Annotated in this window: 32 protein-coding genes, 1 pseudogene, 1 CRISPR repeat array and 1 riboswitch; of the genes and pseudogenes, 30 read left to right on the forward strand and 3 right to left on the reverse strand. The window is 43.1% G+C overall.

All coding sequences use genetic code 11. From position 1 onward, the window contains the following. Nucleotides 1–561: 561 nt before the first annotated feature. From L9W92_RS13030 to L9W92_RS13100, 15 genes and pseudogenes are all read left to right on the forward strand, one after another. On the forward strand, nucleotides 562–1446 hold the full coding sequence (locus tag L9W92_RS13030; RefSeq protein ID WP_240084189.1) for a prenyltransferase/squalene oxidase repeat-containing protein: 885 nt from the start codon (nucleotides 562–564) through the stop codon (nucleotides 1444–1446). Between the two features lie 35 nt (nucleotides 1447–1481). After that, complete coding sequence (locus L9W92_RS13035) at nucleotides 1482–2411, forward strand: prenyltransferase/squalene oxidase repeat-containing protein (RefSeq protein WP_240084190.1); 930 nt, start codon at nucleotides 1482–1484, stop codon at nucleotides 2409–2411. Nucleotides 2412–3217: 806 nt separating this feature from the next. Then, the gene (locus tag L9W92_RS13040) at nucleotides 3218–3622 is read left to right on the forward strand and encodes a hypothetical protein (protein ID WP_240084191.1); all 405 of its coding nucleotides are present in this window, start codon (nucleotides 3218–3220) and stop codon (nucleotides 3620–3622) included. Next, complete coding sequence (locus L9W92_RS13045; protein ID WP_240084192.1) at nucleotides 3594–4040, forward strand: transposase; 447 nt, start codon at nucleotides 3594–3596, stop codon at nucleotides 4038–4040. Before L9W92_RS13040 ends, L9W92_RS13045 begins: the two co-directional genes overlap by 29 nt. A gap of 1341 nt (nucleotides 4041–5381) precedes the next feature. Continuing rightward, nucleotides 5382–6371, forward strand: coding sequence for a zinc-dependent alcohol dehydrogenase family protein (locus tag L9W92_RS13050; protein ID WP_240084193.1), 990 nt, complete (start codon nucleotides 5382–5384; stop codon nucleotides 6369–6371). Between the two features lie 138 nt (nucleotides 6372–6509). Further along, the gene (locus L9W92_RS13055; RefSeq protein ID WP_240084194.1) at nucleotides 6510–6683 is read left to right on the forward strand and encodes a hypothetical protein; all 174 of its coding nucleotides are present in this window, start codon (nucleotides 6510–6512) and stop codon (nucleotides 6681–6683) included. Then, nucleotides 6680–8344: a recombinase family protein gene (locus L9W92_RS13060; RefSeq protein WP_240084195.1), complete on the forward strand. Its 1665-nt coding sequence runs from the start codon at nucleotides 6680–6682 to the stop codon at nucleotides 8342–8344. The genes L9W92_RS13055 and L9W92_RS13060 overlap by 4 nt, the downstream gene beginning before the upstream one ends. Continuing rightward, a complete protein-coding gene (locus L9W92_RS13065) occupies nucleotides 8344–8943 on the forward strand; it encodes a chymotrypsin family serine protease (RefSeq protein WP_240084196.1) in 600 nt (199 codons plus the stop codon). The genes L9W92_RS13060 and L9W92_RS13065 overlap by 1 nt, the downstream gene beginning before the upstream one ends. A gap of 81 nt (nucleotides 8944–9024) precedes the next feature. Then, nucleotides 9025–9435, forward strand: coding sequence for a hypothetical protein (locus L9W92_RS13070; RefSeq protein WP_240084197.1), 411 nt, complete (start codon nucleotides 9025–9027; stop codon nucleotides 9433–9435). 27 nt (nucleotides 9436–9462) lie between these two features. Beyond that, a complete protein-coding gene (locus L9W92_RS13075) occupies nucleotides 9463–9852 on the forward strand; it encodes a hypothetical protein (protein WP_240084198.1) in 390 nt (129 codons plus the stop codon). A gap of 266 nt (nucleotides 9853–10118) precedes the next feature. Further along, nucleotides 10119–10324, forward strand: a riboswitch (cyclic di-AMP (ydaO/yuaA leader). A gap of 5 nt (nucleotides 10325–10329) precedes the next feature. Beyond that, a complete protein-coding gene (locus L9W92_RS13080; RefSeq protein ID WP_240084199.1) occupies nucleotides 10330–11301 on the forward strand; it encodes a CAP domain-containing protein in 972 nt (323 codons plus the stop codon). Nucleotides 11302–11482: 181 nt separating this feature from the next. Next, a complete protein-coding gene (locus tag L9W92_RS13085) occupies nucleotides 11483–13027 on the forward strand; it encodes a DUF3794 and LysM peptidoglycan-binding domain-containing protein (RefSeq protein ID WP_240084200.1) in 1545 nt (514 codons plus the stop codon). Between the two features lie 27 nt (nucleotides 13028–13054). Next, a complete protein-coding gene (locus L9W92_RS13090; protein ID WP_240084201.1) occupies nucleotides 13055–14173 on the forward strand; it encodes a DUF3794 domain-containing protein in 1119 nt (372 codons plus the stop codon). A gap of 129 nt (nucleotides 14174–14302) precedes the next feature. Beyond that, a pseudogene (locus L9W92_RS13095) lies at nucleotides 14303–14614 on the forward strand (YbaB/EbfC family nucleoid-associated protein); the annotation flags it as partial. A gap of 35 nt (nucleotides 14615–14649) precedes the next feature. Continuing rightward, nucleotides 14650–15309 (forward strand): hypothetical protein, encoded by a 660-nt coding sequence (locus L9W92_RS13100; protein WP_240084203.1) that lies wholly within the window; start codon nucleotides 14650–14652, stop codon nucleotides 15307–15309. A 195-nt stretch (nucleotides 15310–15504) separates the two neighbouring features. On the opposite strand, the gene L9W92_RS13105 is transcribed toward L9W92_RS13100, so the two are convergent. Then, a complete protein-coding gene (locus L9W92_RS13105) occupies nucleotides 15505–15807 on the reverse strand; it encodes a hypothetical protein (RefSeq protein ID WP_240084204.1) in 303 nt (100 codons plus the stop codon). Between the two features lie 338 nt (nucleotides 15808–16145). Between L9W92_RS13105 and cas6 the strand changes: the two genes are divergently transcribed. From cas6 to cas3, 5 genes are all read left to right on the forward strand, one after another. Then, nucleotides 16146–16913, forward strand: a complete 768-nt coding sequence (gene cas6, locus L9W92_RS13110; protein ID WP_240084205.1) for a CRISPR-associated endoribonuclease Cas6 — start codon at nucleotides 16146–16148, stop codon at nucleotides 16911–16913. Nucleotides 16914–17741: 828 nt separating this feature from the next. Next, a complete protein-coding gene (locus tag L9W92_RS13115; RefSeq protein WP_240084206.1) occupies nucleotides 17742–19442 on the forward strand; it encodes a hypothetical protein in 1701 nt (566 codons plus the stop codon). Between the two features lie 14 nt (nucleotides 19443–19456). Continuing rightward, nucleotides 19457–20341: a type I-B CRISPR-associated protein Cas7/Cst2/DevR gene (cas7i, locus tag L9W92_RS13120; RefSeq protein WP_240084207.1), complete on the forward strand. Its 885-nt coding sequence runs from the start codon at nucleotides 19457–19459 to the stop codon at nucleotides 20339–20341. Between the two features lie 18 nt (nucleotides 20342–20359). Beyond that, entirely contained in the window at nucleotides 20360–21064 is a 705-nt protein-coding gene (cas5, locus tag L9W92_RS13125; protein ID WP_240084208.1) for a CRISPR-associated protein Cas5, read from the forward strand. Next, nucleotides 21061–23313 (forward strand): CRISPR-associated helicase Cas3', encoded by a 2253-nt coding sequence (cas3, locus tag L9W92_RS13130; protein WP_240084209.1) that lies wholly within the window; start codon nucleotides 21061–21063, stop codon nucleotides 23311–23313. The genes cas5 and cas3 overlap by 4 nt, the downstream gene beginning before the upstream one ends. 4 nt (nucleotides 23314–23317) lie before the next feature. Here cas3 and L9W92_RS13135 read toward each other — a convergent pair whose 3' ends face one another. After that, the gene (locus L9W92_RS13135; protein WP_240084210.1) at nucleotides 23318–23542 is read right to left on the reverse strand and encodes a type II toxin-antitoxin system HicA family toxin; all 225 of its coding nucleotides are present in this window, start codon (nucleotides 23540–23542) and stop codon (nucleotides 23318–23320) included. A 3-nt stretch (nucleotides 23543–23545) separates the two neighbouring features. Then, nucleotides 23546–23965 (reverse strand): RelB antitoxin-like protein, encoded by a 420-nt coding sequence (locus L9W92_RS13140; protein WP_240084211.1) that lies wholly within the window; start codon nucleotides 23963–23965, stop codon nucleotides 23546–23548. 317 nt (nucleotides 23966–24282) lie between these two features. Between L9W92_RS13140 and cmr1 the strand changes: the two genes are divergently transcribed. The 10 genes from cmr1 (at nucleotide 24283) to L9W92_RS13190 (ending at nucleotide 29424) form a co-directional block, all read left to right on the forward strand. After that, on the forward strand, nucleotides 24283–25224 hold the full coding sequence (cmr1, locus tag L9W92_RS13145) for a type III-B CRISPR module RAMP protein Cmr1 (RefSeq protein ID WP_240084212.1): 942 nt from the start codon (nucleotides 24283–24285) through the stop codon (nucleotides 25222–25224). Continuing rightward, complete coding sequence (locus tag L9W92_RS13150; protein WP_240084213.1) at nucleotides 25221–25673, forward strand: type III-B CRISPR-associated protein Cas10/Cmr2; 453 nt, start codon at nucleotides 25221–25223, stop codon at nucleotides 25671–25673. Before cmr1 ends, L9W92_RS13150 begins: the two co-directional genes overlap by 4 nt. A gap of 43 nt (nucleotides 25674–25716) precedes the next feature. Beyond that, nucleotides 25717–26124: a hypothetical protein gene (locus L9W92_RS13155; protein ID WP_240084214.1), complete on the forward strand. Its 408-nt coding sequence runs from the start codon at nucleotides 25717–25719 to the stop codon at nucleotides 26122–26124. Beyond that, nucleotides 26121–26579 carry a type III-B CRISPR module-associated Cmr3 family protein gene (locus L9W92_RS13160; protein ID WP_240084215.1) on the forward strand — a complete coding sequence of 153 codons (459 nt, stop codon included), beginning with the start codon at nucleotides 26121–26123 and terminating at the stop codon, nucleotides 26577–26579. The genes L9W92_RS13155 and L9W92_RS13160 overlap by 4 nt, the downstream gene beginning before the upstream one ends. 6 nt (nucleotides 26580–26585) lie before the next feature. Further along, nucleotides 26586–26777: a hypothetical protein gene (locus tag L9W92_RS13165; RefSeq protein WP_240084216.1), complete on the forward strand. Its 192-nt coding sequence runs from the start codon at nucleotides 26586–26588 to the stop codon at nucleotides 26775–26777. Nucleotides 26778–26850: 73 nt separating this feature from the next. Beyond that, complete coding sequence (gene cas4, locus L9W92_RS13170; protein WP_240084217.1) at nucleotides 26851–27357, forward strand: CRISPR-associated protein Cas4; 507 nt, start codon at nucleotides 26851–26853, stop codon at nucleotides 27355–27357. A gap of 15 nt (nucleotides 27358–27372) precedes the next feature. Beyond that, complete coding sequence (gene cas1b, locus L9W92_RS13175) at nucleotides 27373–28365, forward strand: type I-B CRISPR-associated endonuclease Cas1b (RefSeq protein WP_240084218.1); 993 nt, start codon at nucleotides 27373–27375, stop codon at nucleotides 28363–28365. Between the two features lie 25 nt (nucleotides 28366–28390). Next, nucleotides 28391–28654, forward strand: coding sequence for a CRISPR-associated endonuclease Cas2 (gene cas2 / locus L9W92_RS13180; RefSeq protein ID WP_240084219.1), 264 nt, complete (start codon nucleotides 28391–28393; stop codon nucleotides 28652–28654). A 241-nt stretch (nucleotides 28655–28895) separates the two neighbouring features. Then, nucleotides 28896–29048 carry an IS110 family transposase gene (locus tag L9W92_RS13185; protein WP_240084220.1) on the forward strand — a complete coding sequence of 51 codons (153 nt, stop codon included), beginning with the start codon at nucleotides 28896–28898 and terminating at the stop codon, nucleotides 29046–29048. A 19-nt stretch (nucleotides 29049–29067) separates the two neighbouring features. After that, a complete protein-coding gene (locus L9W92_RS13190) occupies nucleotides 29068–29424 on the forward strand; it encodes an IS110 family transposase (RefSeq protein WP_240084221.1) in 357 nt (118 codons plus the stop codon). 587 nt (nucleotides 29425–30011) lie between these two features. Beyond that, nucleotides 30012–42225: a CRISPR direct-repeat array (repeat unit 30 nt; unit sequence GTTTTTAGACTGCCTATAAGGAATTGAAAC). Nucleotides 42226–42409 lie beyond the last annotated feature (184 nt).

Below are 42409 nucleotides of genomic sequence, written 5' to 3' on the forward strand. Positions count from 1 at the left end.
GTCTGCGCTAACAGATCATGCACAACGGAGACATCCTTTTTCCTTTGCTGTAATATGGTCATTATATCCAGCAAGTTCCGGACAGGCAATACCGTCAGCTTTCGGCCATTTTAGGCTAGCGGAAACACTCATTCGATTCAAGTGTTAGTTATCCAGAGTATGAGACTAGCGCAACATACTCTGGGAGCTCAAGATCATCTTGGGATGGTGAAGATCCGTGGAATGCAGATACGGTTAAGCATGGTGATAAATGGTGGGTATCAGGCATAGGTATATCGGTAAGCTTTCCGTCCGGTGTAGGTATTTCAGGTTCTGGCAATTCTGCTAGCTGGGAAGACTCTGTAAGTAATAACTGGCAAATATATCATGAATTTTCTAACATAACATTCTATGGAGCGTGTATATACAGAGTATATGAATCTTCAAGTGGCACATTCAAATTTGGCACAAAATTTTATACAGTTTCTTCCTCAGATAATGCGTATATCTAAAGATAACGTAAAAAAGTAGGGTAGCGCTGTTAAGTGCTACCCTCAACATTCTTGAGAAAGGTGATATTCTATGCTCAGCAGATCGCTAAATAAAAAAATTACCATAATAGCAACCATTCTTGCTATTATTATAAGCTTTACATTTTTATCGTTTACCTGGCAGAAGCCTTTATGGGAAAGCGATAGCTGGCAGAACAATACATATAATAAAGTGGAAAGTACATTCCGTTACTATAATAATAATGCTGGAGCTTATGCTGAGTTACCATCGTTATCTATTCAAGACACAGCTGATTTATATTCCACTGTATGGATAATAAAAACACTCTCACTTATTGATATGTCGCGTACAGAACAAAGTAAGCAATATATTGTGAAATGGCTTCACTCTTTACAGCAAGAAAACGGTCTTTATTCTTACCCAAACAACCCTGGACTTCCTGATTTATATGTGGCGTATCTTGTAGTAGAAGGACTTGATGCTCTGGGTGAAAAGCCTACTAATAGAAATGCCTTAGGGATGGCATTAACTAATCTACAAGACAGTAACGGTCTTTTCTCATGGGACAAAAAAACTACCTCAGATTATACCGCCACAGAAACTGCATGCCAAATACTTACGTCCCTTGGCATCACAGAGCATACGACATCAACAAAACGTGCGTTATCCGAAGCCTTCTCCAAAGATGAACTGTTTAGAGATTCTAATCTAAACGAATTTCTAAATTACGGGGCACCTATAATAAATGCAATGCAGTCACTAGGAGTAGATAGCTCTGTTTTTCCAAAAGAATTAATAGATAAGCGTATTCGTTGGCTTGATACTATAGGGAGGAATATTTTAAGTATGCCGGTACATCGGGACCATCACTCACTACCCTCCAAGCCTTTATTAAGGCCAGGCACTTTTTTGGAACAATTGTACCCCAAAAAGATTCTTACATTAAGTTACTAATGGATAGTCAACTAGAAAACGGTGGGTTTGCTGCTATGGATAAATACAAAATTTTTGACCCTCAGGCGACCTTTCAAGTGGCGGAGATCCTATTGTATTGGAAACAAGGGTTTCCGAAAAAGGACGCTTTGATTAGCACTCTTGACTTAAATCGTAGTCATGATGGCGGATGGATAAGTCAGGTTGCAGCGCCCCCAACCCCCAAAGCCACCTATTACGCTTTATCTATCCTTAATAGTATAAATGCGAAACCAACTCATGCGGCTGAAATAGATTTGTGTATAAAGGAATGGCTAAATAAACTCCATGATGATTCTAAGAGTATAACTTTGTCGGAACAATTAATAAAAAATGAGTCTCTATACTATACAATCAAGAGTGCTGAACTCCGTAAAATCGATATTGATTCAAAAATAATTAACGATATACTTGTGCAAAATACAGCTATGGAGATTTGGGATCGCCCAGAAACGCCCATTTCTGTAATTACTCATTTTGTTAAGTTATATCGCAAGTATCAAGGCGTTCTACCAGGTAATCTTGAAGAAAAATTTACTAAGCGCGTAGTTGAGGCTCTTAACAATAAAAAACCTGAAAGCGAATCCGGCTTAAATCCAGCAGTCGTACTAGATGCGCTTCAATTATCACAAGAACTCAATAATGATAAACTCGATAACAAGTCTATTAAAATTGCTTTAGGACAAATGCAGTCATTTTCTGTTAACCAGGGTACATTCAAAAGAAATACCAAGGTAAGTATTGCGGATATATTAGCTACTTATTATGCTCATGAGACATATGAGCTTGCTAATGAAAAACTAAATAGTAATAATTTAAAAGATTTCTTAAATGGTGCTGTAAACCCATTAGGGGGATTCTATCTGTATCCACGAGGTAAAGTAGAAACTAATGATCTTACATTAGAAACTACATATATGGGAATTATGCTAGCAAAATCGCAATAGGGTGAATAGTATAACAATTAATTTGGTGGGTAGTAATAAGTTTTACTAAAGGTGGTAGATCGATGAAAATATTTAGGTTGTTTTTAACGACTTCTATTGTCATGTTTTTTATTAATTTCTTCTTTCTCCATTTGTGCGGAGTTTTCCTTCGAAAGGTAGTATGAAGCTTTCAAAAACCATCTGGCCAGTGGAATGTCGGTACATTTTTTCGCCTCCAAGTGCAAGCTTTTTGCATAAGCTTATTTTCCTTGTATAATAATTCGACAATAGTACCGGTAATCCCTTGTTACTACTGGAAATTTGGGCTATTCAGCAAGCCCTACGTAAATTATAATGCTAAAAAAGTGGCATTCATCAACAGGTCCTTTATTTTTTAAGAAACTGTTTTAATTTTTCGCTTCAAAGGTCAAAGATGGTCGTTTTCATATTACAATAGACGCCCCGGATGGTCTATTTTTACCAGCCGGGGTGTGTTCAACAGAACATGGATAATTAAATGCCCTGACTATGCATCCTTTTTTAAATTATTAAGGGTCTCTTCTATTTTCCGTATTCTTCTTTTTAAATCCTTAAAATAGCGAACTATAATTATTATTCCACATGTTGAACAGACAAAAAAAATAAATGCCGCCACTAAAAGTATTCTCATTTTATCAACACCCATTTCTTTTAAAATACTTTAATATCATCTTATTCCACCCAGTGGTGTAATTTCCTTTTTTTATCTTAGCTTATATTTTATTTTACAGAGAAGATTATACAACTATAAATATGGTTAATAAGTATTTTTATGCTTCGTTTAAATTGTGCAAAAATTCAATGCGCAAGAGCGGCTGAATGCTATCCACAACAGAGTTATTCGCTGGCTGGACATCCGGTTTCCAGAGTTTACAGGGGTATTTAAGAAATGGACAGGAAAAACAGCGCTTCTGACACTTCGAATGTTTCCAACACCGGCCAAGGTTTTGGAGGCGGGTGCGGAAAAAATACTGGCTACATGGAGGACAGTTGTCAAGCGATCCATAGGTATAAAAAGAGCGCAAGCGCTGGTAAAAGCAGCGTCCAACAGCATCGGCAGAACAAACGGTCATGTAGCTTCAGAAGCCGGCCTGCAGAACCTGCTTGCAGAATACGAATTGTATCATGCGCAGCATGAACGATTGGAACAACTGATGTGGGAATTTGCTGCTTCAGGTACCGAACGCAGTTAAACTTCTAGGTATCAAGGGAGTTGGGTTGGTTACGGCAACAACCTTTGTCGGTGAAGCCGGGGATATCCACAGGTTCGAACATCTGCGCCAGATACAAAAACTGGCCGGTTGTAACCTGGTAGAGAACAGCTCCGGCAAACATAAAGGAAAGACCACTATCAGTCACCGGGGACGGAAGCGATTACGGCATGGGTTGTTCATGGCCATGATTGCCATCCTGGGTAAAAACCCTGAGTTCCAGGAACTGCATTACCGTAACCAGACAAGGGAAAATAACCCGCTAAACAAGATGCAATCCATTATTGCTCTCTGTGGCAAGCTAATCCGGATATTCTACACCATTTTAAGTAAGGGAGTTGACTACAATCCGGAGAAGATGATGGGCGATATTCAACAGTCGGCTAAAAAAACCGCATAAGGTTACCGGTGGCACCTGACAAACGATGTAGAGCAACAAAAACACATTGTCGCCGAGTGGAAAGTGCCGCAGCCATCCAGGCGAAGATGTGAATGTCTCAAATAGTAACTTGAAGGTTTTAAACGTTCTTTGAAAACGGAGAGCACAGTCAGGTTGAATTTTACCATGAGGGCATAGACCCGGTCTAGGAGCATTACTGACGTTCCACCTCTTGGATAGGCATGAAGAGGGTATTTAGGGCAAGACCCAGGAAGATGTGGGAGTTGCGCCTTGAAAGCTCAATACTACCTTGCAATCTGCAATGGTTGCCGTAGTAAGACTTAACCAGTAGGGAAAGCCTACTACATGGGGAAGCGGTTGGCGGGTACTGAATCTATCCATGGAAACATGAGCCTCATACGCGATGCTGTGAGTCAATTTCCGAAGAGCCCGGTGCGGGAAATCTGCACGCCGGGTTCCGAGGGGGTTGGGCCACCGAGTGGTGGCCTTTCTACCCGGAGTTTGCTGCCAGGAGACGATGTGGAATCCCATTGGCCATGATACAAAAAATCACGCGGTCTTGGTTTAATTCATACATCGCCATCCATAATTACACATTGATGTAAATAACAAGAGTAAGGCTATCCGACCATAATGTGAAAAACTAAGAATGAGGAAGATATTTAAAGATAATCGAAGTATATTAAGGGAGGGAGTTCCCTTTACATTAGAGAGACAAAGACTATTTTTTATGTCTGCATATCTCTAATATAAGGGGAATTATCCTTATGTTAGGATATCTCAATTGTGATTAAAATTAAACTTCTAAAAAAAATTTTATGGACAAAATATTGGTAAATAAAGTAAATTTTATACTAAATAAAAGTATCATTTCAGGTATATATTGAAGGTAATTTTACCTGAATATGGAATAACATATATAACTTATGAAGTGGTATATATAAACATGGAAAAAATTACAAATAGAACGAGATAAAATAAGACTCTGTTTAACACGATGGGAGGTTAAAATAGTTGGGGAATTTCGAAAGCAGTATTTATATTATTATGGTATATTTGCCATATGTATTTGCAATTATAGCCATAGCTTTTTTAATTAAAGGTTTTTACTTAAAATCAAAAAAGAAAAGTAGTAAAAAATATTATACTATTTCTTTAATATGTTTTATTATAGGAATATTTATACTTTTATTGCCAGTAATTTTATTATTGATCATTTAGGATAGGGTGGGGTAGTTAACCACCAATTTTCCTATACCATCGAACGTAATGTTACCAAATCCCATTGTATGACGTTAGATATGTAAAGATAATCGAGGTATATTAAGAGAGGTGGTAGCAATGCTTGCGATGATTTTGGAAGCGCCGGGTCGGCCTTTGCGCGCTGTTGAGGTGCCGGTGCCCGAGCCCGGGCCGGATCAGGTTTTGATTAAAGTGAGCGCCTGCGGATTGTGCCGGACCGACCTGCATATTGTGGACGGAGAATTAAAGGAACCCGTGCTGCCCCTGATCCCCGGCCACCAGATCGTGGGCACGGTGGCGGCGGCCGGCGAGCGCGCCGGGCAATTTGCCGCGGGCGACCGGGTGGGGGTGCCCTGGCTTGGTTATACCTGCAGCCATTGCCGCTATTGTGCTTCCGGACGGGAAAACCTGTGCGGCGAGGCGCGGTTCACCGGGTACCAGATCAACGGCGGCTATGCCGAGTATACCGTGGCGGACCACCGGTTCTGCTTTCCCATTCCTGAAAACTACCCGGATCTGCAGGCCGCGCCGCTGCTTTGCGCCGGCCTGATCGGCTACCGGTCTCTGATGATGACGGGTGAGGCCATGCACCTCGGCATTTATGGTTTCGGCGCCGCCGCCCACATCGTGGCCCAGGTGGCCCGCTATCAGGGCCGTCAGGTCTATGCCTTCACCCGCCCGGGTGATCTCGAAGCCCAGCGGTTTGCCCGCGGCATGGGCGCCGTCTGGGCCGGGGACAGCCGGGAGACGCCGCCGGAGGAACTGGACGCGGCCATTATCTTCGCCCCGGATGGCGCGTTGCTGCCGGCCGCGCTGCGCGCCACGGCAAAGGGTGGGGTGGTGGTCTGCGGCGGGATTCACATGAGCGACATCCCCGCGTTTCCTTACGAAATCCTCTGGGGCGAGCGGTCCGTGCGGTCCGTGGCGAACCTGACCCGCAGGGATGGAGAAGAGTTTCTGGCTTTAGCACCCAGGATTCCGGTTCACACCGAGGTGCGGCCTTTCCCCCTCAGCGCGGCCAATGAAGCGCTCGACGCCTTGCGCGGCGGCAAAATCAGCGGCGCTGCCGTGCTGGTGGTGGATGAATAGAAGATCGCCATATGGATGGCCTGGTTTGCTCCGGCGCCCTTTCAGATTATATCCTGAGGGTGCCGGGGTTTTTTATTTTCTCGCTTGTTTTCGGACAAGGCCCTGTTTGAATAAATTTAGAATAAGGAGGTGCATCTCGTGGAGAAAAAACTGATCATTGAAAACCGTGAGCGGCTTTCGGTGCTGAATGACAAGGGGAAAATTAACGATATGGTTGTTTTTCTGGCGTACAGGAGGCTTAGAAAAATGCTTGCCGCCGCTTCTTCATCCGCTGATCCGGATAAAGTCGTTGAAAAGGCACAGGGGAAGTGATCCGGTTGGACCGCGAGTTTACCAGATCACCCATAACCGGAGCCGGTGCCGGGACCAGGAAAAAACTGGTGGCGGTATACGCCAGGCTTAGTGTCAATGAAAACGGGGAACGAGACGAGAGCCTGGAAACGCAGTGCGATTTGTTGAACGGTTTTGTTATAAAGAATAAATTCGGGAAATCAAAGCTGTATGTGGATAATGACGAATCAGGGGTGTATTTCGACCGCCCCGGCCTGATTCAGTTAATCAACGATATTAAGGACAACCTTGTCGGAACAGTGGTGGTGAAAGACCTGTCCCGGCTGGGGAGAAACAACGGCGAGACCTTGACTTTCCTTGATTTTCTTATCAGTAACAATGTGCGCCTGATTGCGATTGTTGACAATTACGACAGCTTCGCGGACGATGACGAGATTGTCGGCATCAAGACGTGGGCTAACGAGCACTATTGCCGGGACATTTCGAAAAAGGTGCGCGCAAACTTAAGAAGAAAAAAACAGAACGGTGAATACCTGGGCAGGCCGCATTTCGGCTACTTGAAATCCACAAGCGAAAAAAACAAGCTGGTAGTCGACGCGCGCTACCAAAAGGTTATTCAAATGATTTTCGATATGTACATCAACGGCTGGGGCTACCGGGCGCTGGCCGATTATATTCAAAGCATGAATATACCGACACCCAGCCAGGAGAAAAATTACCCCGGGGCGAAGCAGTCCGCCCGCTGGAATGAGCAGCACATCAGGCGGATCATCACCAGCCGGGTCTATTGCGGCGACACGGTCCAGGGCGTGAGCGAAAAGGTATCCTTCAAGCTGCGCAAGACCCGGCGGCTGCCGCCGGAGAGGTGGGTAGTGGTGGAAAACACTCATGAAGCGATAGTTTCCAGAGAGACCTTCGAAATGGCGCAAAGAGTGCGTATAAAAAGGTGGCGGGAAGGGGAAGGAAGAAAAAAGAACAAGTCGGACGGGCAGCATCTCTTCTCCGGTTTTTTGGTTTGCGCCGCGTGCGGGGCGTATCTGGTTCATAAAAAGAAGAAAAACCGTCCCGCTCATTATGTTTGCGGCCGGTATAATAATTTCGGGCGGAAAGAAGGGGGCTGCGCGAGCCATCACATACTGGAAGACAAATTGATCAATTGTCTCATTGAAGATATTGAGCAAATGGGCGGGGAAACAGATCTTCAAAACCTGCTGGCGGATGCGTATGACAAAAGTTTAAAACTGTCCGCCGCGCAAATTAACGAAGAGGCAAAGAGGCTGAAAAATAAAATAACTGAAAAGAAACGGCAGCGGAAAACGGTTTATCTTGACAGGGTCAAAGGAAATATCCGCGAAGAACTTTATCTTGAGGCCGCCGCGGAGATTGAGAAAGAAATAGCCGTCCTGGAGGCCGGTATGGTCAGGTTGGATGAAAAACTAATCGATGCCGGTCGGATAGAAGATAATATGCGTAAAATCAGTTCTATGCGAATGCAAATAAACGCGGCTGACCTTGACAGGTTTTTTTTGGAGAAGTTTATTAATAAAATTATTATTATTGAAAACGGCGAGGAGATTAATGAGCATGTCAGAGAAAAATACGGCCTGGCTTCAATTTTTACCGGAGAGCGATTGAGTGGGATTGCGCATAGGAAAATCAAGCTGATAATATTATATAATTAATGATCCTCCTGTTCCATGCAGTGGCACAGCCCGGGCCTTATGACGGGGGCACGCTGAAGGATCGCATCGGTGTGCTGCAGCGTTATGTGCCGCTGTTAAAAAACGTGGCGAAATCCGACTGCCCGGTGGCTTTGGCCCTGGCCAGCGGGGGCACCAGGGTACTCAACCTGGTCAAACGGGATTATGAAATACGCTTTTACAAAAATTACACGGCTGAAAACACCGTGGATTGCGCTTTGGCCAAACTTGATTCGGCCGATCTGGTCAAACCTGCCATTCTGGAAATTGGCGAAATAAAAGGGATAAACGATATCAAGCCCGGCCAGAAGGTGCAAAAGAGCGGCAGAACCACCGGCCTGACCAGCGGCGTGGTAAAATCTATCGGCACTACGCTGCAAGTGGAAATGAAAGAGGAGGAAAAAGTCTGGTTTTCCGATCAGGTAGTGACTGATATGCCTTCCCAACCGGGAGACAGCGGGGCGTTAATTCTGAATGAAAAGTGCGAAGTCGTGGGTTTGCTGTTCGCCGGTTCGGATAAGCTGACCATATTTAACCGGATCAGCAATATTGTAGAGCGGCTTGGCATTGAGTTCGTTTAACTTTGGCTGCGGCTTGTTAGCTGATCCTCCTCACCTTTGTTTCAGCCGAACCATATATTGATTACCGGGGAGGCTTATCTTATGGTACTGAAAGCGGTTGTGTCCGGTGATGTGGCGCTGGCTTTTTTGGGAGAAGATATCCCGGCAATCGGTCCGAGTTTTCATAACAGGGAAGAAGCCATGAAAGCGGCTCAACAATATCTTGATAAGATCAACGAGTTATCTGTTCGTGACCAGAACATGCCGTTTCAGATTGTCCTGAACAAACAGGCGGACGGCCGGTATTCGCTTGTTGTGGACAGCTCGCAGCAAATGGTGAGCACTTTGAACAACCTTGATGAGTTGATCGTGAAACGGTTTCGCAAAGGTTTGAAAAAAAAGTTATTTATCTTGACTTGTTTTGTGGAAGGTGTGGATGGGCTGGAATGTCTGGTTCTTACTGAAGGTCTGGGGGCGGTGTTTTACGCCCCTAACGCCGTGGGTACATATTAAGGGAAAATTAGTGAAAGGGCAGGAGCCATGGGCGAAGAAAAAAGCGGGAAAAATGAACAGTTTTGGACCCGTGGTCGGCAGGAATCATACCATACCAGCAAGGATTTTGGTTATCATTTAGGTTACAACCTGGGTTTTGAGTCAGGGTTTGAAAAAGGATATACCGAGGGAAGCTCGTTAGGTTATAATAATGGATTTCTAGCGGCACTGAGACTTAGTGAAGGGACCGGGGCCGAGGAGCCCCCCGGCGCCGGTCCGCCGCACGGCAGAGCCTACCAGGCCATCCGGAAACTTATCGAAGGCGGTCAAGTAAGAATTCTCCTTTCCGGATGCGCGGCCAGGGAAGCGGAAGCCTTGTTTAAACTATTATTCATAGACGCTCATGTAGTCGCCAGGGATCTTGACAACTGTCGTTAGCCTCAATTTTTGCCGGGAAGCCCGGCCTTTATTTGTTAAATTTTTGCCGCATCTTGACAATGGACCCTAATTTGGAGGCCATCTGACAACGCCGCAGGATAATCCCAAAAAAGTTAACATTACGATGGATGTTCTTAAATTACCCGTTTTGCCATGAGACCCCATTCGCCGGTATATTAAACTTGTACAAGCCCTTTTATGAATGCTTTTTTAAACAGCCGTCTTTTGGCGGACGTCAGACGTCAGACGTTAAGGCAAAGCCAATTAAATACAAGCGGCCGAATCCCGGAAAATATCCGGGTACGGGGGAACCGGTTTATGGGGTGAATCCCGGTAAAGTCATCAGCTAAGACCCAGACATAGGGCATTTCCATGTGATATGTCATGTCTTGTATCTCATGACTCGAATGGGTAGGGTTTTGTCTTTTACCGAACCCGTCAGCTAACCCCGGAGGCTCAAAAGGAAGGAGTAAATTTATGCGGCGTTCCAGGAACCTGACGTTCAGTTTGGTTGTTACCTTGTTTATTTTCGCGTTGGTATTCTCAATGGGAGCGGCGGCCCCGGCAACGGCTGACGCCAGCCTTGCAGCTACGGCTGATGAACAGTCGATGGCTGACCTGATTGATCAGGCGCGTCATGACGCTGGCAAAGCTTCGCTGACTGTTGACCCTGTCCTGTCAAATCTGGCCAGGATTAAGGCCCAGGATATCGCTTCCAACTGTTATTTCGGGCATAACTCGTCTACTTACGGCTCTCCCAATGACATGCTAAAAATGGGTGGTGTGCAATATAGCCGCGCCAGGGAAGTCCTGGCCAAGGCTTGCACAGTTAACGCGGCGTTTAAGGGAATATGTGCCGCCAGCAGCCGGTCGACCATTCTCAGTTCATCTTATGACCGGATCGGCGTTGGAATAATCACGAAAAACAACAATAAAATTGTCGTTTTGTTGTTTACCGGCGGTCAGAAAGTGACTACTCCGACACCGGCACCGGCACCCACACCGACACCGACACCAACACCGGAACCGGCTCCAACACCGGCACCGGAACCACAACCCGTTAACGGGTTAAATGCCGACGAGCAGCAGATGCTCGATCTGGTGAACCAGGAACGGAGCAAAGCAGGCCTGCAGCCCCTGCAAATGGACCCGGCCTTGGTAAAGCTGGCCAGAATGAAGGCGCAGGATATGATTGATAAAAATTACTTCAGTCATACATCGCCGACATACGGCTCTCCCTTCGATATGATGAAATCGGCCGGCGTGCAGTACCGCTACGCCGGGGAGAACCTGGCCGGAGCTTCAACTGTTGGCAGCGCGCACACCAACCTGATGAACTCGTCGGGACACCGGGCGAACATACTAAATGCAAATTATACCAAAGTGGGCATTGGCGTCGTCAGCGGCGGTCCGTACGGGAAAATGTTCGTGCAGATGTTCACCGGTTGATTGACGGCAAAATGAGCATAAAAAGTTAACAATAAAGGCGAAAAAAATATTAGTAAAATAAGGTAGAGGACCCAGGTCCTCTTTTTTTTTCGTTTTTTGCATGCTGACTACCTTTATTGCACATTTTCGTATGTTTCTCACATATATTAGTACAGAAAAATTTTGAAAGGAGGAAACCATCATGGCTGGAACCGAACGCCTTAAGGTTAATTTGGTCCAGGGTGAAAATAGAGTTCAGACCGTGGTAAAAGGTCGGATTGAAATTCCTGACACCAAGCCGAGTGTGGAAAAGATTTTATCAAAAGAAACAACTGCCAAAGTTAGAGACGTCAGCATCGTTCCGGACAAAGCCATCATTAATGGGACCCTGACTTTGCAAGTGATGTACGTCGCCTTTGAACCTGATCAATCAGTTCACTCATTGCATGGTGATGTCAATTTTACGACCTTTGTCGATGTGCCTGGCGCCGAGCCCGGGATGGATTACGTTGTCGATTTTACTGTGGAGGATGTGAGTCTGACTCCAAGTAAAGACAGCGCATGTAAATTTGATGTGGCGGCTGTGCTCAGCACTTTTGCAAAAATAATGGATGTTGAAGAAATGGAAGTGCTTACAACAACCCCGGCCGGGAATGAAGCTCTGGAAACCCAGGACCTCACTGTTGAACACATGATTGGCGACAAAGAAACCAAGCAAGTTATTATCAGCGATGCGTTCGAAGTGCCGGAAGAAAAGCCGGACGTGGAAAAGATCCTGAATATCAAAGCGGAAGTGGAAATTACAGATAAGCGGGTCCTTGCCGGCAAAGTGATTGTGGACGGTGAAGTAGAGCTTCAGGTTTTGTATGTGTCCATGACTCCCGGGCAATCCGTTCATGACCTGCACCGTATCATCAAGTTCAGTGACTTCGTGGAGGTTCCCGAAGCCCAGCAGGGAATGAACGTCCATGTGCGGGCGGAAGTGGAAAACGCCGATATCGCGCCGGTAACTTGCCCGAAGCTTTCAGCTGATATCATTGTGAAACTGATTGTCTTTGTTTCCGAAACCAGGACGCTTGAAAATGTTCCCACCGAGTTGAAAAATGAGGGAGACTACGACAGGGTAAAGCTGAAGATCGACCGGGAAATCGGCTCCGGAGAAACTCAGGTGGTTCTGAGAGAAACCACTGAGGTTCCCCAGTCCAAACCTGATGTCATGAAGGTGTTGGAGTCACGGGTAGACAATATAAAAGTAACGGAAGTAAATATTCTCAATGGCAAGGTCCTGATCAGGGGTCACGCCGATGTGGAAGTGGTTTACGTCAGCACCAAGCCCGACCAGGCTGTCCACGCGCTGCATCAGCGTTTGAATTTCCGCACATTTGTGGTAGTGCCCGACGCCGAGCCTGATATGAGGGTCAAGGTTAAGGTCAGTCCGGAATATGTCAACGTGGATCAGCAATTGCAATGCGCGGATTTGCACACCGAAGCTGTTTTGAAAGTCAAAGCCACGGTGACCGATTTAGCCCAGCTGAATGTTTATGTGCCCGCGGTCACACCGACTCCCACGCCTACCACCTGTGTTCCGACCGATTATACGGTTCGGGCGGGTGACACGCTCACTACCATTGCCGCGGCGCATGGAACGACAGTCGCCCTGATCCTGGCCGAAAACCCCGAGATTACCAACCCGGATGTCATCAGCGTCGGACAGGTGATTAAGATTCCATGCGAAGCAATGGGTTGATTAAAAATTATTAAGGAGGTCTAAAAAATGCCCGAACAATACTATTACACGGAAGTCCAGCCGGTCAAATGTATTGAAATAAGAGTGCCGCTGGTTATCGAGTCTGTAGATGTGGAAGCGGTGATTGACAATGTGTTAACCTTACCCGAACTGGCGATCAAGGTCGACAAAATCAGAGCTTCTGTCCGCGATCTGACCGCCACGCCGGTATTTGTTGACGAGGCCCATCATGGCCATGGCTATCATGACTATGACGGCTACCATGATGGTAAGCACGGCAAGTACGGCAAGCACGACGAATACGTTCTGGTGCATCACGACAGTCACCATCCGCACAGGGATTTGTTCCTTAAGAAAATTATTGTAAACGGTATTTTACACAAACAAATCTTTTACGTAAATAAAAATAATGAAGTCAAGCATACAGCCGAAGAACTGTCGTTTTCCAAGTTGGTTGAACTGGATGAACCCGTGCTGATTCGCCATAAACATGATGTTTTTATCCAGTTCCGTCATGTTGATGTGGATATGAACTGGGAACTGCACCGTGCCTGCCGGATCCACGAGACTGCTGTCATTCAGGCTACCGCCAGGGTGTCGGAAGACCGTAAGATCTTTGTGCAGACCTGCCCGTCTCCGGATGAGTCTCCCGTCGGCAACCTGCTCAGGGACGGCGGTCTCGAGGCCTGGGCCAGCCCTTACGCCCCGGTCTTCTGGGGCGCGAGCAATGTATCCCAGACCAGTACGGCTCATTCCGGGTCGTTTGCGGCGGAAATCGGGTTATTGAATACCCAGCTGCCCGGGGCGCTGTTCCAGATGATTCACAAGAAAATTGTCGGCGACCGCCAGTACCGCCTCACCTTCTGGGTCAGGGAAGATGTCCTGGGTGCGACCAGCGATTTCTCCTTAACTGCTGAAGTAGTATTTTATGATCAATACGGCACTCAGATCGGTATCGGCACGCAAACGCTAAGCAGCACCGGCATACCGGATAACTCCTACACCCAGGTTCAGTTCGCCACGCCGGTGACAGACGAAAGTGTTGATTCAATCATGGTCCGCTTCAACTTCATGCCCGGCACGGGTAACACCAATACCGTCAAAATTGACGATGTTGTGCTGGAATGCATGCGCAAGCGCGGTTAGACCATGAATAAAAAAAGGAAGCTGTTGTAAAACAGCTTTTTTTTTGCCTTTTATAAACTTTTTTAGCGCGGGGCGAATATATTTAATAATGAGTCATTGCGGCCATAAGGCTGTGAAGGGAAAGGGGAAAACAACCGGATGATGAATAATATGGGCGCGATCGTTGCCGAGATGCAAAAGCTGCAGCAGGAGCTGAAAAACAAAACCGTGGAAATCAGCGAAGGTGAAGGAATGTTCAGCATTGTGATGAGCGGCCAGCAACAAGTGCTGGAAATCAAATTCAGCCCGGGCGCGTTGAAACCGGGTAATGCCAAGGCGCTGGAAGGCATGGTGGCGAACGCGTTCAACAAAGCTGTCGCCGAATCAAAAAATCTGTTAAAAAATGAAATCTCCAAGTTGACCGGCGGGATGGAGCTTCCCAGTATACCCGGATTGTTTTAACATGATGGAAAATTTTCTCCGGGGAGGTGAGTTGATTGGCTGAAGATGTCAAAGGAACCGCCGTGTTGGAAGAGGCTGTCGCAAGGGTGCTGGAGCTGCAGTCAAAGTATGGAATGGACCAGGAAACAATGTTGATCTACATGTGTTCGGTCAACCTTACCAGTATCTTGAATCTGATTGGAAAGCGTTATCACGGCAGTTCCAGCGGATACATACAATCTCCGGTAACAGCGCCGACGACAGTACCAGCGCCGGCGCCGGTCAGCGCCACTGGAGGGAACCCGTCTCCGAACGATCTGGCGGGTATGCTGACAAGTTTGCTGGGCGGTCAGGGCGGCAGCGGCGGCCAGGGATTCAACCCCGCCGCGTTAATGAACCTTTTAGGGAGTCTTAGCGGCGGCCAGGGAGGCCAGGGACTAAATCCGGCCATGCTGATGAGTTTGCTGAGCGCCCTCGGCGGGCAGAATATGGACTTGGGCAACCTGATGAACATGCTGGCGGGTTTGATGGGAACAGGCTCCAAGAACAATACCAAGACTGAATCCTCAAAAGGCAAGCCGGCGGCATCCAAGGATGCGTCAAATGCGGCAGGCGCGGCTAAAAACGACCAGGGCGGGGAAAAACAAACCGTCCGGGAAATGCCGAAAATAATGAAATGGGATAACCTTGATCAACGCAAAAGAGCGCAAAGCTAAAAAGATGATCATACCGAACCATGTGATCGTTTGTTGCCGCTTGAAGGCAGTTCATGCTGCCCGGGAGCGGTTTATTTTATATATGGCGAAAAATAACGCGTTAAAAAAACGGGCTGATATTTATAATACCAGCCCGGTGGGGAGAGTCCCGGTTTAAAAAGAAACAGCCTTCTTCCAGAATAAAAGAATGCATGACTAAACCTCGAAATCGCCTGCTTCTTTTTGTCCCGGCGCATCATATTTAGGCTGCGCGGGCGGGGGAGAACTGGTTTCGTTGGTTGCCGATCCTGTCATAAAGGGCATCATCGCTGCATGAAAAGTATCGATACCACTTTTAATGCTTGACACTGTATCTTTTGTAGCCATGATAAAGGAATTCAGAGTATCTAGTTTCTTTTCCGACTCAGGGCTGACAGCGAGCATAAACAATAGAGGGAGCAAGCGGTACAAGCTGTTCACAACTCCTTTCTTTTGGTTGTTATCCTGCCTTGTCGTCATTTTAGTTTATGTTTATCGGGGGTATTCTGTTACAGAATGGCGGAGGGTGGGTGGCGGGGAGGCTAAATTAAGTTCTATTTGATCGCTTATATGCGTTACTTCCCGTGGTACCGTTGTATATACTACAATGTTGTTGTTGGAAAGAGTATTATTTATTGTTCTATCTTGTAGATATATGCAAATTATGGTGATATAATTAAGTAAATGTAATTAATTAATGCAAAAAGTCGATTAAGAGCCAAAATAATATAAAAAACCTTATACTTTACGATAAATATTAATTATGCCCAGATGATAACATAGTATTAAGAATTTGGTTTACTTAGGAGGGTTTTTCTTTGCATGCTTATATAAATATGAAAATAGATCCGTCTTCACCGGCCCTCCCTATCCAATATAATTATTTCGTTCAGTCGGCTATTTACGCGGCACTACCCAAAGATGTCGCCTCCCGTATTCATGACGAAGGTTACTCTGCGGGGAATAGGCGTTTTAAGATGTTTTCCTTCTCGCGAATTATGGGCAAGTTCTTCATTGACAGAACAGCAGGAACTATCAAATTTCCTGAAGGCGCCCGCCTGGTAATTTCTTCACCGGACATGGAATTTTTCCTTTCCCTGGTCAATAATCTGCTTACCAAAAACCACGTCCGGATTGGAGACTCCATTTTAAATATCAATGAAGTTCGTTTTGACGAGCAGAAAGTTGAGAGTGATGTTTTAATCGCACGGACTTTATCGCCAGTCGTAGCTTACAGTACTCTGCTAAAGCCGGAGGGAGGTAAATATACGTGTTACTACCAACCGGGTGAAGGTGATTTCAATAAACTTATTAACGCCAACCTGCGCAAGAAATATGAAGCCTTTTACGGAGAACAGCCCCCGGAAGGCGAAGTTCAGGCAAGACCGCTGGACAGGCCCCGCCTGCATGTGATGTCTTATAAGGGTACGGTTGTTAAAGGATACACCTGCCGGCTGAAGTTGACAGGTCCGCGCGAACTGCTGCAGATGGGACTTGATGCGGGGATTGGCGGGAAAGGGAGCCAGGGGTACGGGTGCGTGGAGATGGTGAAAGCAAGAAAAAAGGAAGAGATAATGAAGGAATGATTTCCAATATACCTCACTAACCCTCACTAATTTTTAGCTATTGCTTTTTGAAAAATTGCTTCAAAATAAGTCAAGTCAAAAGGCTTTGCACTTTTTTATCCGCCTCAAGCAAAGCTGCAGCAAGCCAATATAAATCAAATCCGGTATCCTTTTCTTGGCTGCAAAGGGCCAACATCTTATTGCGGTGATTTCTGTTAAATTATTAGAAAGGAAAATTATTTCTTTAAGGTTTAACCACACCAACGGTTTAAGCCTGAAAGGTGTACCCAAGGCCAAATCTACTTTTTGCTTTGTTTAACTGAAATCCTGGCAAAGGATAACTGACGCTTTTCAACCTGTACATCAATGCCTGCTCTTTTTAATGGTGTTAAAATTCTCGTGCAGTCAGCGCAACCGCAGCGGGATTGCCGGGTAAAAAAGACGATTTTGATACCCAGTAGGTAAAAGCCGGATCTTACTAAACATAGTCCGGCGAGCTCCAGACGAGGATTTTGCGAGTTGTTTTCATATGTAACCTCCTGGGGAGAACTAATAATTATTATGTAGATAGTTGAGCTATATTAATGAAAACAATTAATCCTTATAGGCAGGCTAAAAATTTTTTAATAATTGCAAAGCAAATATTTAAATTCCTTAAAGGTACAGCTATAATAATTATTCTCAACATCTCAAGAATATATAATATAGTTTTTTTTTGCAAGAAATTATTATTGACATAATTTAACTACAGTAATATTATATTTTTAAACAATATATAATTGCAAATCAAATTAAATTGATATAAATATGCCAAAGGAGGTGAGTTGGGCCGATAGAAGCCCTTAAACTATGACTAAAGGTGAGAAAATGCATTTGCGTTTTTCGAGAGCAGGCCATTTCTGGCTTGACTCAGGCCTTGTCGGGTTGAAAAAGATACTTGACGAGACAGAAAAGGATGTGATTATCCATGAAGACGCGGATGGATTTTTTCTGGAAGGGACTAAAGACGCTGTCATAGCAGCCATTGAAAAAGCTTATGATATTTTAATCAAACAGTATTATAACATTTCAACTCAGAAACAAAAAGAAGATACAAAAGCATATAACTTTTACTATGACAGCAAAGAAGGTCGTTTTTATAGCTTCCCCAAGAAAAAATCCTGTGGTATAGCCGAAGTTATTTATAACAAAGCGCCCAGGCCAACCGGCCAAATGATTAAATGGGCACATAAGAGTGAAAAAAAAGTAGAAATTTACTATCAGGGCAAAAAATTTAAACGCACTATAGCCAGATTGCCTGATTCACATGCTCATTTGCAGGACAGCATGGATGAATTTCTAAATCAGAATGAACTTGATATAACTACTGCCGGGCTCTTGTACGACGCTCCCTACGCAGTGAAACCCAAGATAAATATAAAAATTACGAACGACAACAAAAAAATTAAAGGCCACTGCTATTTCTGTGGACAGCCATCCGAAGTTCTGGAAGAAGCTACTCAAACAACATTTCCTCTTATAACTGGTACGTCAGGAGTTCTTTCATTTAACTCAATGGCCCAAAATCCTGAAAAAGTTTGCTGGAAATGTTCTCTTCTCGGTAAATTTGTTCCGGTGAATGGTTTTTACTATACCAGCGGGGACAATATCTTCATGTTTTTACCTTATTCATCTTCTTTCGAGAAAATGATAGATGTCTTTGATTCCTTACACGAGGCGGAATACAAGGACCCAAATTTTTATCGGAATTTTGACCATGGCCTTGATGGTTTTTTTTACCATGTGTTTGAAGTTGCTTTTGCCTTTCTCTTCACTTTATACAAAAAGGTACTCCTCCATCAAAAGGGGGGAGAAGAAGATTTTACCGTCCTAGACTGGGAAGAACTTCTTGATTTAACTTTGAATAAAGCCCCGATTGAATTTTACACAATGCACGCAAGAAAAGAAGGCAACACTTTTTCGATAAAAACTCTTTGGCCGTTCCGCGAATCGGTTTATTTTTACCTCTTATTGGATCATATAGAAAAAAATGGGGTTAAGATAAAGGAGGTAATGCGTCTTTTTTATGACCCCCAAGAAAAAAACGAAAATGCCACCCTTAAACGTAACCGTATTTGTGAAAGGATCTTAAAAAAGAAATCAATCCTCGATCTTGTTGAAATCTTCGTTTATGGCTCAGAAAGAACTTATATCAAACCAATCGTCGACTTTCTGTTAATCTATGAACCCGAAATAAGAAAGGATGATAGTGTTATGACCAGGGAAGAACAGGACACTGCCGTTACTCTCGGCAGGCGCATAGGCGCTGCGGTAGGAAAAAGTGAGGACGGGAAGAAAGGCGATCTATACGCCCTGCGTAAATCTAGAAAGAAAGTTGACTTTCTCGAACAGATTAACAGGTTGCAATTTAAATTGGGCAGTGCTTTCATTGTGCCTCCAGATATTTACGAAGGAAAACTAAATGATAATAATTTTCAGGAATTTAAGCAATTTTGCATGATCGCCGCCTTGAACAGCTTTAACGCCGCTACCAGTGAAACAAAAAAATAGGGAGGTTTCTAATAATGAAAAATGCTAAAGCGCTTACCATCACTTATCTCGTCCAAACATCACTCGGGAGCCTAAACGGCTCAGATAAAGAGGCAGACAATATTTCCAGCATAAAGAAGTTCACCCGTGGTACAGAACAATATCCTTATGGTTCAGCCCAGTGGGTAAGGCGTGCTTTACGTGATCAACTAGCCAATCTGGGATGGGAACTCTCTGAAGGGGTTGCGGCGACAATTAAAAAAGGCGCTGCCACTACACAACAGATGCCTGAAAAATATATTGACGATGATCTCTTTGGTTTCATGGGCACCGAAAAGGGAGACGAAGGCAAAAAAGGATCTGCTGTTAAGCGCACCTCCCCTGTACGGGTCTCGCCGCTCGTATCAATGGAAAGGTACAAGGGAGACCTTGACTTCGGCACCAACTACATGAGTGTATCTGCCGGAGGCACGCCAAATATTTTTGAAACAGAAATCCACTCTGGTTTCTACAGAGGAACTGTTTTAATAGAAATAGATCGTGTCGGTTGTGGAGAGGGCTTTAATAAGGCTCTCCCGGCAGATGAAAAAGCTAAAAGGGTAAAAGCTCTGATTTCCGCATTGAAAAACCTCTGGTCCTCAGGACGCCAGACCAGGTTCCTGGCTGATATTTCGCCCAAGTTCATAGCTTCCGCCCTTTTGAAGGTAAAAAATCCTGTTTTTTTGGAATCTTTAGTGCCAATAAACGAAGGCATAAACATTGATTTGCTTACAGAAGTGATTAAAGACTACAAAGAAGAGATTTTAGCAGTTACTTTCGGCGGCAGGAAAGAACTTTTCAAATACCTTCCCGAAAACACCGTCTCAATAGGAGAAGCGTTTGCAGCGATGGATAACTGGGTAAGTAGTTGTTATCTTTAATGAATTCAGGTGAAAGATATGTATTACTTTATTTTGGAAGCATATGCTCCAACAGCTTCATTCCGCTTGCCGGAGACACATACATTTCAGCAAACCCTGCCTTTACCACCGCTAACAGCTTTGCTGGGGTTAGCCGGAGCGGCAATGGGATTATCTTTTGATGCAGCGATGACACTAAGAGAAGAAGGTCTTGCCTGCGGGGTTTGGGGTAAACATAGCGGTGAAACAAACGACCTCTGGAAATTTCAAAAAATTAAATCGGGTGAAGTAATATCCGCAGTTCTTACGCGAGAAATCCTTTACGACTTAAAGCTATTCATTATTTATGCCTCAAAAAATGAAAGGAAAATAAATGAATTAAGACAGGCTTTTCTATCCCCTGTTTATGCTTTAACTGCCGGAACTAGCGACGACTTGCTTAAATTAAGGCTTGTTGGAAGTATTAAAAAAGCTGAACCAGTACCTCAAAGAAACTATGAATATACTATTTTACCCGGTGACCACAGTGAAAACTTCGAGTCATCTATTAAACTAGACGACTTGCCGTTGAACAGACCAGCTCGAGCACCGCGTGTTTTCTTGTTACCCGTGTCCTTTACGTTTAATGGTGATGAGCGCAGAGTGAAAAGTAGAGGACATTTCACGTTTATCGACACTCCGGTGACCCTGAAAAAACCGGTACCGGGTATTGCCTCGGAAGAAAGGATTCTGCCAATACTATGACCATTTTTTATGCCAAGGCAAAGCCAGATCAAACTTATCGGGAGCATATTGAAGAAGCTTATCGAGCATGGCGGGTAACTGTTGATGCCAAAAGGCGCTTAATTGAAAGGTTTTCTGAACAGCACGGCTTTCCCGTTGAAAGATTTTTAAAGGGATCGCTTCTTACGGTTGTTCTGCATGATCTGGGTAAAATGATTATCCCTTTCCAAGAGATGATGGAAGCCAAACGAACAGGCAAGAAATTCAACTTTAAGAATAATTACAGACATGAATTGGTCTCCTTTGTTTTTGCAGCCTATGCAGCTTCTCTTTTGAATAAAGAAACGCCTTTTACTAAACTTCCGGTCGAAGCTCTAGCCGTAGCCGGACACCACCGGCCTTTAAACACTGACCTGACATTTTTTGAAAGGGAAAGAACTTCACTTAATCCTCAAATTTCCCACGAGGGATTAAAGGAAGCACTGGAACTGGCTGAAGAAATATTTCTTCGCCATGGCTGGCAACTCCCGGCAATAAGTGACCGATTGGAGCAGGAAAAACCTTATAACCGACTGGCTGCCTTGGTTGATCCTTGTAACAACATTATTGGAAAATTACTGAATATTGACGGTCATGACAAAGCAAGAGATCTATATATACTCACCAAAGGACTTTTACATTATGCGGACTGGTATTCATCAGGAAAAACAGAAGTAAATTATTCGGTTGAAAAATCACCTGAACAGCTTATAGGTATTCTCGCTAAAAGGTGTCAAGAGAAAAAGATCCCCTTTTCTGGGCTTCGCCCCTTCCAGAGGGAAATGGGGGATTGCTCGGGACATCTGTTAGCCGTAGCCCCTACCGGTAGTGGAAAGACAGAGGGATCTCTCTTATGGGCCCTTAAAAACGCTACTGAGATGGGGAGGGCTAAGATCATATATCTCTTACCAACTATGAATACGGCTAACCAAATATGGCAGCGATTGTCCGATATATTCGGAAAGGAAAATGTTGGCCTTACTCATTCCACCGCCAATTTATTTTTATTAAATGAAAGCGAAGAAGGTGAAGGAGACTCCTGGGAAGACAGGCGCAACTTGCTTTTCGACCAATCTTTCATGCGACCTGTCACCGTAGGTACTGTCGACCAGTTGCTTACCAGCGGCTTTAACGCCGGACGTTGGGTTTTAAAAGAAATAAACGCGGCTAATGCGGTTATTGTTCTGGATGAAATACACTCCTATGATGGATGGACCCTCGGTTTATTGACTTCTTGCATCCGCCATTTAGCCGCCAGAGGAAGCAGATTTTTAATGATGAGCGCCACGGTGCCGCAGATGCTTATTGATATTTTAAAAAATGTATTAAACGATTTTACTCTAGTAAAAGAAGAGAGTCTGTTAAATGCCAGCCGCAGCTATTATCATGTTAAAGACTGCTATATTGAAGAGGCTGAGAGTGACATAATTAAAGCTGTCTCAGCAGGATATAAAGTTCTGGTAGTAGTTAATACGGTAGAAAAGTGCCAGCAATTGGCGCGGCATTTTTCTAAATTGAAACCGGTTTGTTATCACTCCCGCTTTATCTTGAAGGACCGCAAAAATATTGAAAAAGAATTAGAAAAAAAACAGTTTGTTATTGCAACCCAAGTAGTTGAGGTCTCCTTGGACATTGATTACGATTGGCTTTTCACTGAATGTGCCCCGCCTGACGCTGTCGCCCAGCGGGCAGGACGGATCAACCGCTACCGCGACCAAAAACGTGACAGTAGAATCTATATTTATAAAGCCTCTCCCCAAGCTGAAAAGATTTATAATCCATTGGAAGACCCTGATCTTTTGGAACGATCTTACAATGCTTTTCAATGTCATCGGGGAAAGCTTCGTGAAAAAGATTTAATAGATATCATTGAAGAAGTCTACAAGAACTACCGGATTGATGAAACAAAACCTTTTCAGGACGCATTGAAAGTATATAAACAAACTCAGCAAAAGAGGATGGCCATTTTTGACGGCAGGTTTGATGAAGATGAACAAGAAGTAACACGCCAGTCTAAATATGATACTATTTCAACCATACCTACCTGTTTTTTCGAAAATACTATCATTTTGCCACCCCAAGATAGAAAATGGTTTGAAGTTAAAGTACCGTTATGGTATTTTATGAAAAATAAAAAAGTTTATAGTGGTTTATCTTTTTGTAACCTTAAATATGACAATGAAATTGGCGCTTTACTGGAGCCAGATGAATCAAAGCCAAATATAATATAATTCGCTATAACATCTTCCAAAACTCTTCTTCCGATATTCTAAGCTGCTGTTTCAATATCTTTCGCCACAAGTTGGCGGGAATTTCCTTGCTTACAGAATGACTAACTCTTGTTCGTAAGATATCGCCATTGGCCAACACTTTTTCATAATACCAATGGTCTGTGTCCCTAATCATGACCCAGCCATTCTTTTTACAGTATCTTTTTAGGTCGCCGAATTTCGGGGGCATATTTTAAAACTCCAGGAGGGATTTAATTTCCCGTTCACTGTCGCAAAGCAAAATCCGCATAATATAAGGAAAATGTGTCTTGCGGTTTGGGGCGTTCAAAAATAGTTGGAGCCGGTCAAGATAATCTTGAGCGTAGATCATCATCTCTTTAACAAGCTCGTCAACAGCTTCGCCCAGGTTTGTCGCATTGACGGCTATGTCGATTTCATTTAAAGCAACTGTTAAAGAACCATCTTCTTCCGGTAAAATCTCCGGTTTTAGAAGGTAAGCCTTTAGTATATCCTGTTGCAATTCTCGCCGGAGCAATAAGACTTCTTCGTTTTGGCGGCGGTTAATGATAACCGGTAGATAACGGTGCCATACGTTATCATAAATTTCGGTCAAGGTTTTACGCGCATTAGTAAATTTTATCTCTGTAAGCATGGTCATACCTCCCAACCTCACTTTATCACAAGATGTACATTCTGTACAGATAAGATATGTTGAAAAAGAAAAATAATACCTTATTTAATATAACTAATGAAAATAATTTAATAACGGCTAAATAGTAGTCAACATCACTGGCGGCACCACAACTATGCAGCCGTCGTGCAACAAATTGCCTCGCGCGCAAGGGAAATGGGTTTGCTTGTGTAGCTTGCGGCCCTGGTGGACAGGCGGCCGCCGCAGAATCAGAGGGACAATCCCTATGGGCGGGGGAACTGATCTGGTTGGACCGGAATAAGGAGGGGTGATTAACTATGAATCAGCTGTTCTTTCAATGCCGGGCCATAACTCCAATGTTCATGGCCGGAGCCGATAACAAAGCCCGTCAAGCAAGCGCACTGGAATTACGGGCGCCTTCGGTAAAAGGCGTGATGCGCTTCTGGTGGCGAGCCGCGCAGGCGGAAAGCGACATAGCAATACTTAAAAGGAAAGAAGCGGCTATCTTTGGCGGTACAGGTGAGAGAGAGGGAAAAAGTAAATTTAGTATTAGAATTTTGAACTCGGCTGGAATAGGAGTTGGTGATTGCCGGGAATACAAGCCATTACCCCACCATACTGGTAACAGTAGTTGTTTTTGTGTACAAAAACAAGGTGAAAAAAGGTGCAGCAAAGGGCGGCCGCAGCCTGCTATTGCTACTGACCATATTTTTTCTGTAGCGTTTAGCAATTCTTTTGATCTATTGTCACAAGATTTCACACAAGAACATTTAAAGTCCCTGTTTACCCTTACTGCAATCATGGGCGGATTGGGTAAAAGGAGCCGCCGGGGTTTCGGCAGCTTTCAAATAACACAGGTAAACGGACAAAGTCAATCAGTAGCCGTAGACTTAAATTATATCTTAAGTTTACTCGAATTACTCGCGCCTCAAAAATATTATATATCGGGTAACAATATCGTTTTAGAAGGTAATTGTGACGGGAGTTATCCATATATCAAGGAAATCACCATAGGCAAACTTTATAGGTCAATTGACCGGTTGCTGGAAGTCATCGGAGAGGCATCTCATGATTATGCAAGTATGTACCTTGGAACCGCGGCAAAAAGACAGCGATTGGCCTCGCCTATTTATGTTTCCGTGATTGCGGAAGGAAATCAATTCCGTCCAGTCATTACCACTCTAAACACAGAGTTTTCTCCGGGATATCAAGCAGGCCCGCTAAATACTCAGAATAGCTTTAAGGTGGCGATTTTATGAAGAACTTGTTTTTGTTCAGCATCAGTCCGGTGCAGTCATTTATTGCTCAGGCCAGAAAAACCCAGGATCTCTTCGCCGGTAGTTATATCCTTTCCCATCTATGCCGGGTAGCCATAGAAAAAACAAGGGGAGAACCTTATCAAGCTGAGATTGTATTCCCGGACCCGTCGAACGAGACATTGCTCAACCGCTTCTTAGCAATTGTTGGGGAAAACACGAAAGAGTATCTTGCGGGTATGGGCTGGGCTGTTGAAAATGCCGTCAGGTCTGAATTCCAGCACATGGGCGATGCAATTCTGGATAAAATGGGTCTGCCCAAGCCGCCTGAATTTGACGAACAGATAAAGACTCACTGGCAGATCTTCTGGCTTTTTGAAGAGTTTGAAGAAGGATGTTTTGCGGATGCTTATAAAAAAGCCGAGCAAACCTTCGGAGCTTTGAAGAATTAAATTCCTTTATAAGTGGCGGTACGGGGACGAGTGGACCGTAGATTTGTTGAATACTTTAATCAATAAGATTAGGAAGAACAAAGCAATTGATCAGCATGTCCCGAATGGTATCGTTAACCGGACAGAAAACCTCTATGTCCGCGAATTTTCCAACACGTTTATAAAAAATCTCAACAGGGAAGTGTGGCAGTTGCTTGATGATAATATTGAAAACATTGAGTTTAATGTGGACAAGCTGATTGTAACTGAAATCAAAAGGCTCATACGCAGATCCTGCCTGCTTGGAAGAGAACCGGAAGAAGCACAGGCGGAATATGAAAAAAGAAAAAATGGAGCTGTATCCTTACTCTGCAAAACGACCGAAACACTGTACACAAACAGCGCCAGCCTGGAAAACTTTCTTGCGACACTGAATATTGCCGATTTTCTGGCGCGGGAGGTGAAATCATGATTATCCGCATGGAGGCACTTGACACACTTTTCTTCCGGGACGGCAAGCCTTTCAGTAGGGGTGATGAATCCTGGGCGAGCGATATGTTTCCGCCAAATCCGCCGGTGTTTTACGGCGCTTTGCGGAGCGCCTATTTTGCGCGGAATCCCGGTGAACTGTCAAAAGCAAACCAACCCGGCGATCCCACAGGCGGTTTGCAAATAAAAGGGCTTTACCTGCAAGTGGAGGACCAGGTCTGTCTGCCTTTGCCCCTTGACTGTGTGGGGCCTAAAGGAGACAGAGATAAAAAGGCCTTCCCCCTTAAGCTGGCAAAAGCCCCTGTCGTTTCCTCCCACCCGGCGCCATTGCTCTTGGAAAGCCCTGTCACCGGAGATGTGAAAGTGGTTGAGGGAGGTCTTTTGGATTATTCTTCAATGAATGAATATCTTAATCTGGTGAGAAGCGAGTTTTTTTAAAAGAAGTTGTCCGATTATGTCCTGTTTGAACCCAAAATCGGTATAGGGCGTGACAGCCAAACCCGGACAACTGCCGACCATATGCTATACCGGGCGGCAATGAGGCGGCTCGAGTCGGAAATAAAGGGCGGCTCAATCAACGAGAAAGTTTTTCTGCTGGTGGATTTCACCGGGCTGGATCTGCCGGGTGAGGGATAGGAGCAAAAACTGCTGTAGGGTATGGTTACTTTAATGGTTGAACTTTTTTAGAAACCTTTTGGGGTGATGAAACTTGGAAGAACACGAACTGCACGTAAGCGGAACCCTCATATGGTATTATTACATCTGTCCGCGGGAAGTTTGGCTAATCAGCCACCAGATAACACCTGATCAGGACGACTCCAATGTTTCTCTTGGTCGTTTTATTCAGGACTATTCATATCCCAGGGAACGTAAGGAACTCTCCGTGGGGTACAGTAAAATGGACGTATTTAAGGTTGATAACGGCAAATTATTTATCGGGGAAGTTAAAAAAACCTCCAAGTACCGTCAAAGCGCGCGGATGCAACTGGCTTTTTATCTTGATGAACTGAAGCAACGGGGCGTGGAAGCCAGAGGTGAATTGCGCTTTCCCCGGGAAAAATTGCGTGAAGAAGTTATCCTGGACGAAGTTACGGAAAAGGAACTGGAACGTACCAAGCGGGAGATATTACGTATCGTCTATCTATCCCAACCTCCTCCACCTGCTAAAATAAAGTTTTGTAAAAAATGCGCTTATGCAGAGTTTTGCTGGTCATGAAAGGAGCGGATAATTGTGAAAAAAACGCTCTACATATTCTCCAACGGGGAACTGGCCCGGAAAGATAATACGCTATGCTTTGAAAGCGAAGAAGCCAAAAAATTTATACCAGTGGAGGACACTGGTGAAATTATGGTATTTGGGGAAGTCACCGTTAACAAAAAATTGCTTGAATTCCTTTCCCAGAGGGAAATTATTCTTCATTTTTTCAGCCATTACGGCTATTACATGGGTTCCTTTTATCCCCGGGAACATCTAAATTCCGGCTATATTACCTTGAAGCAGGCTGAGCACTACCTGGACAAAAGCAAACGCCTTACTGTTGCCAGGGAAATAGTTCTTGGCGCAGTTAAAAACATTCGTCAGGTCCTGAAATATTACCAAGGCCGGGGGAAAAATGTAACAGAAATTCTTCAATCGGTAGAAAAACTCTTGGAAACGGTCAATGATTGCCCGGATATACAATCATTGATGGCCATTGAGGGTAACATCCGTGACTATTATTATAAAGCCTTTGACAGAATAATTGAAAATCCTGATTTTGTTTTCCAAGTACGCAGCAGACGTCCACCCAAGAATTATCTTAATACACTAATTAGTTTCGGCAACTCTTTGCTATATACCATATGCCTCAGTGAAATTTATAAAACACATATGGATCCCCGTATTGGTTACCTGCATGCCACCAACTTCCGCCGGTTTACATTAAACCTGGATCTTTCGGAAATCTTCAAGCCAATAATAGTAGATCGAATTATTTTTGCTTTGATTGGTAAAAAAATTGTTACAAAAAACGATTTTGACCGGGATACCGAAGGGATAATGCTGAAAGAAAAAGCCAAAAAGCGCTTCGTTGAAGAATTGGATAATAAGCTTAAAACTACAATAAACCACAGAGAAATCGGTCGTTCCGTTTCCTACCGGAGGCTGCTTCGACTGGAGCTTTATAAAATTGAAAAACACCTGATGGGCGAAAAGGATTACAAGGCATTTATAGCCAGGTGGTAACATATTTTATTGCGTGGTGTTTGACGTGTTTGTTATTTTGGTCTATGATGTCAATCAAAAGAGAGTTTCCAAAGTGTTGAAAAAATGTCGCCAGTACTTACACTGGGTTCAAAACTCCGTTTTAGAAGGTGAGATCTCAGAAGCCAATCTTAAAAAGCTAAAAATGGAATTGGAACGAATAATAAGGAAGGATGAGGATTCAGTGATTTTCTATAATTTACGAACTACAAAATACTCCTCCAGAGAAATAATTGGATTAGAAAAAGGTGGCCAGGAAAATATTATATAGACAAACATGCTGTTAACGTAACACCATCAGAAGGATGAAAATACATCACATAGAATCTCTTTCTTACGGCTGGCGAAGGGAGGTTGTTCTACCTTGGCGCCGCGAGCCCGTTATAATAGACAACTCCAACGACAGGTGCACCACAGATTGTTGCTCCGATCTTGGAAGCACGCAGGATAGAATAATCATTAATGGTTGTTACACCAGCCCTTCAATTTAATTGTCGTAGAAGGAGCAATAGATGGAAAGTCGTATACAGCCACTCTGCGGCCTCGACGTTCACAAAAAGACCGTTGTGCCCTGTGTTCTTACTTCTGAAAGAAAAGAGATTGGTACATTTTCAACGATGACAGATGACCTCATTTCCATGACGAACGAACTGGCTCAAAGATAAAGGTTGTACACATGTGGCAATGGAAAATACCGGTTCATTTCGGAAGCCCATTTTTAACCTGTTAGAACTAGAAAAAATCCAGGCTTTGGTGGTCAATGCAAAACATATGAAAAATGTACCTGGGCGCAAAACCGATGTCAAAAATACAGAATTGATTGTCGGTTTGTTTCGTCACGGTCTCTTGCAAGGCAGTTATACTCCTGACCGCGATCAAAGAGAATTGCGGGAAATCATTTGCTACTGCCGGAGTCTCATCGAAGAGCGTACCAGGGAAATTAACCGCATCCAAAATGTCCTTGAAGGGGCTAACATCAAATTTTTTTCCATAGCCAGCGATATGCTGGGCAAATCGGCGCGCGCCATAATGAAGCGATGATTGTTGATGAAGAAGACTCGAAAATCTTGTCCGAGTTGGCCCAGCGTAGACTCAAGAACAAGAAACCAGAATTGCAGCGGGCACTTAATGGTCTAATCGGGCCCAAAATTAATGCTTAAAACCCAGTTACGTCATATCGACTTTCTGGCAGAGAAAATCAAAAAACTAGACGAAGAGATTAAGGAGCGAATGCTCCCTTTTGACTAAGACCTGGAGTTGGTGGATACCATTCCCCGAGAAGGTCGACTCACGGCTGAGCAAATTTTAGCCGAAATAGGAACCGATATGGACCGATTTCCCTTCCGCTGTTGCAGTTATTCATATATTCAACTATAGCCTACTATATTGTTAAGCTAAAGCAACCTTGATATTGAGCTTGGTTCATTTAACACGTCATTAATTTCAGGATAGGTTACTCAGGTTACTCTACATATTATGTCATCGATCTATGGTAGGGTATAATTTCTAGTGGACTGACGACAACTACAACATGGTAAACCCGTAAGAAATAAGGCATTAGTTAAATACAATGATGGAGAGTGAGAAATTTTTTTAAAATTAAGGCTTTTTTTTGGGGCCCTAAATGGGTTTTTAGACTGCCTATAAGGAATTGAAACATGCAGGCTGCATGAACCGCAAAACTGTTGTGTTTCGTTTTTAGACTGCCTATAAGGAATTGAAACGAATCTTCCTCCAGGTCAGGCCGCGGATCCGCATACTGTTTTTAGACTGCCTATAAGGAATTGAAACTCGCTTGCCCATCAATCCTGCCCACTGCCGATATCGTTTTTAGACTGCCTATAAGGAATTGAAACGGATTTCAGAGGCGGGAATATCTAGGCTAAGCGCCTCGTTTTTAGACTGCCTATAAGGAATTGAAACTAGAACTTCTAACTCTGTCCACAAATCTTACTGCCTCCGTTTTTAGACTGCCTATAAGGAATTGAAACCGAGCCGGAGACAATTAAATCCATAATGATTGAACGCTAGTTTTTAGACTGCCTATAAGGAATTGAAACGACTTCACTGAATCAAAAATGAAGGCGTACAAGACAAAGTTTTTAGACTGCCTATAAGGAATTGAAACTAAATCGTCAATCAGCCGTCATTTTAGCCGTCAGAGTTTTTAGACTGCCTATAAGGAATTGAAACATCCTTCCGTCACAGCCACCAATGTTTCATAGTCTGTTTTTAGACTGCCTATAAGGAATTGAAACCAGGTTGCAATAATCGCTCCATAAGGTAAATCATCTTGGTTTTTAGACTGCCTATAAGGAATTGAAACCAGCAATCCGGTCGATAAACCAGCCAGCGAATTTTTTGTTTTTAGACTGCCTATAAGGAATTGAAACTACTGCCAGATGGTGGGCCGCGGCACCCGGTTATTCGTTTTTAGACTGCCTATAAGGAATTGAAACTTCAATAATGCTTCTTGTTGACGCAGAAAAACTGTGTTTTTAGACTGCCTATAAGGAATTGAAACCCAGATGATGTGCTGGCTCAACTATACGAAATCTTTCGCGTTTTTAGACTGCCTATAAGGAATTGAAACACGTCATACCCCGGAGGTAAAACATTTATAGTGCCCGCGTTTTTAGACTGCCTATAAGGAATTGAAACTTAGAGAACTGGAGTTGCCGGTTGCCTGCCTGGTGCGTTTTTAGACTGCCTATAAGGAATTGAAACATGGTCAGGAAATTTACTCTGATGTACCGCCACAAAGTTTTTAGACTGCCTATAAGGAATTGAAACTCAGCTTGTGTTTCCAGCGCTCGCAGGTTCTGGCGCGTTTTTAGACTGCCTATAAGGAATTGAAACCAATAATTATCTTTTATCTTGTCTCTTTCCCGACAGTGTTTTTAGACTGCCTATAAGGAATTGAAACTAGTTTGTCGGAGCCCTTTTTCTCTCGGTAAACAGTGTTTTTAGACTGCCTATAAGGAATTGAAACAAGACCAGAAACAGCGAAACCGGCACAACTGACAGCGTTTTTAGACTGCCTATAAGGAATTGAAACTTCCAAGCTGGAAGGTTGTCCAGAATTGCCGGTCCTTTCGTTTTTAGACTGCCTATAAGGAATTGAAACTTAAATAATCCTCCTAAAATCCATTTATTATGCTCGTTTTTAGACTGCCTATAAGGAATTGAAACTCAGACAACGGTAAACAATATTACAACTTCAGGCCACGGTTTTTAGACTGCCTATAAGGAATTGAAACTTATTTACGGCCCTTTGGAGCGTATTAACCGGCTGAGTTTTTAGACTGCCTATAAGGAATTGAAACATTTGAGGATTGCCAATATTAACAGTTCCTTGAGCAAGTTTTTAGACTGCCTATAAGGAATTGAAACTTTTATGGGCAGCACAGCACTTCAAGTTCTGCATAGCGTTTTTAGACTGCCTATAAGGAATTGAAACAATTATGATACTTTCAATTTTATCATACCAATCTTTTGTTTTTAGACTGCCTATAAGGAATTGAAACCAGAGTGACGCCGCTTCTTGCGGCGGTAATGCCCTCGTTTTTAGACTGCCTATAAGGAATTGAAACTACGGTGTTATAATTAATCAAGGTAAGAGAACACAGAGTTTTTAGACTGCCTATAAGGAATTGAAACCAAATCTCATCAGCCCTACTGTCACATATCCACTTCAGTTTTTAGACTGCCTATAAGGAATTGAAACTTGTATATACTTTTATTATCATAAAACAGTTAGACCGTTTTTAGACTGCCTATAAGGAATTGAAACTTCAGCATGTCAGCCGGCATCTTACAAATCTCATCAGCGTTTTTAGACTGCCTATAAGGAATTGAAACCCTCAAAAGTGCGGTAATTCTACCTCAAAATAAATTGGTTTTTAGACTGCCTATAAGGAATTGAAACAACCATTCCAGTCCTGCGATTACCTTGCGCTATATCGTTTTTAGACTGCCTATAAGGAATTGAAACGATTAAGAACGTAGCAATAGCAAGGATTGCGGGGGCGTTTTTAGACTGCCTATAAGGAATTGAAACATATGCGGGTGGTGCGCTTTTACCCACTTTGACACGGTTTTTAGACTGCCTATAAGGAATTGAAACTATCTTCGGGACTCTCTCCCGGACAACCAAAGATCACGTTTTTAGACTGCCTATAAGGAATTGAAACTTGGGACAGACTACGAGAAGGCCGGGAAGTGGTCACAGTTTTTAGACTGCCTATAAGGAATTGAAACTGATCTTGCTCTCATTTCCGCTTCCCGGTGCGTCCGTTTTTAGACTGCCTATAAGGAATTGAAACTATAATAAGTTGTGTTAGATTGCAATACATAATTATTAGTTTTTAGACTGCCTATAAGGAATTGAAACGTGGGTGTTTCGCCTTTCGCCCTGGCGACATACTCGGGTTTTTAGACTGCCTATAAGGAATTGAAACTGGGAAGGTGGCTCGGAAAACCACCGTTCGGGCTGCAGAGTTTTTAGACTGCCTATAAGGAATTGAAACTTAAACGTAATAAACATTTTTGTAATAGTCCCATTATGTTTTTAGACTGCCTATAAGGAATTGAAACAAACTGTTTGCATCGGTACTCCGCTCATGGTTGCCTCCGTTTTTAGACTGCCTATAAGGAATTGAAACTCTAACACAATAGCATTGTGTTAGATTGTAAAAGTGAGTTTTTAGACTGCCTATAAGGAATTGAAACTGGATATGTCAACAAGAAATAATAGTGTTGATAATAAGTTTTTAGACTGCCTATAAGGAATTGAAACTGGTATAGCCTCGCCGGGTGTGCTCGGCATCGTCCATGTTTTTAGACTGCCTATAAGGAATTGAAACTTCCTTCCAGTCCATCTCCTGAATATCAATGTCAGGTTTTTAGACTGCCTATAAGGAATTGAAACCTGCGGCGGCCTCCGGGCTACCGTACCTGGTTTCGGTTTTTAGACTGCCTATAAGGAATTGAAACTTCCAATCGCATATCGGACAAATTATCGGCATTGTATGTTTTTAGACTGCCTATAAGGAATTGAAACACCTCCCTTAATTTAAAATTTAACCCTGCCGCAAAGCGTTTTTAGACTGCCTATAAGGAATTGAAACAAATTGAAACCTGGAGCCTTAATAATAAGCCAGTCAAAGTTTTTAGACTGCCTATAAGGAATTGAAACTTTCAGACACGAGGCGCAAAAGTATGCAGATACATGAGTTTTTAGACTGCCTATAAGGAATTGAAACAGGAGGTCTCACCCTATGAAAATCCCGCCACGCGCGGAAAGTTTTTAGACTGCCTATAAGGAATTGAAACCCGTTGGACGGTACATACAGGGTGCATACCCTTGCGCCGTTTTTAGACTGCCTATAAGGAATTGAAACTCGCAAACGGCTTATGTTGCACTCGTTCTGTCACCGTTTTTAGACTGCCTATAAGGAATTGAAACCGTCCCTTCCGGGAGCGTGAAACTACTAGCCATGGAAACGTTTTTAGACTGCCTATAAGGAATTGAAACGTGTGTAGACCTATAACTATATATTTTACTTATATTGTTTTTAGACTGCCTATAAGGAATTGAAACACCTTCTTTGGAGGTTTAACGGCATTAGCAGGATTCCTGGTTTTTAGACTGCCTATAAGGAATTGAAACTAGAGGCTGAACACTATCTAAGAAACTGGAAAGATTGTGTTTTTAGACTGCCTATAAGGAATTGAAACATGTTGGTAAGTGAACTAATTAAAGAACTACAAGAGCGTTTTTAGACTGCCTATAAGGAATTGAAACGTTGATATCCAGGGAGACGAACTGAAAATAATTCTGTTTTTAGACTGCCTATAAGGAATTGAAACAATATTGTGAGCTTGCCAAAGAGAAAAAATGCAACTGTTTTTAGACTGCCTATAAGGAATTGAAACTTGTCCTTATCCACGCTGGTCACTTCGGCCTCGGAAGTTTTTAGACTGCCTATAAGGAATTGAAACCCGCAATCGTGGCCGACTTCCGGCGCGGGCTTTTGAGTTTTTAGACTGCCTATAAGGAATTGAAACTTGTCAGGGTTAGACATATCGACACGGGTTCTTATTTGTTTTTAGACTGCCTATAAGGAATTGAAACTTGTATCAGATAAAGGGAGAGATATCAACTACCTCATCGTTTTTAGACTGCCTATAAGGAATTGAAACATCCGATTACCTGGCCGCCTGTCGGCCGGTTGACTGTGTTTTTAGACTGCCTATAAGGAATTGAAACGTACTGAGGGCTATCTGGGCCATTTTACTTAATTCCTCGTTTTTAGACTGCCTATAAGGAATTGAAACGCCGAACTGCAACGACAGCAGGGATTCGGGGAATACCGTTTTTAGACTGCCTATAAGGAATTGAAACATTCTTCAATATTAGGAACACCTTGCCCCCTTAGCTTCGTTTTTAGACTGCCTATAAGGAATTGAAACTCCTCACTAAATCTTCTGTTCCGATGTCGTTTCCAACGTTTTTAGACTGCCTATAAGGAATTGAAACCATTGTCGGCGCTATCGGTATAGTGTCATTTATTTTGGCGTTTTTAGACTGCCTATAAGGAATTGAAACGTTTTATCGCCAGCCCAATACACATCTGCCCCAATGCCGTTTTTAGACTGCCTATAAGGAATTGAAACCAGGACTGTGAGATTGAGATTACTTCCGACCAGGCGGTTTTTAGACTGCCTATAAGGAATTGAAACATTAATTCACTACCGGTATCATGTATTTGCTGCCATTGGTTTTTAGACTGCCTATAAGGAATTGAAACTAAATATACTCCAAAAAAGTGTCAATACCCTATTGACGTTTTTAGACTGCCTATAAGGAATTGAAACATTAGACGGTCAATAACCATGCGCCCCGCTCCGTATTTGTTTTTAGACTGCCTATAAGGAATTGAAACGCCTTTAAACTGGACCCGGTCACAAAGGACCGGGCTGCGTTTTTAGACTGCCTATAAGGAATTGAAACTGTGATCCGTCCACTACGGGACAGGTTTAACGGGGGAGAGTTTTTAGACTGCCTATAAGGAATTGAAACATTAGATGCCAGAATCTATGTGGAGTATAAGGGCCAAGTTTTTAGACTGCCTATAAGGAATTGAAACAGTAAAAACCAAGAATCCATATTTTAAATGACTACAGTTTTTAGACTGCCTATAAGGAATTGAAACTCCAGCTAGTTAACTCGTTGATTTGGCCCCTTTCTGCGCGTTTTTAGACTGCCTATAAGGAATTGAAACCGAGATGGCTAAACAACTGGAGGTGATGCCACATGAGTTTTTAGACTGCCTATAAGGAATTGAAACAATAATCAACTCTTTCCTCGCCGAACCAACCTATTGTGTTTTTAGACTGCCTATAAGGAATTGAAACGGATATAACCGGATTCCTGATACAATGCCGGGGTTTAGAGTTTTTAGACTGCCTATAAGGAATTGAAACCGTCCCTTCCGGGAGCGTGAAACTACTAGCCATGGAAGTTTTTAGACTGCCTATAAGGAATTGAAACAAAGGTCCTCCAGGCTGTCTTCTTCCTGTGCCTGCGCCGTTTTTAGACTGCCTATAAGGAATTGAAACCGAACAGGTAAAGGCAGATATTCCGGCTCATATCGGTTTTTAGACTGCCTATAAGGAATTGAAACCTACTCATATTGCCGGCATCGACACGCGGGGGTTCTGGGTTTTTAGACTGCCTATAAGGAATTGAAACCGAGATTTGGCCGGGGGCCTGGCGGGAACGAGGCTGCGTTTTTAGACTGCCTATAAGGAATTGAAACAGGAGGGTCGAAAATGAAAGAAATTAGGAATCTTGCCGAGTTTTTAGACTGCCTATAAGGAATTGAAACCAAGAAACGCCATTAACATAAACGCCTATATGATTGTTTTTAGACTGCCTATAAGGAATTGAAACCGCGAGCCGCGCCGAGTTTTGGGATTGGTGGGGGAGTTTTTAGACTGCCTATAAGGAATTGAAACCATTCTCAAAAAACGCGTTGCAGTCCCTTTTCGCTTGGTTTTTAGACTGCCTATAAGGAATTGAAACCGGCAACAGTTTCAGTTCGCCAACCTGCTCCTGAATGCGTTTTTAGACTGCCTATAAGGAATTGAAACTTGGTCATGGCGATCTGAATGCTACCTCATGCCCTGGTTTTTAGACTGCCTATAAGGAATTGAAACTCAGCATGATTATAACTGATGCGCTTAGATGTCACGAGTTTTTAGACTGCCTATAAGGAATTGAAACATAAACTTTACACATTTATAAAACTCCTTTCTGCCGCGTTTTTAGACTGCCTATAAGGAATTGAAACGTCAATGGAAAGATTCACAAGGCTAATGAGTGAGTGGGTTTTTAGACTGCCTATAAGGAATTGAAACCTGAGTCAGGCTATCGGCGCACCCTCCCGGCTTATGAAAGTTTTTAGACTGCCTATAAGGAATTGAAACATTGACATGGTCAAAGAGAGCAGTATTCGCAGGCAGGTTTTTAGACTGCCTATAAGGAATTGAAACGCCAGCGCCGGCCGAAAAAGTATGGCTCCAAGCACGGGTTTTTAGACTGCCTATAAGGAATTGAAACTCGCTTGCCCGTCAATCCTGCCCACTGCCGATATCTGCGTTTTTAGACTGCCTATAAGGAATTGAAACCTAGTACGACGGTACACACGCGCCGATTTCGCTTCCCGTTTTTAGACTGCCTATAAGGAATTGAAACTTTTATTAGGCGACATGTCCGCATGTCCGCTGTCGCCGTTTTTAGACTGCCTATAAGGAATTGAAACCGTTTCCAAGGTATCCACGTAATCAGCAATAAGTTTCGTTTTTAGACTGCCTATAAGGAATTGAAACTGCGGAATGTCTATTTTAAGCCGGCAGCGGGCGGGGCTGTTTTTAGACTGCCTATAAGGAATTGAAACCACGGAGAGCAGGTTAGCGAAACTACACTACGAGGGTTTTTAGACTGCCTATAAGGAATTGAAACCTACAAGTATAACGGCGAATGGTCGGAGGCTATCCCCGTTTTTAGACTGCCTATAAGGAATTGAAACTGTGGGGTGAAGAAGAAGATTTGCCGGAATCTGCGAGGGTTTTTAGACTGCCTATAAGGAATTGAAACATTTATGAAAGGATGATTGAGATGTCAGGTATTTCAAGTTTTTAGACTGCCTATAAGGAATTGAAACATAATATTGGCGAGATCAAGGAAATTCTGGAAGATCCGTTTTTAGACTGCCTATAAGGAATTGAAACTTCTTCGCACCATCTGCATGACAGGGACAAAAGGCGAGTTTTTAGACTGCCTATAAGGAATTGAAACGCCGTTTTTTCTGCCGCGATTCTGCCATCTTTCTGCGTTTTTAGACTGCCTATAAGGAATTGAAACCGTTCAGGTTTACAACTTCAGCATAAGGGGAGGCAAGGTTTTTAGACTGCCTATAAGGAATTGAAACATGTCATTTGCTGTGCGTCGGTTTGATAGACTGCCGCCGTGTTTTTAGACTGCCTATAAGGAATTGAAACATGCATTTTGGTGAACTAATAAGAGCTGCTAATACTGGTTTTTAGACTGCCTATAAGGAATTGAAACACCCCAGAAGGAGTTTTAGAAGCCTACTATAACGGCAAGTTTTTAGACTGCCTATAAGGAATTGAAACTGATCCAGTTCTTGGCGGCACAACTCAAAAGCTTGTGTTTTTAGACTGCCTATAAGGAATTGAAACAATGGAGAATGCAGGATAGAACTTGATCCTATTTTCCGTTTTTAGACTGCCTATAAGGAATTGAAACTGGCACCATGACCTCTTTGCGGGCGCATGTTGGAAAGTTTTTAGACTGCCTATAAGGAATTGAAACCAAGGAGGAATCAAGAATGAATCTTGACGAACTGAAGGTTTTTAGACTGCCTATAAGGAATTGAAACTTGTTGCTCTGCTGGTTGTGGCCCTAGTATCGTTTAGTTTTTAGACTGCCTATAAGGAATTGAAACATCGGCGGGATGTAGACGCTCTCTATTTTGTGCATTGGTTTTTAGACTGCCTATAAGGAATTGAAACCTAACAAACAATTGGGAAGATGAATTTGACGAGCCCCTGTTTTTAGACTGCCTATAAGGAATTGAAACTTTGTATTAAAGGAGACTGCACAAGTTTATGTTCCGCGTTTTTAGACTGCCTATAAGGAATTGAAACCCGGATTCCAGACGGCGTTTGCCCATTCTATCTTTGGTTTTTAGACTGCCTATAAGGAATTGAAACTCGCCCCAGTTCACGCGATCAAGAATAAATTTCACACCGTTTTTAGACTGCCTATAAGGAATTGAAACAATTCTGAAGTAATTAAACGTGCAAATTATACTACAGTTTTTAGACTGCCTATAAGGAATTGAAACATTTGAAAGGAGCGTATTTATGAGAATATTGCTTGGTTTTTAGACTGCCTATAAGGAATTGAAACTCTCCTGTACCGGGCGACTTGCGCCGCCCCTGGTTGCGTTTTTAGACTGCCTATAAGGAATTGAAACACTTACTAGTGCTATTGTTATAGATAATTCAAATGTAACGTTTTTAGACTGCCTATAAGGAATTGAAACACAAAAACACTTCAGGAAAGCGGCTTACAGGGACTTTTCGTTTTTAGACTGCCTATAAGGAATTGAAACATTCGTGAGGGCGTTGCATACGGCAGTCAGCCGCTTAGTTTTTAGACTGCCTATAAGGAATTGAAACAAATCTGTTTCGAGATAGACGTTGCAGAATTCTATGAGTTTTTAGACTGCCTATAAGGAATTGAAACCAGCCTCAACGAGCTACAACATGGTAATAGGCAAAGGTTTTTAGACTGCCTATAAGGAATTGAAACATGTAAAAAATGCCGCTTACGGCGCTGTCGGAGACGTTTTTAGACTGCCTATAAGGAATTGAAACAAAGATTTTGTACGCCGAATGGGGAAGGAGTTGGGAAGTTTTTAGACTGCCTATAAGGAATTGAAACTTAGGTAGATGTATTTCGGTAATTGAGCCGTCCACCAGGTTTTTAGACTGCCTATAAGGAATTGAAACAAGTTGGGTGAGGTTATATGGATTGATGACTGTGGGTTTTTAGACTGCCTATAAGGAATTGAAACACGCCGAGGTCAGCCCGCGCAAGTATTTTCACGACGAGGGTTTTTAGACTGCCTATAAGGAATTGAAACTCTGCAATAACATTGTTAACGGCAATACTACAGCACAAGTTTTTAGACTGCCTATAAGGAATTGAAACCTACAACCAGAACCGAATCAAGCAATTTGGCCTACAGGTTTTTAGACTGCCTATAAGGAATTGAAACAAAAGTATTGTCAGCGATGCCATGGATAGCGTCGCGTTTTTAGACTGCCTATAAGGAATTGAAACTTGTTCTACAGTAATGGACCAGGGGCCTTCTGCATCCGTTTTTAGACTGCCTATAAGGAATTGAAACAGCTTTACAAAAAGGTGCTGTCCTTCCCAGACGATAGTTTTTAGACTGCCTATAAGGAATTGAAACTCTCCTGTACCGGGCGACTTGCGCCGCCCCTGGTTGCGTTTTTAGACTGCCTATAAGGAATTGAAACCAAAAAAAGAAAACCAAGGCCTGTTAAAGTTAATAAGGTTTTTAGACTGCCTATAAGGAATTGAAACTTGAGGACTTCGGCCCGCAAAAGGGCAAGACTTGGAACAGTTTTTAGACTGCCTATAAGGAATTGAAACCGGAAAATAATGGCAAAACAAATGTTTCAATCCCTCGTTTTTAGACTGCCTATAAGGAATTGAAACAAGAATTGCATGAACGTATAGACATCTATGGTGATAGCGTTTTTAGACTGCCTATAAGGAATTGAAACACGAGAAAATTAGCAAGAAAAAAGCTGGCAAGAAGACAGTTTTTAGACTGCCTATAAGGAATTGAAACATCCCATTTTCCAGTGCAATCCGTTTGACCTCAGCCGTTTTTAGACTGCCTATAAGGAATTGAAACTTGTTCTACAGTAATGGACCAGGGGCCTTCTGCATCCGTTTTTAGACTGCCTATAAGGAATTGAAACAGAAGTACGCCGCCGACAAATACGGCAACCTCACTGAGTTTTTAGACTGCCTATAAGGAATTGAAACGTGATAATTGCTTCTTGCAGACCGTTTCCAACTGCTCCGTTTTTAGACTGCCTATAAGGAATTGAAACCTAAACTTTCGGCAAAATATTGCAATCTCCTGCCGTGCGTTTTTAGACTGCCTATAAGGAATTGAAACAAGCTTTCCCTGGCCTTAATTACTCCACCCGTTTTAAAGTTTTTAGACTGCCTATAAGGAATTGAAACCGATCATGGACACTGGTGGGTAAAGCTTTACGACGAATCGTTTTTAGACTGCCTATAAGGAATTGAAACATAAAATCAATACCATGACTTAATGTGTGCAAAACTCCGTTTTTAGACTGCCTATAAGGAATTGAAACAACATGAGAAGGAAACTGATTGAACAGGTAATTGAAAGTTTTTAGACTGCCTATAAGGAATTGAAACATTGAATCCTTCCACCGCACTTTTGGCTCATCTTTCGTTTTTAGACTGCCTATAAGGAATTGAAACACACAAAAAGAATTAGCAGCAATGCTTGGCGTTAAGTTTTTAGACTGCCTATAAGGAATTGAAACTCTCAACTTGAAAACGGGAGCGTAACATCAAAAACGTTTTTAGACTGCCTATAAGGAATTGAAACCTGTTACATCTGACTATCTTATTGGCCTTTCAGACGGTTTTTAGACTGCCTATAAGGAATTGAAACTCAAATCCCCACGGCTCGCCCTTGTATGGCTTAATTAGTTTTTAGACTGCCTATAAGGAATTGAAACTCTTCATCAAGCTTGTCTAACCGTACCCAGTCTGTATGTTTTTAGACTGCCTATAAGGAATTGAAACGTAAGGATAGAGCAGGCGTCCGCTAAACGTCCGGTCGTTTTTAGACTGCCTATAAGGAATTGAAACCTTTCAGTATCCGCCGAGTTTTACGGCTTTACCGCGTTTTTAGACTGCCTATAAGGAATTGAAACGTGGATCAACCCGTTCATCTATGATGACAATATCCGTTTTTAGACTGCCTATAAGGAATTGAAACCCCAAATTGCTGGCGCGATTTTCTGAAGATTGGAGAGTTTTTAGACTGCCTATAAGGAATTGAAACTCTTGCGGCCCATACTGCCGGCATCGACACGCGGGGTTTTTAGACTGCCTATAAGGAATTGAAACTCCAAACAATATCTGCAAAATCCAGCCGGCGGCCGAGTTTTTAGACTGCCTATAAGGAATTGAAACCAACCATGACAAGCAAAGATGGAACTGTCTCAACCAGTTTTTAGACTGCCTATAAGGAATTGAAACATGTTGCGTAATAACGGGGGTGGATATAATCGCAAAGTTTTTAGACTGCCTATAAGGAATTGAAACCCGGCCTGTTCGTTCCATTCAACCGACTTCAATTTATTAGTTTTTAGACTGCCTATAAGGAATTGAAACAAAGGTCCTCCAGGTTGTCTTCTTCCTGTGCCTGCGCCGTTTTTAGACTGCCTATAAGGAATTGAAACTTCTTTAGGTTGAATATAGCACCAATGGCATTAATAGTTTTTAGACTGCCTATAAGGAATTGAAACAACACGGATACAAAATAACCATTTACCCGTTGCTCACGTTTTTAGACTGCCTATAAGGAATTGAAACGCGGGAGGGAAACCCATGCCCGGCCACATAATAGAGTTTTTAGACTGCCTATAAGGAATTGAAACTTGAAACAGCTTTCTTGCCGCTGGTTGACCCAATTTCAGTTTTTAGACTGCCTATAATGTAATCTTGCTCGTAAAGTAGTCCTGCCAGGCAGGATTTTTTTGCATTTTCATTGTCCTGAAAGATGATCCGCAACCCTCGCCAATCTGCTAAAATATTTGCAGTTTCTTTGGGGAGGTTATTATT

The sequence above is a fragment of the Pelotomaculum terephthalicicum JT genome (assembly GCF_022410535.1).
GTDB classification, from domain to species: Bacteria; Bacillota; Desulfotomaculia; order Desulfotomaculales; family Pelotomaculaceae; genus Pelotomaculum_D; species Pelotomaculum_D terephthalicicum.

Coding starts and splice junctions, on each gene's coding strand:
- L9W92_RS13190 (WP_240084221.1), top strand. CDS start 29,068: ATGGAAAATACCGGTTCATTTCGGAAGCCCATTTTTAACCTGTTAGAA.
- L9W92_RS13135 (WP_240084210.1), bottom strand. CDS start 23,542: ATGCCCCCGAAATTCGGCGACCTAAAAAGATACTGTAAAAAGAATGGC.
- L9W92_RS13035 (WP_240084190.1), top strand. CDS start 1,482: ATGGATAAATACAAAATTTTTGACCCTCAGGCGACCTTTCAAGTGGCG.
- L9W92_RS13090 (WP_240084201.1), top strand. CDS start 13,055: ATGCCCGAACAATACTATTACACGGAAGTCCAGCCGGTCAAATGTATT.
- cas3 (WP_240084209.1), top strand. CDS start 21,061: ATGACCATTTTTTATGCCAAGGCAAAGCCAGATCAAACTTATCGGGAG.
- L9W92_RS13150 (WP_240084213.1), top strand. CDS start 25,221: ATGAAGAACTTGTTTTTGTTCAGCATCAGTCCGGTGCAGTCATTTATT.
- L9W92_RS13140 (WP_240084211.1), bottom strand. CDS start 23,965: ATGCTTACAGAGATAAAATTTACTAATGCGCGTAAAACCTTGACCGAA.
- L9W92_RS13085 (WP_240084200.1), top strand. CDS start 11,483: ATGGCTGGAACCGAACGCCTTAAGGTTAATTTGGTCCAGGGTGAAAAT.
- L9W92_RS13050 (WP_240084193.1), top strand. CDS start 5,382: ATGCTTGCGATGATTTTGGAAGCGCCGGGTCGGCCTTTGCGCGCTGTT.
- cas7i (WP_240084207.1), top strand. CDS start 19,457: ATGAAAAATGCTAAAGCGCTTACCATCACTTATCTCGTCCAAACATCA.
- L9W92_RS13070 (WP_240084197.1), top strand. CDS start 9,025: ATGGTACTGAAAGCGGTTGTGTCCGGTGATGTGGCGCTGGCTTTTTTG.
- cmr1 (WP_240084212.1), top strand. CDS start 24,283: ATGAATCAGCTGTTCTTTCAATGCCGGGCCATAACTCCAATGTTCATG.
- L9W92_RS13065 (WP_240084196.1), top strand. CDS start 8,344: ATGATCCTCCTGTTCCATGCAGTGGCACAGCCCGGGCCTTATGACGGG.
- L9W92_RS13115 (WP_240084206.1), top strand. CDS start 17,742: ATGACTAAAGGTGAGAAAATGCATTTGCGTTTTTCGAGAGCAGGCCAT.
- L9W92_RS13105 (WP_240084204.1), bottom strand. CDS start 15,807: ATGACGACAAGGCAGGATAACAACCAAAAGAAAGGAGTTGTGAACAGC.
- L9W92_RS13160 (WP_240084215.1), top strand. CDS start 26,121: ATGATTATCCGCATGGAGGCACTTGACACACTTTTCTTCCGGGACGGC.
- L9W92_RS13080 (WP_240084199.1), top strand. CDS start 10,330: ATGCGGCGTTCCAGGAACCTGACGTTCAGTTTGGTTGTTACCTTGTTT.
- L9W92_RS13030 (WP_240084189.1), top strand. CDS start 562: ATGCTCAGCAGATCGCTAAATAAAAAAATTACCATAATAGCAACCATT.
- L9W92_RS13075 (WP_240084198.1), top strand. CDS start 9,463: ATGGGCGAAGAAAAAAGCGGGAAAAATGAACAGTTTTGGACCCGTGGT.
- cas5 (WP_240084208.1), top strand. CDS start 20,360: ATGTATTACTTTATTTTGGAAGCATATGCTCCAACAGCTTCATTCCGC.
- L9W92_RS13185 (WP_240084220.1), top strand. CDS start 28,896: ATGGAAAGTCGTATACAGCCACTCTGCGGCCTCGACGTTCACAAAAAG.